This window comes from Collinsella sp. TF07-1 (genome assembly GCF_003437235.1).
Taxonomy (GTDB): Bacteria; Actinomycetota; Coriobacteriia; order Coriobacteriales; family Coriobacteriaceae; genus Collinsella.
Genome location: NZ_QSRV01000009.1, coordinates 1 through 57,671, shown reverse-complemented (window position 1 = coordinate 57,671; position 57,671 = coordinate 1). Strand labels below are relative to the sequence as shown.

The window sequence follows — 57,671 nt, the reverse complement described above, 5'->3', positions numbered from 1 at the left end:
CAGCGCTACTATAGTTCCACTTGCACTTTGTCCCAGTGCAGTGTTTCCAGCCATTTTTATACTGGGGGTAATGATATGAAGGACATCACCATCAGCCGCAGGAGCCTTCTGGTCTCCGCCGGTCTGCTCGCGCTCGCCCCGCTCGCCGGATGCGGCGGCAACTCTGGTTCCGGCTCTGCTGCCGCCGGTTCCGACTACACCATCGGCGTTCTGCAACTCACCGAGCACTCCGCACTCGATGCCGCCAACGACGGCTTTGTCAAGGCCATCAAGGAGAGCGGCCTTAAGGTCAAGATCGACCAGAAGAACGCCCAGAACGACCAGTCCACGTGTAAGTCCATTGCCGACAAGTTTGTGGGCGACAACGTCAACCTGATTTATGCCATCGCCACGCCCGCCGCGCAGGCTGCCGCCGGTGCCACGGCCGATATCCCCATCGTGGGCTGCGCCATCACCGACTACGCCGCCTCCGGCCTGGTCCAGGACAACGACAAGCCCGGCACCAACGTCACGGGCGCCTCCGACCTCACCCCGGTCGCCGAGCAGCTCGAGATGATGCAGAAGGTCCTGCCCGACGTTAAGAAGGTCGGCTTGCTCTACTGCACCGCTGAGTCCAACTCCGACGTCCAGATCAAGGCCGCCAAGAAGGAACTCGACAAGCTGGGCCTCGAGTACACCGATTTCACCGTCTCGAGCTCCAACGAGATTCAGTCCGTCGTCGAGTCCGCCGTGGGCAAGGTCGACGCGCTGTACTCCCCCACCGACAACACGATTGCCGCGGGTGCCTCGCAGGTGGGCCAGATCTGCAAGGAGAATAAGCTCCCCTTCGTGACCGGCGAGGAGGGTATGTGCATGGCCGGCGGCCTGTTCACCCTCTCCATCAACTATAAGGACCTGGGCTACGCCGCGGGCGAGATGGCCGTTAAGATCCTGAAGGGCGAGGCCAAGCCCGAAGACATGCCGATCAAGCACCTCTCGAGCAAGGACCTGGTCGTCGTCAAGAACGACGAGACGGCCGAGGCCCTGGGCATCGACCTTTCCGCTCTGGACGAGTAGCGCCATGCGCGGTAACGCGTCTAGGGCCCGCACGCGCGCCACAGCCGCGTTATTCAATATCTGAGTCCTTGGGGCGAACGCTAAAGACCGGCGTTCGCCCTGCTTGTTTCGGATGAGACAAAACATCCGTCCGCAGCTCTTTTATGCATTGGTACCGCTATTATGGAAAATCACGTGTCCACCCTATCCTAGGAGGTATGAAGCATGCTCATTGCATTGCAGGGCGCCGTTTCGCAGGGCGTCCTCTGGGGCATTATGGTGCTTGGCGTGTTTATCACGTTCCGCCTGCTCGACATCCCCGATATGACCTGCGACGGCAGCTTTGCCCTCGGCGGCTGTGTCTGCGCCGTGCTCATCGTCAACAATAACGTCGACCCCTTGCTCGCCGTGCTGGCCGGCATGTGCGCCGGCGCCATCGCGGGCGCCGTCACGGGCATCTTGACCACCGTCTTTGAGATTCCCGCAATCCTCGCCGGAATCCTTACGCAGATCAGTCTGTGGTCCATCAACCTGCGCATCATGGGCAAGTCCAACACGCCCATCCTTGCCAAGGGCACTATCTTCTCATCCGTCAGCAACATGACGGGCCTGCCGCAGTCCACTGTTGCCATTATCCTAGGCATTGTGCTGGCCGTGGCCATCGTCGCCATCCTGTACTGGTTCTTTGGCACCGAGATCGGCTCGGCGCTGCGTGCCACCGGCAACAACGAGTACATGATCCGCGCCCTGGGCGTTAACACCAACACCACCAAAATGATCGCCCTCGTGCTCTCCAACGCCCTCATTGGCCTTTCGGGTGCGCTCATCTGCCAGAGCCAGAAGTATGCCGACATTGGCATGGGCACCGGCGCCATCGTTATCGGTCTTGCCGCCATCGTCATCGGCGAGGTGCTCGGTCGCCTGCTGCCCGGCGGTCTCACGCAGTTTAGCGTCCGTCTTGCCTCCGCCGTCTTTGGCTCCGTGGTGTACTTCCTTATCCGCGCCATCGTGCTGCAGCTGGGCATGGACGCCAACGACATGAAGCTACTCTCTGCCGTGATCGTCGCCGTGGCCCTGTGCGTGCCCGTGGTTTGGGAGCGCTATAAGCTCCGCAGCTCCTACACGAAGGGAGATGAGGCAGATGCTTAAGCTCTCGCACGTCAAGAAGACCTTTAACAAGGGCACCGTCACCGAGAAGCGCGCGCTCACCGGCGTCGACCTCACCCTCAACGATGGCGACTTTGTAACCGTGATTGGCGGCAACGGCGCCGGCAAGTCCACGCTGCTCAATATGATCGCCGGCGTGTATCCGCTCGATTCGGGTGTCATCGAGCTCGACGGCACCGACATCTCGCGTCTGAGCGAGTCGCAGCGCGCCAAGTACCTGGGCCGTGTGTTCCAGGACCCCATGCGCGGCACCGCAGCCGACATGCAAATTGCCGAAAACCTGGCCCTCGCCAAGCGCCGCGGCCAGCGTCGCGGTCTTTCGTGGGGCGTCACCAAGGCCGAGAAGGACGAGTACGTTGAGCTGCTCAAGCGTCTGGACCTTGGTCTGGATACGCGCCTCAACGCTAAGGTCGGCCTGCTCTCGGGCGGCCAGCGCCAAGCACTCACCCTGCTGATGGCCACGCTCACCAAGCCGCGCCTGCTGCTGCTCGACGAGCACACGGCGGCCCTCGACCCCAAGACGGCCTCTAAGGTGCTCAATCTGACCGAGGAGATTGTCGACGAGAACCATCTGACCACGCTCATGGTTACGCACAACATGAATGACGCTATCCGTCTGGGCAACCGTCTGATCATGATGCACGAGGGCCATGTGATCTACGACGTGGCCGGCGACGAGAAGAAGTCGCTCACCGTAGCCGACCTGCTGCAGAAGTTCGAGGAGGTCTCGGGCGGCGAGCTCGCCAACGACCGCATGCTGCTGAGCTAAACCTACCAAAAAGGGACAGGTTTATTTTGGCAGGTTTTATCTCGGCAAACGTCAAAACCGCCGCAAAGGAGCAGATACCTTTGTGGTGGTTTTCGTTAACCCTTATATCGAGCGCAGAAGCCCGTCCGATGTGATCGGACGGGCTTCTTGATGGGTATCATGGTTGAACGATCATTAGGAGGTTTTCCCTACATGGAATTGTTTGAGCCGATTCTTCATTTCTTTGAGCAGCGATGGGTCCACAACATCATTTGGGCCGGCATCTTGGCGATAGGCACCGCCATCGCCGTCAAGGTCGTATCCAAGACCCTGCGTCACCTGCTCAATCGCGACGACAACCCGCTTCCGGCATCAAGTATCTTCATCAACATCGCGCGTGCCGTCATTTGGATGATCGGCGGCAGCTTTATCCTAGACAACTGTTTTGGCATCAACGCAAACGCCCTCGTCGCCGCTCTTGGCGTCGGCGGCATCGCCATCTCGCTCGGCTTTCAGGACACGCTGTCGAACCTTATCGGCGGTATGCAGGTGACCTTCATGGGCATCATCAAGCCCGGCGACAATATCGAGGTCGGCGGCGTGTCGGGCGTGGTCCAAGACATCACCTGGCGCCACACGACCATCGAGGATGCCTGCGGGCAGACCATCATTGTGCCCAACTCCAACATCTCCAAGAACACGCTCGTGCATCTGATGCCCTTTGGGCGTGTGGCCGTGCCCGTTGCCGTAAAGGACACGTCTAAGTGGGCCTCGCTGGACGCGCTGGCAGATGAGCTTACCGACGCCACCAAGGCCGCGGTGCTTCCCATCTCTGGCTTTGACAAGGAGCCGTACGTGCTCTTTAGCGAGATCGGCGACTTTGGCGTCAAGGGCAAAATCATCTTTATCGTCAGCGACGATAGCACCACCTTCACGGCAGCCGACGCTTGCATCCGCGCCATCGCCCCCATCATCGCCTAAAACCACCGCAAAGGGGACAGGCACCATTGTGGTGGTTTCGCATCGTGGTACCATGGTTCATATCGTTGTTTAAACGACTAAGGGAGTAGACACCATGGAAGAGGCCTATCGTCAAGCACGCAAGCGCGGCGAGCAGGGACGCCGTCGCGCCATCAGCCAAAGCGAGCACCCGTACCTTACGGACCTCGATAGCCTCGTTGCCCAGCTCCCCTTAGGTCAGCGAGAGAGCGTCGGCCTAAGGGACATTCCGCTCGAAATGGTCGTCGGCACGGTTACCAAGGGCCGTCAGTCTGCCTTTTCGTGCAACTTTATGCCCCTGTTGCCATTTAGCACCGAGTTCGCCCGCAAGTGGTCCAACCTCTATGACATCCAGGTGACCGAGGGCTATCGCGACCCCATCATCGTCACCGAGTTCATGCATCGGTTCTACGTCCAGGAGGGCAACAAGCGCGTCAGCGTCCTCAAATTCCTGGACGCCCCGACGGTTTCGGCCAAGGTCACCCGCCTCTACCCCGGCACATGGGATTCCGTCGAAAGTCGCCTGTACGGCGAGTTCTGCGCGTTTTGGCGCGTCTGCCCCCTATACGAGATTGAGTTCTCGCGCGAGGGAAGCTATGAGACGCTCGCCAAGATGCTCGGCCAGGACCTTGTCGAAAAGTGGCCACAGAAAAAGGTCGACTACCTGCGCCATACCTTCCAACTCTTTAAACGAGCCTACCTGCGCGCCGGCGGCGACCATCTGGACATTACGCCCGCCGACGCCATGCTCGTCTACCTCAACGTGTACAACCAGGACCGCCTGCTGGATACGCCGACGGACATCGTCGTAAACCGCCTGTGCAAGATTTGGCGCGAGCTGATCATTGCCGGCAAAAATGACGAGGACAAGGTCGATCTTGTCGAGGCACCGAGCGTCGATGAGGAAGAGACACCCGCCAAGTCCACCTCCGGCGTGCTCAACTTCTTTATGGGCAAGACCGTCTACTCGGCTGCCAACCCCCTGCGCATCGCCTTTATCCATGAATTCCCCTGCGTTACGTCGAGCTGGGACAGCCTGCACGACCAGGGGCGCCAGTATCTCGACGAGCACTTTGGCGGCATCGTGCGCACCGAGGCATTCGAGGACTGCCACGATCCGGACATGTTCTACGCCGCCGTGGAAACGGCTGTCAAACATGGAGACAACGTCATCTTCTCGACCTCGCACCGTCTGATGGAATACACGCTCAGGGCAGCCGTTGAGTATCCCCAGGTGCGGTTTCTCAACTGCTCTATCGGCCTTCCCCACCAAAGCGTCCGTTCGTACTTTGGCAAGATGTACGAGGCCAAGTTCCTCCTGGGCGCCCTTGCCGCCAGTATGGCGGACAACCATCGCATTGGTTACCACGCGTCCGTCTTTGCGTCGGGCGCGCTTAGCGAGATCAACGCCTTTGCGATTGGCGCCTCGCTGCTCGACCCCCGCGCGCAAATTATCCTGACCTGGGGCGATGTGCCCGCCGGCGGTCTTGCCGAGGCCATGTGCCGCGAAGGCGTGAGCGTTATGACCGGCGCTGACATGTCCAAGTCGCTCGAAGACCCTACGGCCTACGGACTCCACCGCCTGGTCGATGGCAAGGTCGTCGGCATCGCCATGCCGGTATGGAACTGGGGCCGATACTACGAGCTTATCGTGCGAAGCCTGCTGCACGGCACCTGGGATGAGACCAGTGACGACAGCCAGGTTCGTGCCGTCAACTACTGGTATGGTATGAGCTCGGGCATCATCGACATTCGCTACGCTCCGGGCCTGCCCTATCAGACGCGCAAGCTTGTTCAGCTGCTCCGCAATGGCATCGTCGAGGGCTCCATCAATCCATTTGGCGGCGAGCTCCATAGCCAAGACGGCGTGGTGCAGATCGAGGGCTTTCCCCCACTGCCGAGCACGCAAATCGTCGAGATGGACTGGCTGGCCGACAACGTGGTGGGCACCATTCCACAACTCGACGATGAGCCGAAAGTCCGCGCCCTATGAAGATCCTTGCCATAGCCGATACCGAAGAGCGCTGCCTGTGGGAATGTTTTCGCAAGGAGCGCTTTGAGGACGTTGACCTGATTCTATCCGCAGGCGACCTGGATCCGGACTATCTTGAGTTTTTGGTCACTGTCATCAACAAACCGCTTGTGTACGTTCGTGGCAACCACGACGACCGCTACGCGCGCCATGCACCGGGCGGGTGCATTTGTGTTGAGGACAGCGTATATGTGTACCGAGGTATTCGCATTGCGGGTCTGGGCGGTTCCATGCGCTACCGCGACGGCGCGAACATGTATACCGAGCGCGAGATGGCAAAACGCATGCGCAAGCTATCGCGAAAAATCGCACTGGTAGACGGATGCGATATTCTACTTACCCATGCACCCGTCGCAGGCATGGGCGACCTGGACGACCTGCCGCATCGAGGATTCGAGTGCTTTAATGCGGCTCTTGAGTCTTGGGGTCCCGACTATATGATTCACGGGCATGTGCACCAAAGCTACGGCCCCAACTTTCAACGCGAGCGCCAACACCCATGCGGAACGAAGATTGTCAACGCCTGTGGCTATACCAAGATCGAAATTGACGAGGCGCGCTACCCCACGCGCGGTTGGAAGGCCGCTTGGCTCAACTCGCAAACCATGCGCCGCGAGCTCAAACGCCACGAAGCAATCGAGTCTTCAACCGCCAGAACCCCCTGGTAACTGCCAACAACCACCACGAAGGGGATAGGCACCTTTATGGTGGTTTTGCTGACTCGTCCGACCTGTCCATCACGGTGCTTGTGTAATTAACGAGAACACTCATTGTTTTGTAAGGACGGCGCTCACGTGCCGTCTTTTTTTGTCAACTTATGCAGTCTCGACCGTGTTGTATGTAGAGGGACCTCGCGAGACGCCTTCCCTATATCCACCACGACCAATTGGAGGTGACACTATGCCTGCACGCCGTAACCGCAATAGCACGCTCCGATGCGATGCCGATCAGATCGAGCGGGAAGCAAAGCGCTTGGTCGACACGTATTCCGACCTCATCCTTCGATTGTGCTATTCGGCCCTTGGATCCGCTGACGACGCTCAAGACATCTGCCAGGACACGCTGATCAAGATTCTCCAACGCACTCAACCGTTCGACTCGCTCGAACACGAACGTGCTTGGGTGATCCGAGTCGCACTGAACGCATGTCGCGATATCGGCCGTACGCACGCGAATCACCCGGTTGTCGACCTCGATTCGCTCCCCGATTTCTGCGCACCCGTAACACATACCGAGCAAGAATTCGCGCAACGCGACTGCGCCATTCTTTCCGCTGTCACGGCCCTGCCTCAAGCACAGCGCATCGCCATCTTTTTGCACTACTACGCAGGCATGAGCATCAGGGAAATCGCAGACGCCGTTCACGCGACGCCAGCTGCAACCGCCCAGCACCTTAGCCGCGGACGTGCGTCACTTCGGCTTTCCTTGAAAGGAGACCACAATGACTACGAATTCGAATGACTATCGCCACGCCCTGGAGCACATTTCGTTTACCGATAATGCGAAGCAGCACATGGCAAACTCGATTGCTCAGTCCGTCGCCTCGAGCGATGCGGCGACCGCTCAAAGCAACTTTAATGGCACGCGACGCAAGCCGCGCATCGCCCGCCATCCCGTAAGAACAGTCGCTCGCATTGCCGCTGTAACGGCAGTCCTCGCTATCGTCATTGGAGGCGCTGGCACGGCTATGGCAACAGGCGTCCTGCCGCTTCCTTCTGACATGCTTTCCGACATCTTTGACGGACCTGCTTTTCAAACCGAGATCATCGACCGTATTGGCCGGCCCGTCGGTGCTAGCTGCTCCAACAACGGAGTCACCGTGACCGCCGACGCCATCATGGGCGACAAGAATATGGTTACCATCGCCTATACGCTTACGTTCGACGATCCCGCTGCCCTGAAAAAGCTTTCCGAGCCGGGCGAGAACGAAACTATCGCCGGAAGTGTCGATGGAAACGTATACGTTGATGGCGAGCATGGCGGCCAAGGCCAATCATGGCTCATTGACAAGAACCCCAATGACTCCAGCATTCAATACTTTGCACAGTTCAGCGTTGAATCACCCGGCCTTATGGGCAGGACCGTCCGCACGCATATCAACTCACTCGTTGTGCCACGTGCTGGCAAAGAGCTTCCCGAGTATAAGAAAATACTTACGGGCCCATGGGATCTTAAGTTCCAGCTGAATTACGAAGATACATCCGTTACGATTCCCGCGCCCAAATCGGTCAACTTTAACGGCACCAAGGCGACGATTCAAGAGGCCACCGTATCCTGCGTTGGCGTTTCAGTCCGCTACAACATAGATCGTTCCATCGAACACGACAACAACAGCGGCAAGATGTCTCAAAACATGGAGGAGTCTATGGATGCCGTTGGCAACATACCCCTCATCGTGACGTTCAAAGACGGTCATGTTGAGGACGCAACCAGCCACAGCGGCTATTTCGCAAATAAACTGGATAACGGCACCACTGATGTCCACAAGACCTGGCCGTTCTCGCAAGTTTGTGACACAGACAAGATTGCAAGCGTACAAATTGGCGATACGGTCATTCCCATGAATTCGTAACGCTACGCGGCTCGTATATGCACCCGGTTCCGCACTTCGCGTCTAAATATGCGCTGTCATCGAGCAGCGTGAGCGCAAGGCCGCCCGTATAGTCGGCTGGGAACACCTCGTTGCGCTAAAAACCACCACGAAGGGGACCGGCACCTTTGTGGTGGTTTTGCTGACTCGTCCGACCTGTCCCAACGGTTTGTCTCAATCTGTAACAGGTAGGGCCCAAATAATCGGTTAGCTGTTACAGATCGAGACAGACCACGGATGCTCAGCCGAAAATCTCAATCTGTAACAGGTAGGAACGATTTTGCCCCTTAGATGTTACAGATTGAGATATTTGACAGCTTGAATCGGCATCGCCTACAGCGCGGCGACGACCTTGTCGCCCATCGTCGTGGTGCCGAGGATCTTATCTGCCGGGGTGTTGACATCGGCGATGTCACGGGTGCGCCAGCCCTCGTCGAGCACGCGCGCCACGGCGCTCTCGATCCACGCGGCTTGCTCGCCCATGTCGAGCGCGTAGGTCAGCAGCATCGCCACCGACAAGATTTGAGCCAGCGGATTGGCCACGCCGAGCCCCGCGATGTCAGGAGCGCTGCCAGCGCTCGGCCCAAACAGCGATACGCCATCATCCAGCGAGGCAGAGGCAAGCATACCGAGCGATCCGGTAATCTGAGCCGCCTCATCGGACAGGATGTCGCCGAACATGTTCTCCGTCACCACGACGTCAAAGTCTGCCGGTCGACTGATGAGCTGCATGGCGGCGTTGTCGACGAGCAGGTCCTCAAGCTCCACGTCGGAGTACTCCTCGTCTTGCACGCGATGCACGATCTCGCGCCACATGCGGCTCGTCTCCAGCACGTTGCGCTTATCAACGCTCGTCACCTTGCCGCGACGTTTGCGCGCCGCCTCAAATGCCTGGCGCGCAATGCGCTCAATCTCGTACTCGCGATACTCCATCACGTCGACCGCACGCTGACCGGCCGCACCCGCAGCGCCCGCGCAGGTCACGGATGCGGGCGCCAAAGTCCCACGGCATGTTGTAGCCCATCGTATCGGGGATGTTCACGACCGTGGCACCGGCCTTTACGGCCGCCTCGATAATGCGCACCAGAAACTCCTGATCGGAGCGACCGGCATCCTCGGCATAAAACTCAACATCGTCAACGAACTTGCGAGCATGTTTGACGGCATGGATCGCTCACTCAATTGCCCTTTCCTCAGTCATATGGAGCTTGTCGCGCAGGTGACTGGTGCTCACACCCAGCCCTGTATGGATACGGGGCCTCTGGGCCGTTTTGAGCGCCTCTGCAGCCACTTCGATATCCCTGTCGACAGCGCGCGTCAGGCCGCATACCGTGCATCGGTCGCCCGCAATCTTGCCAATCTCCTGTACGGAGCGAAAGTCACCAGGACTCGAGATGGGAAAGCCCGCCTCGATAACGTCCACGTTCATGCGCACCAGCTGGCGGGCGATGAAGAGCTTTTCCTCGGTATTCATGCTGGCGCCCGGCGACTGCTCACCGTCGCACAGGGTGGCGTCAAAGATTGTGATTTTGCGGCTTATATGTTCCTCCTGATTGACCGTTTTATGACAGATGGCTTTCAGGAGAGAGAGAAGGCCTAGAGATAGAAAAATACCCGTGTCGCTCATCACGCCTGAAAGCGGCAGACGATAGCGCACCCGGGTACAACAAATCGTTATAGCGAGATTACAACCCTAGCGCGCTATCCAATCTAGTAGCGCTAGGCCTAGGAGCTGTTGCGTGTTCTTAAACATGTTGGGCTCCCTTCGGCCTCGGGTAGTACTACATCGCGCTAAAGTACAACACAAGTAAAACCACCACAAGGGTGCCTGTCCCCTTCGTGGTGGTTTCGTTGACTCAAAAGCAAGAGACCCGGTCCTGCACGAGGCAGAACCGGGTCTCTTTAGCAATGCTTGCTTTGCTCAGGCAGTAACTGTTAGTTACTCAGCCAGGAAGTCGCGCTGGATAGCGGGATCGACCTTGACGCCAGGGCCCATGGTGGAAGACACGGAGATGGACTTGACGTACTTGCCCTTAGCAGAAGAGGGCTTGACGCGCAGGATCTCGGTGTACAGGGCAGCGTAGTTCTCGACGAGCTGCTGCTCAGAGAAGGACTTCTTGCCCAGGGGCACGTGGCAGATGCCGTAGCGGTCGGCGCGGTACTCAACGCGGCCAGCCTTGAGCTCGGAGACCATCTTGGCGACGTCCATGGTCACGGTGCCGAGCTTGGGGTTCGGCATGAGGCCACGGGGACCAAGGATCTTACCGATGCGGCCAACCTTGGCCATCATGTTCGGCGTAGCGATAGCGGCGTCGAAGTTGATCTCGCCCTTCTGAATCTGGGCGACAAGCTCGTCGGAACCGATGATGTCGGCGCCGGCAGCCTCAGCCTCGCGGGCCTTCTCGCCCTCGGCGAAGACGGCAACACGAACGGTCTTGCCGGTGCCGTGGGGCAGGGAGATGGAACCACGGATGTTCTGGTCAGCCTTACGAGTATCGATGCCCAGACGGAAGTGGGCCTCGACGGTCTCGTCGAACTTGGCGGTGTCGAGCTCCTTAATGAGCTTGGCAGCCTGAAGGGGGGTGTAGAGCGTGGCGCGATCGATCTTCTCGGCAGCGGCGTTATAGCTCTTACCATGCTTAGCCATGTGCATTACCTCCTGTGGTTAAACGGGCGTGAGCCCTCCCACATCGTATCGTGTGCCCTATTGCACACATTTAACGGGCGCCCAGGTCGGAGCACCCGTCGTTACCATAAGAAATCGCTACTCAGCGATGGTGACGCCCATGGAACGGGCGGTACCGGCGATGATCTTCTTGGCGGCGTCAATGTCGTTGGCATTGAGGTCCGGCATCTTGATCTCGGCGATCTTGGTGAGCTGCTCCTGGGAGAGCTGACCAACCTTGTCGGCCTGGGGCTTAGCGGAACCAGACTTGAGGTTCAGCTCCTTCTTGATGAGGTGAGCCGCCGGCGGGGTCTTGGTGATGAAGGAGAAGGACTTATCCTCGTAGACAGAGATCTCAACGGGGATGATGTCGCCCTTCTTGTCCTGCGTCTCGGCGTTAAAGGCCTGGCAGAACTGCATGATGTTCACGCCAGCAGCGCCCAGAGCGGGGCCGACGGGAGGAGCGGGGTTAGCTGCACCAGCAGGAATCTGGAGCTTAATGACGTTGGCAACCTTCTTCTCAGCCATGGTCATTCCTTTCGAATCACGAGTGTGAAGTACTTGCTATATCGTAAGCACGCACGTGTTAGAAGCACTCCTGAGATGAGCAGTCACAGAAGAAGCACGCTCGCGCGAACGGACGAAAACTTAAGCGATGACAGCGACCTGGTTAAAGTCGAGCTCGACCGGCGTCTCGCGGCCAAAGATCATCAGCGTGACCTTGAGCTTGCCAGCCTCGGTGTTAACCTCGGAGACCTTGCCATCAAAGTCGGTAAGCGGGCCATCGGTGACGCGGACGGACGTGCCGACCTGAATATCAACCGAGGTGCGCTTGGGCGAATCGCCCTTACCGGGACGACGAGTCATCTTGTTGTACTCGTCGCGGGAAAGCGGAGCGGGCTTGCCGTTGCCGCCCAGGAAACCGGTGACGCCAGGCGTGTTACGAACGCACGTCCACGCATCGTCATCCATCTCCATGCGGACCAGGACATAACCCGGGAAGATCTTGGAATCCTTGGTCTCACGCTTGCCACCCTCTTTAATCTCGGTGACGCGCTCCATAGGAATCTCGATATCAAAGATACGGTCCTGCATGCCCATGGTCTCGATGCGATGCTCGAGATCGGACTTAACGCGGTTCTCGTATCCAGAGTAAGTGTGAACGACGTACCAACGCTTAGACATGGTTTAGCCCCTCAATCCAGAGAACAGAGCAAGAGCCTCGCCAAAGCCAGCATCGAGCAGAGCGATGACGACGCCGACGACGATCAGAGAAGCGCAAACGACGACCGAGTAGTTCACGAGCTCCTTCTTATCGGGCCACGTGACACGCTTCATCTCGGACTTCACCGAAGCGAAATACTTCTTGGTGCGGGCGAAGAAACCAGGCTTCTCGTTCTTCTTAGACTTCGCAGCCTTCTCGCTCTTCTTGGCAACGGCCTTCTTGGCCTCAACCTTGGAGTTGGCGGCAGCGTTGTTGGCAGGCGCCTGCTGCTGTGCCTTCTTCTTGTTCTTCTTGTTGGCCATTTGGGTTACCTCCGCGCAATGCGCTTATACATGAGTAAACCGTAAGCCCCCAAGTGGGAGCTTACGGAATAATGACTGGCACGCCAGGAAGGACTCGAACCCTCAACACTCGGTTTTGGAGACCGATGCTCTACCAATTGAACTACTGGCGTATATGACTAGAGACTAGCGAGTCTCTTTGTGCAGCGTGTGGTGACGGCACCAGGGGCAATACTTCTTGATCTCCATACGATCAGGCATGGTCGACTTGTTCTTGGTGGTCGTATAGTTGCGGCGCTTGCACTCAGTGCACGCAAGAGTAACTAGAGTACGCATGTATCCTGAACCTTTCATTTCCGCCCCGTACGGGCACGAGTTGTTACTTTATCAGCTCCACGTAAGTGCTGTCAATGAAAACCTCGAGTCAATTGGTTCTCGGTGGATCCATTCATATTTGGAACACATCAATGAAGCCATCGAGATCTAATCGACGGTGCATCCAGGACCATTATCGATCCTCTCGACACCAGCAACGGCTCAATATCCATTGCAGAAAAGAACCCGGCACCCATATAAGTGCCGGGTTCTCTAAGTCAGCTATATCAAAGAGCTAATTTACTCAATGATCGTGGAGACGATGCCCGAACCGACGGTGTGGCCACCCTCGCGGATAGCGAAGCGCAGGCCCTCCTCCATGGCGATCGGGTGGATGAGGTCGCCCTCGATGGTGATGTGGTCACCAGGCATAGCCATCTCGGTGCCCTCGGGGAGCTTGACCGTACCGGTAACGTCGGTGGTACGGAAGTAGAACTGAGGACGATAACCATCGAAGAACGGGGTGTGACGGCCGCCCTCCTCCTTGGTCAGAACGTAGATCTCACCGGTGAACTTGGTGTGCGGGGTAACCGAACCGGGCTTGCAGAGAACCTGGCCGCGCTCGATGTCCTCGCGCTTGATGCCGCGGAGCAGCAGACCGACGTTGTCGCCAGCCTCGCAGAAGTCCATGGACTTACGGAACATCTCGATACCGGTAACGACGGTGTTCTGGGTATCCTTGATGCCGACGATCTCGACGGGCTCGTTGAGCTTGAGCTCACCGCGCTCGACACGACCGGTAGCAACGGTACCACGGCCGGAGATGGTCATAACGTCCTCAACGGCCATCAGGAACGGGAGGTCGTTGTTACGAGCAGGCGTCGGGATGTACTCGTCGACAGCGTTCATGAGCTCGCGAATGGCGTCCATCCATTTGGCGTCGCCCTCGAGAGCGCCCAGAGCGGAACCACGGATGACGGGGATGTCGTCGCCGGGGAAATCGTACTCGGAGAGGAGCTCACGGGTCTCCATCTCGACGAGGTCGATGAGCTCGTCATCGTCGACCATGTCGCACTTGTTCAGGAAGACGACGATGTAGGGAACGCCGACCTGACGGGCGAGCAGGATGTGCTCGCGGGTCTGAGCCATGGGGCCGTCGGTAGCGGCGATGACCAGGATAGCGCCGTCCATCTGAGCAGCACCGGAGATCATGTTCTTGACGTAGTCAGCGTGGCCCGGGCAGTCAACGTGAGCGTAGTGACGGGCAGCAGTCTCGTACTCGACGTGGGAGACGGAGATCGTAATGCCGCGCTCGCGCTCCTCGGGAGCCTTGTCGATGTTCTCGAACGCAGTGAAGTCAGCCTTGCAGCCCTCGGTCTCGGAGAGAACCTTGGTGATGGCGGCGGTCAGCGTGGTCTTGCCGTGGTCGACGTGACCAATGGTGCCGATGTTAACATGCGGCTTAGTGCGCTCAAACTTCTCTTTGGCCATAAAGCCCTCCTCTAAACAGGTCGTCCCCGGACGGGACTTTGCCTTTATACCATAGTGGCCTCTCAACATACTATTGAGAAGCCACCGTGTTACCTATGGTAGCGGTGACTGGATTCGAACCAGTGACGCCACGGGTATGAACCGTGTGCTCTAACCAACTGAGCTACACCGCCGGATGGAGCCTGCAACCAGACTTGAACTGGTGACCTCTTCGTTACCAACGAAGTGCTCTACCGACTGAGCTATACAGGCACTTGACGGGTGGGAGCTATAGGATTCGAACCTATGTAGGCAGAGCCAACGGGTTTACAGCCCGTCCCCATTAACCACTCGGGCAAACTCCCAATCGTTCAAGTATCCGCAGGTTCTTTGGTCTTTTGGACCGCCGCCCCCGCGAACGAAAAAGATAATACGATGCAACCTTGGGGGCTGTCAACGAAAACCTCTAGATACACGGTTCCGGGCGTATCTATATAGCCTTGACCTGCGGTTTTGCTGTGTTTGGATATGAAGGACGGTGAATTTGCATGTAGCGGTGACATTTCCCGAGGGAACACTTTGTCGTAGTGGAGTACGCTGGCTGGAACGAACTTCGATAACGACCCTCTTGCACTATTACACAGGTTGCAATCGGGCTTCCACGGCACGATCGAGCGTGGATATTCTCCCGCTTTTAGCGCGGCTCTAAGGCCAAAGTGGCAGATTTTCCACGCTCATTCTCCAGGCGGGAGAACTATAGAGCCGCAACTACTCGGGCCAGGCCAAAGTAGACCCATAGAGCGGCTCCCCCTTGGTGCAGGGGTAGCGACTCAAGTAACACGACGATAGCAAGTCGAAGAAATAAGTCATGGCGTATTTCGAATAAACGCCGAGTCGGTCAATTCCGTTTCCCGCATTACCAAGACGATATACACGGTCAAAAGACCTCGATTTGTCATCGTTGCTAAACGCAGTTATTAGAATCTTCCTGCCCGAACGGCAATCAAGATACTCACGCGCCTGTGACGCAAATAGCCCGGAGACCGATACGAGAATTATCAATGACTGCGAAGCGTCTCCCATGTTTTTCAATTCCGCGACGTTAGCCCCAGCAACTATGCGAACTATCTTGCCCGCATAAAACATTTCCTGCTGAAATCGTACGAGATTGGCGCTCACATTATTGGTGCACCAGATTTCAACGTTTTTATGGCCATCAATTTCGTCGGCAAGGTGCTTAATAGCAATATCGGACACGCCGCTTTCAACCTCAGCGAACATCTCGATCATGCGAACGTCGAGCTCTGCCCTGTACTCCTCGTAGCCAAATTCCTCCTCTCGATGGCTTAAGTCGCTTGGAAAGACTGATTGAGTAAATGATTCTTTCAAATCGCTAAGAGACTGGTAGCCCAATCGATTGCAGAAACGACGAACAGCGGAACGGGTCACGAATGCATCGCGGGTTATTGCGGCAACATTGATTTCGCTCGAACGCCTAATGTGAGCGACGAGATATCGAGCGATGGCGGCATCGTTTGACCCAAACTCGCTGTTGATGATGGAGCTAATGCGATTGAGCACATCGAAGTCATTGATATTCACGTGATCCCTCTTTCCGCTCTCCTCGAAATCATAGTTCATTTATTGAATCAAACAGCTTTGGTCGTTCTCCTATGATTCAAATCAGTTGACGTCATCTTAATCGTAATTCCGCCACACGTATCCACCGTGTTGAATGATGGAAAGGGGATTCATGGGCAACGTGAACAACATGCCGTTTCTCTGGGGTTCCGCCACGGCGTCTTATCAGTGCGAGGGTGCCTGGAACGAAGACGGCAAAGGCCTTGGCGAGTGGGATTTCTTTAGCCACACAAGCAATAAGAACATCAACCATGTTGACGGTGATGTATCTTGCGACTTCTACCATCGCTATGAAGAAGATATCCGCATGATGAAAGAAGGCGGACAAAACACCTATCGCTTCTCTCTTTCATGGAGTCGAATCATCCCCACGGGTATCGGCGAAGTGAATGAAGAGGGTATCGATTTTTATAATCGGGTCATTGATTGCTGCCTCGAAAATGGCATAGAGCCCAACGTTACGCTGTTCCATTACGATCTGCCATTCACGCTTGCTTGCAAAGGCGGATGGCTGAACAATGACATGGCAGAGTGGTTCTGCAAATACGCCAAGATTTGCTTTGAGCGCTTTGGAGACCGCGTCAAAATCTGGGCTACCGTTAACGAGCCGCATTTCTACAGCTACTGCGTAAACATGTTGGGCAACTATCCCCCCAATCGATCGCTCGACGTTCAGTCGTACATGCAGTTTCAGTACAACCTGATGCGCGCAAGCGCACTCGCAGTCCGAACATATCGTCAAATGGGCTACGACGGCATCATCGGCGCCGTCCACGATGGCGGCGTTGTCGAACTCGACCCGGCAACCGAGCACCCTGATGACGTATTTCGATACGCAGACTTTTTCGCCAATCGCATGATTCTGGCACCAGCGCTTCAGGGTCAACTGCCGCCAGAAATGGACGAAATCCTTGAAAAACTTGGCGTCTCGCTCTATCGATCCCCAAATGACGTAGAAGAATTCAGAGACGGTAAAGTCGATTTTATTGGACTCAACGTGTATTGCCGAGAGTATGTAACCGACTGGCACGGTGGAGAGCTTGCCGTTTCGGCGAACAATAAGGGCGGTTCGAGCAAAAAGGTCGAAGGAAAATGCATTGCGCCCTTGTTTGAAAGCGCCCGCGACAGCAATGTTCCCCGCAATAAATGGGGCCGCGAAATACTCCCAGGTTGCATGTATTCAACCATCATGGATGTCCACGAGCGCTATGACGCGCCCCGCATCTTTATTACGGAAAACGGACATGGCGCCTATGAGCAACCAGACGCAGACGGAATGATCCACGATGATGACCGCATCGAGCTTCTGGGCCAGTTCATCGAGCACATGATGAGGGCTAAGCGCGACGGCGCGCGCGTTGAGGGCTACTACCTCTGGTCGACGATGGATCTGTATAGCTGGATCAACGGCTACGAAAAACGATACGGACTTGTCCATATCGACTTCGAGAACAATCTGAAGCGCACCCCCAAAAAGAGCTGGTATTGGTACCGAGACCTTATCTCGAAGTATCAGGAGCAGGAAGGTTAGGAGAAAGAGATGAAATATCAGGCAATGTCCGAAACAGTCCTAAAGGCTGTTGGCGGCAAAGAGAACATTACATCGGTAACTCATTGTGCGACGCGCCTTCGCATCGACGCACGAGACACCTCGATCATCGATCTCCAGCTCGCCAAATCGGCCGATCAGGCGCTCGGGGCAGTAGTCAGCGGTGGCCAGCTTCAGGTGATCATCGGCCCCAACGTCACCGAGGCTTACAACGACTTCCTCGACTTCGCGGGAATCGAAGTCGGCGGTGGCACGGTTGCCGACGATGCCCAAACCGCCAAAGACCTTGCAGAAGGCATTAAAAGCGGTAACACCGCCATGGGCTTGATTGAGAAATTCGGGAACGTCTCTGCACAGGTATTCATGCCCATCGTCCCGGCGCTCATCGTTGGCGGACTCATTCTTTCGATCAAGAATCTCCTGGTCAATTATTGCGGATTGAGCACCGATAGCGGAACCGCCCAGGTCCTGTTGGCGATCTTTAGCGCTTCGTTTAGCTTCTTACCCGTTTATCTTGGTTATCAGCTCGCAGCCGTCATGAAGATGCAGCCCATCATGGGCGCATTGCTGGGCGCGTTCATGATCAGCTCGTCCATTAGCGGTGCCGAGGGTCTCGACTTTCTTGGTATTCCCATCCCGACGAACGACTATTCGAGTACGGTAGTGCCCATCGTACTGGGCGTTGTATTCATGTACTTTGTCGACCGCGGCCTTCAGAAGATCATTCCCGACGTTACCAAACTGTTCTTGAAGCCGCTGCTCACCATGATCATCGTCGTGCCCGTCGAGCTGATTATCCTTGGCCCCGCCGGCAGCATGATGGGCTACGCGCTGAGCGACGCCGTCACGTGGCTTATGGACAACGCGGCATTTATCGCTACTCCGATCCTGGCAGCCCTTAACCCCTATTTCGTCATGCTCGGTCTCGATAAGGCTTACATCGCAATCGAAGTTACGAGCCTGGCGCAGCTCGGTTGGGCACCCATTATCTTTGGATTCATCTCGAACCTCTGCATTGGCGGCACGAGCCTCGCCCTGGCAACTGCCATGAAGGGAAACAAAGAGAAGAGGGGTATGGTCACCACGGTTGCCGTCACCGCACTCTGTGGCGTAACCGAGCCCGCGTTCTACGGTTGCCTCATCGAGCGTCCCCGCCTGCTTGTCGGCACGGCAATCGGCGCGCTCTGCGCTGGACTCCCTGCAGGCATCTTTGTTCTGAAAGAGTATGTTGCGGGAGCATGCCCCGGCCTTCTTTCGGCACTCATCTTTATCGCTCCCGATGGGTCCATGGGCAACTTCGTGCTGGCATGCGTTGTCGCCATCATCGCCATCGTCGTCTCCTTCATCGCTGCACGCGTGATCATCAAGAAGAACCCGAGCTATATTGAGTAGATGCCCGCTGTTTGCATTGGGGACATCCTCGGCAGACCATTAGCAAGAACCCAAGAAGTTCCTTAGGAGCTCGATTAATCCATTCGGATTCCTGAGACACAAACGACCCCGATTCCACAATGAAATCGGGGTCGTTGTTTCTAAAGCCGTCGATAGACAATCGGTGTTTACCTTAGCTCCCTATCCAAGTTAATTATCCACGCTCGTTCTCCGGTCGGGAGATTTTCTTCGCTCGCGTGTCCAGAAATCCACGCTCGAGCAGGACATCCAGATCCGCGCCCGCCCTTGTCTCGATCTGTAACAGCAAGAGGCCTATTCCGCTTCTACATGTTACAGATCAAGATATTCCTAAAACACCCTAAGTTTCATCTCAATCTGTAACAGTTAGATGCCGAATATCGGTCTTGGTGTTACAGATTTAGACAAACTGGAGGACGAGACAAACCAAAAACGGGATGGGCGCCAACCCGATGGCGCACCACCTAACTAGAAACGGGCCCTGTCCCATAAGGAACAGAGCCCGAAACTCTCATGGAGCCAGTGACAGGAATCGAACCTGCAACCCACTGATTACAAATCAGTTGCGCTACCGTTGCGCCACACTGGCACACTTGGCGCTTTCGCGCGAAGCCAGTTAAGAATAAAGGAATTACGGACGGGGCGCAACAGACCCTTTGACCGACCACATCTCAAAACTATTCGTTTTGGCGACGGCAACCCACAGTCCATTGATTACAAATCAACGGGCTGACCAATTGGGAAACGGGTCTCTATGGATAATCCCCTACCGGCCACGCAGGGCCTTGAGCTTGGCCAGGGCATCGGGGCTCAGGCGACTGCCCAGAGTCATCTTGATCTGCGGGGCTTCCTCTGCCTCGTGAACGTCGTTATCGATCTGCTTGATCTCGTCCACCAGCATGCGGCTCGAGATGCGCGTAACGCCCTTGCCCATGACGACGGCCTGGATCGTGCCGTCGCTCGACACCACGGAGCACGCGCGGCCTTCCTCGCGCGCCTCGATGCAGAGCTTCTGCACCACGGTATCGGCAGAGACGCCCGTCGGCGAAAACTCAATGCGCACGCCGCGGGCCGGTAGGTTGGGGCGCTCGCTGGAGATGTTGCCCGCGCCGTCGAACACGATCACGGCCTCGTAACGGCCCTGGGCAAACGCCGCGACATCGTTGATGAGCGCAGTACGAGCCATATCGTGGACGTCGCTGGAATACGGATCGTCGGAATGGTCGTACACGAGCTTTTCGTAGCGCGGCGTGCAGTGAATCACGTTGTAGCCGTCGACCACCAGCAGCTCGGGCTTATTGGAGTGCACCGTCGAGACCGGATCGGCGATAGCCTGCGCAAACGCATTGCCGCCCACGCCATAGGTCGCGGCCGAAACAATTGGCTTGGCCGAGCCCTCGCCAAAGCGCTTGGCCTTGGACTTGGCGCGGTTCTTCTTGGACATGCGCTACTCCTCCCCCATGAGCTCGCCGGCATTGCGGCGCAGCCACTCAAAGCACAGCGCGGTGGTCGCCTGGGCCACATTGAGACTCTCGGTCATGCCGCGCTGGGGAAGCTTGGTCAAAAAGTCGCATTTCTCGAGCACCAGGCGCGAGATGCCGTCGCCCTCGGAGCCCATGACGAGCGCAACGCGGCCCTCAAAGGGAGCATCCCAGCAGCTGCCCTTGGCGTGCTCGGAAGCACCGCCCACCCAAAAGCCGGCGACCTTGAGGTCGTCAAGCGCTCGGGCGATATTGGGAACCTGCGCGATGGGCAGGTGCATGACGGCACCAGCAGAGGTTTTGTAGCTGCCCACGGTCACACCGGCGGCGCGCTTGTTTGCAATGATGACGCCCGCCGCGCCCACGACCTCGGCGGAGCGCACGATCGCACCAAAGTTGCCATCGTCGGTCACATGGTCGAGCACGACGACGAGCGCCGGTCCGTCACCCGCGCGATCGAGGATATCGGCGACATCAGCATAGGGGAAATTACCCACCTCGAGCGCAATGCCCTGGTGAGCGCCATGGCTCGACAGCGCATCGAGCTGCGCGCGCGGCACATACTTAATGCGGACACCCGCGGCGTTGAGGTCATCGACCAGGCGCGACAAGGCGGCATCGCGCTCCCCGCCCTCGGCGATGAGCGCGCACTTGATGGGAAAACCAGTGCGCAGCGCCTCGGCGGCAGCACGACGACCTTCGATAAACTCGCCCTTGGGAGCCTGGACAGTGTCGCGGTTACGATCTCGCTGCGGACGCGCAGCCTGGGCTTGGGAGCGCTCGCGCTGGCCCTTGGGAGTGGCAGCGCGTTCGTTGCGGCGAATCGGACGCGAGCCAGAAGCAGCCTGCTTGCCGCCACGAGGTGCACGCTTGCGATTGTCGGCCATAAAACGACCTCCTAAATACAACTATCAAACGAAACAAATAGACCGACCGCCCGAGGTGCGGCAGATTGCCTTGAAAGAGGAGGGCATAGACCTTGAGGTCATGCCCGACGATTGAAAGGCAAGGTGCCGTGGCTCGGGCGGTCGGGTGCTTGGAAAACCCGCAGGGATTAGAGAGTCTTAATACGAGTGCCGGCGGCCGTATCTTCAATCGTCAGACCCAAGTCCTTGAGCTGGTCGCGGATGGCGTCGGCCAGATCCCAGTTCTTGGCGGCGCGGGCCTCGGCGCGGGCCTCGAGAATCTTGGCGGCGGCCTCGTCCACGTCGTCGCCCGTGTAGGCGACCAGGCCGGCGGCAACGCCCAGCAGGCCCAGCGGCAGCTCGACCTTGGGCTCGGGAAGCTCAACGCCAAATGTGTCGAGCAGCTCAACCAGCGTATCGGCGGCAGCAAGCGCAGCGGCCTTGTCGGCAGCATCGCCCGCCTGCTCCAGGTACTGGTTGCACTCGGTCACAAAGCCAAAGACAGCACCCATGGCACCGGCAGTGTTAAAGTCGTCGTCCATGCACTCCTTAAAGGTGGCACGGGTCTCGGCGGCCTTGGCGGCAAACGCCTCGGATGCTGCCTCATCGGCATCGGCCGTCGCATGGTTCGCGGCCCAGCGCAGGTTCTCGACCGTACCGGCGATACGCATGAGCGAGTTCTCGGCACCCTCCAGGCGCTCCCAAGAAAAGTCGAGCGGCGAGCGATAGCTCGTCTGCAGCATCAGCAGGCGCAGGGCCGCGGCAGAGTGCTGCTCGAGCACCTCGGCCAGCGTAAAGAAGTTGCCGAGCGACTTGGACATCTTCTCGCCGGCGACCAGCAACATGCCCGTGTGCATCCAGGTGTTGGAGAAGCCCTGGTGCCAGGCGCAGGTGGCCTGGGCGCACTCGTTCTCGTGATGTGGGAAGGCAAGGTCGGAGCCGCCGCCGTGGATGTCGATCGGAGTGCCCAAGTAGCGGTGCACCATGGCGGCACACTCGGTATGCCAACCGGGACGGCCCTCGCCCCAGGGGCTCGGCCAGCTGGGCTCGCCGGGCTTGGCGGCCTTCCACAGGGCAAAGTCGAGCGGGTCGTTCTTGTCCTCGTTCTCCTCGATGCGCGCGCCCACCATAAGGTCGTCGATGTTGCGGCCCGAGACCTGACCGTAGTTGGGATCGCTGCGCACGGCAAAGTACACATCGCCGTTATCGGCAGCATAGGCATGGCCCTGCTCGATAAGCGTCTTGATCATGGCGATCATGGGACCGATCTCCTTGGTTGCGCGGGGGCGCACATCGGGATCGAGCACGTTGGCGGCGCGCATGACGCCGATGAACTTGTCGGAGAACTCCGTCGCGACCTCGGCAGCCGTAAGGCCTTGCTCGTTGGCGCGCTTGATGATCTTGTCATCGACATCGGTGAGGTTCTGGGCGAACGTGACCTCGTAGCCGCTCGCGATGAGCCAGCGACGAATCACGTCAAAGCTGATGAACGTGCGGGCATTGCCGATGTGGATGTTGTCGTAGACCGTGGGGCCGCACACGTACATGCGGACCTTGCCGGACTCGATGGGCTGGAACTCTTCCTTTTTATGGGTAGCGCTGTTGTAGATACGCATTCGTTACTCCTTAACGGTTTTCTGTAGCAGGCAGACGGCCCAGGCGCCGATTCCCTCGCCCTGGCCTTCCCAACCGAGCTTTTCGGTCGTAGTGGCGGCGACGCCCACGTTTTCGACGTCAACGCCCAGGGCATGGGCAAGGTTGGCGCGCATGGCATCGCGGTGCGGGGTGATCTTGGGCTGCTGGCAGGCAATGGTGCAGTCGGCATCGACAAACTCAAAGCCCAGCTCGCGCGCATAGTCCATCACGCGAGCGAGCAGCACCATCGAATCGGCGCCCTCGTAGGCGGGATCGGTGTCGGGGAATAGCTTGCCGATGTCTCCCCCGCGGCAGGCGCCCAGAATGGCGTCCGCCAAGGCGTGTGCGAGCACATCGGCATCAGAGTGGCCCAGCAGGCCGCGCTCGTAGGGAATGTCAACCCCGCCGATGATACATCGACGCCCCTCCACCAGACGGTGAACGTCGTAGCCGTGTCCAATGCGCAGGTTACTGAACATGGGGAAGGTCCTCTCCCTCGGCCATGCGACCGAGCAGAATCGCGGTTACGGGACGCAGGTCCTCGGGCACCGTCACCTTAAGGTTATCGCGCGGGCTCTGGACGCAGCGAACGCGTCCTCCCATGCGCTCGACCAGTGACGAATCGTCGGTACCGATAAAGCCCTCGGCAATCGCCGCGGCATGGGCGCGCTTCATGGCGTTGACGCTAAAGATCTGCGGCGTCTGCGCGGCCCAGTACAGCTCGCGCGGCGGCGTCTCGACGATGTTGTCGCCGTCGACAATCTTGAGTGTGTCGATGGCAGGCTGGCCGCACACGACACCGTCGAGGGCACGGTCGCTCACGAGCACGTCGACAGCGTGATCGATGGCCTCGGTGGTAATGAGCGGACGAGCGCCGTCGTGAATGGCGACATATTCGAAACCCGCCGGAACCGCATGCACGCCGGCACGGGTGGAATCCTGGCGGGTCTCGCCGGCATCGGCAAAGCTGATGGGCGTGCTATACGAATACGGGCTGATGGCCAGGCGGCGCATCTCGGCACGACGCTCGGCAGGGCAAACCACGACGATATGGCCGACCTTATTGCTACGGTCAAATGCGCGGATGGACCAGCTCATAAGCGGACGGCCCGCTACATTGACGAGCTGCTTACCACCGGGGTTACCAAAGCGCTGGCCGCTGCCACCGGCAACGACCACGGCGCATACGGGCGCCATTATGCGTTCCCCTGTTTGGTGCCCTTCATGCGGTACAGGGAGTCCGCAAGAATGGCAGGGTTGTTGACGCCAAAGTCGCCCAGGCGCTCCGGATCTTCGCTGATGTCGTCCATGAGCTCCTGCAGCGATCCATACTCGTCGACGATCTTCTCGGCCACGCCGTCGCGCACGACGGACACGCGCGAAAGCGTGCGCAGGCCCAGCGGTGTCATGACGGAGTCCTCGTCCAGGTCGTCGTAGCCCAGAACTGCCGCCACATGCTGCGGGTCGGACAGGTCCTTAGGCGTCATGCGGCTCAGGTTGGCGCGGATCTTCTCGGCATTGGCCTCGGAGGAATCGCTCGCATAGTCGCGAATCATCAGGTCGTATTCGGTATCCATGCTGGAGCCGGCGAGCTGCTCGAGCTGCATCTGCACGAGCTTGCCCTGGTTGCCCAGCTTGACAATGCAATCCTTAAGCTCAGTCTTTGCCTGCTGCATGATCTCGAAACTCGAGAAAATGCCGGTGATGTCGGCGAGCGTGACGTAGTCGTCGAGCTCAAGGGCCGTCAGGCGCAGCAAGGAGCGGTCGAGCGACTGACGGGTGGTCTGGAGCGTGGCGACGAGCTGGTTGACCGAGCTCATGATGGTGGTGACGGGCTGGATCTCGTAGCTCTTACCGTGGACGTACACGTTGACGACGGCACGACGAGCCGAAACCGAGATCACGATGGCGTCGGTGAGCACCGACATGCGAGCGGCGGTACGGTGACGCATGCCCGTCTCACTCGTGGCGAGCGAGGGATCGGGATTGAGGTGGAAGTTGGCGCGCAGGATCTGGGTGAGGTCGCCATCGATAACGATAGCGCCGTCCATCTTGGAAAGCTCGAACAGGCGGTTCGAGGTAAACGAAATGTTGAGCGGGAAGCCGTCGTTACCAGCAGCGAGCACGTTTTCGGTGTCGCCGACGCAGATAAGGGCGCCCAGGTGACCAGCAATGATCATGTCGAGGGCGGTGCGGATCGGCTGGCCAGGTGCCGTCAGGCGAATGGCCTGTTCCATACGCTTTTGCAGCTCGTTCTTATCCAAGGCATCGCTCCCATCGTATACGCTCCATAAACGTCAATAAGTTTCTCACGGTTTGCCCCTGTGACGCCCGCAAAATCCGATGCTTACAGAATGAGCGAACACAGCTGAGAGCCCCAATCCAAATGAGCTGCTTATGTGGTAGCATCGAGATTCGCATAAATGAGGGAGTAGTCGCGTGATCGGGTTCGCCTCCGGTGGCGCGGCAAGTCAACACACTGGCCGATGCGGCCTGGCTTGCCATAATGAACGAGACTCGTGGCTGTGCGCGCAACGCGTACGCCACGAGTCTTTTTTGTTACTCCCCCAAGAGGTACACGCGGGCCCGCCCGCAGAGAGGGAGCCAGACTATGGGACTCGCAGAGCTCGTGTTGCTCGCCGTTGGCCTTTCGATGGACGCCTTTGCCGTTTCCATCTGCAAGGGCCTTGGCATGAAGAAGATCAACCTTAAAGTTGCCGTGGTGCTCGGCTTGTTCTTTGGCGGCTTTCAGGCCGGCATGCCCGTAATCGGATGGGCACTCGGCAGTCAATTCATGGGCATCATCGGACCCATCGACCATTGGATCGCCTTTATCCTTTTGGCCTTTATCGGCGGCAAAATGCTGTGGGAAGCCTTTACCGAGGACGAGAATGAAGGCGACGGCAAGGATACCGAAAAGATTGACCTGGGCGAGTACCTGATCCTCGCCATCGCCACCTCAATCGACGCCCTAGCCGTAGGCATCTCATTTGCGGCGCTCTCGGTTGACATCGTTCCCGCTGTATCGCTTATCGGCGTCACAACGTTTATCTTCTCCGTCGCCGGCGTAGCGATCGGCCACACCTTTGGCGCGCGGTACGAAAAACCTGCCACCATCGTGGGCGGCATCGTGCTCATCCTCATCGGACTTAAGATCTTGCTTGAGCATCTGGGGATTTTGGCGCTGTAACGCCAAACACAATCGCTCAAAACTCAACGCCAGTACAAGGCCTCATGCAAAGTTTTGCATGAGGCCTTTTCGTGCAGACTTTTGCATGTCATACTGATATGCAAAAGTCTGCATGTTGGAGATCGCCATGGATACCCTTCCCATCACCACACCACGCCAAGCTGGCATCTATGTGCGTCAGGCACGCGAGTCGCAGGAAATCACCCGTGCGGCCCTCGCTAAAAAAGCCGGCGTTTCGGAGCGCCTGCTCGCATCGCTCGAGCTAGGAGACGCCACGGGTATTCGGCTCGACAAGTTACTGACCGTCTTTAACGCACTCGACATAGGTCTCTTTGCGCAAAGCGATAACGACTCCATCGCATCGCCCTCCGAACATCCGACGACGATAGCGGACCTCCCTATCGCGAACTCGAATGCCCTGCCAAAGCCAAGCGTAGGCAGACAACCCGCCCGACAGGGAACGCCATCTTCCTATGGTGCCCTGCTGGCCCAAATCGCAGCCGAGCAAGGCCTTTCCGACACTTCAGACCTCTCCTTTGGCTGTAAGGTTGTGAAATAAATGGCAGAGATGGAGCTTGCGACCCTCATTTGTGGCGAAATCGCAGGCACTCTCCGGCAAGACGAGCATGGACTCTGCAGCTTTGTATACGCCCCAACCTATCGCGGAGCACCACTATCGCTTACAATGCCGCTTTCCAATCGCACGTATGGCCATAACATCGTCCGCCCGTTCCTATTTGGCCTTTTGCCCGACAGCCAAGAGCAGCGTCGCGCTATTGCCACCGAGCATGACGTTGCATCCAACAACCCCGTCGCCCTCTTGTGCCATATCGGTCTTGACTGCGCGGGGGCCGTTCAGTTTTGTCGAACCGATCAATTAGGCGCCGCCCGCGGCAGGGTCTCGGCATACCGCCCGCTTACCAATTCTCAAATCGCTCACAAGCTCAAAGCAATTCGCGATGACGAAAGAGAGACATGGATGGGCTCCAACGAAGGCTGGTCCCTGGGCGGCAACCAAGGCAAATTTGCACTAGCTTGGCATGATGGCCAATGGTGCGAATGTCTAGGGTCATCCCCCACTACCCATATCTTCAAAAATGGTGTCGTTGGGTTCAAACATCAGGCCTTAAACGAATTCGTCTGCATGAAAACGGCTCGGCGTGTTGGCATTCCAACTGCCAACGTCTCCTATTGCACATTTGAAGACGAAGCCGCGCTCGTCGTTGAACGGTACGACAGAATGGTCAATAGCAGCGGAAATATCGAAAGGCTGCATCAGGAGGACTTTTGCCAGGCGCTCGGTGTATTGCCAAGCCAGAAATACACCGCCGACGGAGGACCAACCACACGAGACATCCAAGAACGACTGATTAACACAGTCCCCCACCACATGAATCTTGTGCTTTTTACCTATATGTTGTTCTATAACGCCATTATCGGAGCGCCTGACGCACACGCTAAAAACTACTCGCTCATCCTAGGCAAAGGCACAAACGCAGCGCTCGCACCCATGTACGATGTCGCATCGGGCTTGGCGTACGAGCGTATGCGCCGCCGGGCGCGCCTTGCCATGAGCGTCGGCGGCGAAAATCGAGTGGGGCGCATCGGTCCAGGCGCTATCCGCCGATACCACGGTATGGGCGACCCCGCGCTGGAGGCGGCGCTCACCGATGCCGGGCTATCCGAGAAGTTTTGCTTTGCGACCATGATGGACCTCGCCTACGAGGTGCCCATTTGCATGGAAGAGATCATGGACGAATACGCCGACCTGCCCGGCATGGCGGACCTGCGCGAGCACATGCTCGGCCCCGTCCGCGAAAACTGCCAGCGCACCCTCGACCTCATCAAGGCGGATATGGGCTAGGCGCCAATCAATCCACATTTCTTAAAAGAAGAGGGGGGGGCACCCGTCGCAAAAGTTCGGATGCCCCCTCTCGTAATGTCATTTGCAATCCGCTAGCACGTGGCTCGAACTGCTGCTAGCGCGACCCTTACGCGGCAAGGCGCTTGAGGACGTCGATGAGCAGCTCGTAGAAGCGCTCGGCAGAAGCGAGCTCCATGCTCTCGTCCGGGGTGTGGACATCGGAGAGCGTCGGGCCCACGGCGATGGCGTCCAGGCCGTGCAGGGCCTCAGCAAACAGGCCGCACTCAAGGCCAGCGTGAATGGACTCGATGCGCAGCTCGGAGCCAAAGAGCTCGCGATAGCTCTCGACAAAAACGTCGCGGACCGGCGAATGCTCGGCATAGCTCCAGCCGGGATACTCGAACTCGAACTTGGCGTCGAAGCCCAAGACATCGGCCAGCGTCTGCAGGCGGTCCTTGAACTCGTTCTGCAGCGAGGTGATCGAGGAGCGCGGGGACAGCATGATCTTGACCTGGTCGTCGGAAGTGGCGACCACGCCGATGTTGGAGGAAACCTCGACGGAGCCGTCAGTGGCGACGTTGCGGCGAATCACGCCGTTAGGGGCAAGACGCAGGGCGCGGATGAGGGCAAGCGCGGACTTCTGATCCATGGCCTCGACCTCGGCGTCGTCGGCAATCTCGACGGTGCAGGTAAAGCCGGGGTCGAAGACCTCGAGCTCGGCAGTGACGTCGGCGATGATGTCCTTTGCGATCTGGGCCGCGGCCTCGGCGGCAGCGTGGTCGGCGTAAACCAGCTCGGACTTGCACTCACGGTTGATGGCGTTGTCCTTAGTGCCGCCGTTAAAGCTAACGATGGCGGGCTCGCCGGCGACCATCAGGCGGTCGATGATGCGGGCCATGATGAGGTTGCCGTTGCCGCGCTCCAGGTTGATATCGTTGCCGGAATGACCACCCAGTAGGCCGGAGATGTCGAGCGTGAGGGTGCTGCCGGTCTTGTGCTCGCGCACGATGGGGCAGGTGTAGGTAACAACGACGCCGCCGGCGCAGCTGACGGTGGCAACGCCCTCTTCCTCGGAGTCAAGGTTAATCATGGTGCGGGCGCTAATCTGGGACTTGTCGAGCGTCTCGGCGCCGACCAGGCCAGTCTCCTCGTCGGTGGTGAATACGCACTCGAGGGCCGGATGAGCAATCGAATCGTCGTTGAGCACGGTAAGCATCAGAGCGACGGCGATACCGTTGTCGGCGCCCAGAGTGGTGCCGTTAGCGGTGAGGACGCCGTCCTTGACGACCAGGTCGATACCGTCGGTCGTAAAGTCGTGCTCAACAGAGCCCAACTTGTCGCACACCATATCGATGTGGCCCTGCAGCATCACGGTCGGAGCATTCTCGGCGCCGGCAGAAGCGGGCTTGCGAATGATGACGTTGTAGACCTCGTCCTGGTACACATCGAGGCCGCGCTCCTTGGCAAACGCAACCAGGAAATCGCTGATGCCCTTCTCGTTGCCAGACCCACGGGGGATCGCGCTGACCTCCTCAAAGAAATGGAACAGCTGGGCGGGCTCGTAGCCGGTGATCTTGTAATCCATGGTGCCTCCTTGGCGCAACTGATTAGACAGTAAGACATGCGCCTTGTATATTCCCAGACTTTGCGTGCATAAACCAGTCGAAAACGCCGAGCGCCCTTGCATCATCGGCTAACGGCGGGGAAACGCTACTTTATTAGAATAAAGTAGGTTAGACGGGCCGCGCCAAAGGGACGTTGGACCCTTCAACCAACCTCAACGCTTGATCAACGTTTATGCATACGCCATTGATATGTTTAATGAGATCTACTTTGAACGAAGGGTCCTTTTTCAACAGAAAAAGGGCGCTCCTTTGGAACGCCCTCGTGGACACAAGGTTTTGTTACGCCCTACAGCGCGCCAGAGCCGGCTTGCATCATACCGCCGGGGCCCGAGGTCACGCCGCCGCTCACGGGCGCGGCGTTGCCGGTGTGCGGTGCCGCCGGGGCGGTATCGCCACCGAGCGTGCCCGCCGGACGCGGTGCCGGGATCTCGCCCGTGCCATGGCTAAAGACAAACTTGCCATCGGCCACGTCGCACAGGACGGTATCGCCCTCACCCCACTCGCCGGCCAGAAGCTCCTCGGACAGCGGGTCCTCGATGAGCTTTTGAATAGCACGGCGCAGCGGACGCGCACCGTTGGTGAGGTCGGTGCCCTCGGCCACGATCTTGTCATAGGCCGCATCGGTGAGCTTGATGTTCATGCCGTTGGCAATCAGGCGCTGGCGCAGATCGTCCACCAGCAGGTGAGCGATCTTGGTCAGGTTCTCGCCCGAGAGCTTCTGGAACACCACGATGTCGTCGATGCGGTTGAGCAGCTCGGGGCGGAACAGGCGCTTGAGCTCGCCCATGGCGCGGCCGCGGATCTCACTCGAGGTGAGGCCCTGCTCGCCGGTGGTGCCAAAGCCAACGCTTGCATCCTGCGCAATCTCGCGGGCGCCCACGTTGGACGTCATGATGATCACGGTGTTGCGGAAGTCGACCGTCTTGCCCTGGCTATCGGTCAGACGACCCTCTTCCAGCACCTGCAGCAGGATGTTGAAGATATCGGGGTGCGCCTTCTCGATCTCGTCGAACAGCACGACCGAGTACGGGTGGCGACGAACGGTCTTGGTGAGCTGGCCGCCCTCATCGTGACCGACGTAACCCGGAGGGCTGCCGATGAGCTTGGAGACCTCGAACTCGCTACCGAACTCGGACATGTCGAAGCTGATGAGTGCGTCCTTGCTGCCAAAGAGGTACTCGGCGAGCGTCTTGGCAAGCTCGGTCTTGCCCGTGCCGGTGGGACCAAGGAAGATAAAGCTGCCGCCGGGGCGACGCGGGTCCTTGAGCGGCGAGCGGCTGCGGCGCACGGCCTTGGCAACGGCCTCGACAGCCTCATCCTGACCGATGATGCGCGTCTTGAGCACGCTTTCGGTCTGCAGCAGGCGCCGGCTCTCGCTCTCGGTAAGCGAGGATACCGGCACGCCCGAAGTCACGGACACGATATCGGCGATCTGACTCACATCGATGGTGAGCGGGCTGGCGTCGAGCTCGGCGGTCCAGGCAGCCTTGGCCTCGGCGAGTTCAATCTCGGCAGCCTTCTGCTGCTCGGTGATCTCGGCGGCCTTGTTCATGTCGTCGCTCTCGGTGGCCTCCTGCGCGGCGGCCTTGAGCTCCTCTATGCGATGCTCGGCCTCGCGCACCGGCTCGGGCGCGCGGTTGGCGGCGATGCGAGCGCGGGCACCGGCCTCGTCAATGAGGTCGATGGCCTTATCGGGCAGGAAGCGATCCTGGATGTAGCGGTTGGAGAGGTTCGCGGCGGCCTCGATGGCACCCTGCGTGTAACGCACGTGGTGGTGCTCCTCGTAGCGTGGCTTGAGCGCAGTCAGAATCTTGACGGTGTCCTCGACACTCGGCTCCTCGACATCGATGGTCTGGAAGCGACGCTCGAAGGCCGGGTCCTTGGTGAGGTACTTGCGGAATTCCTCGGCCGTGGTGGCGCCGATAATCTGGAAGGCACCGCGCGCGAGCACAGGCTTGAGCATGGAGCTCGCGTCGATGGAGCCCTCGGCAGAACCGGCACCGATGATGGTGTGCATCTCGTCGATAAACAGGATGACGTCGTCGGCTTCGGTTGCCTCCTGGATTACGTTCTTGAGGCGCTCCTCAAACTCACCGCGGTACTTGGCGCCCGCCACGAGGCCCGGCAAGTCGAGCGTCCAGATGTTCTGGTTCATAAGGTTCTCGGGCACGTTGCCGGCTGCAATCTGCTGAGCCAGACCCTCGACGATGGCCGTCTTGCCCACGCCGGGGTCGCCCAGAATGAGTGGGTTGTTCTTGGTGCGGCGCGAAAGAATTTCCATCATACGCTGGACTTCCTTTTCGCGACCAATCACCGGATCGAGTTCGCCGTCGCGCGCCTTCTGCGTAAGGTTGGTCGCGAACTGCTTAAGCGTATCGGTGCCGCTCCCCTTTTGCTGGGAGGCATCCGAGCCGCTAAAGAACGGCAGGCCCGTACCGGGACGACCAGCACCGGCGCCAGCGAGCGGGCGCTTCTTATCCTGGTCCTTGGCGGTGAGTTTCTCGATAGCCTTTTTGATGGAGGCGGACGACACACCCAGGCGCATGAGGATGTCCATGGCCATGCCGTTGCCCTCTTCGACGATGCCGATCAGCAAGTGCTCGGTCGACACGTAGGTCTGGTTGTTTTCACGCGCCACGCGGAATGAACGCTCCATCACGCTAATGACGAGCGGCGTAAAGGCGAGCTTGGCCGCCTCGGTCTCCTCACTGGGCTCGGGAACCGTGGTCTGGACCTCTTTGAGAGTATCCATGATGTCATCGTAGGAGATGTCGAGCGAACGCAGTGCCTCGGCGGCAATGCCCTCGTCCTCCTTAGCGAGTGCGAGCAGCAGGTGCTCGGTACCCACCTTATTTGAGTGAAGATCGAGCGCTTCTTGCTTGGCCATGGACATGACCTTGCGCGCGCGATCGGTAAAACGGTCTAACATGCTAGTTCCTCTTAGACGAGCTAGTTTTTTCAAACGCAAAGCGCCGCCCCGCGGCAGCGCTTTGGTCTCTTTACCCATATGGAGTATATGTTAACCGTTGGGACCTTTCCCGCCCGTAGCCGCGCGACAACGTCTACAAAAAAGGAATTGCCAGGTGCCTCTGCATCGGCCCAACGAGCGTGGATTTTCGGACACCCATTCCACGAGCGTGGATAATCTCCCGTTTTGAGCCCGTAAACAGGCCAAAAACGGGAGATTATCCACGTTCATGTTTTGCGGATCAGTTTCATTTGCACCAATTAGCTGGTGTGGCGCCAGCGAGGGTCGGTGAGCGTACGCGCCACACCCAGGCCAACGGGCAAAAACGCCACGATGAGCACTGCACGCACAAACCAGCCGAGCATATTGACCGTGTCGAAGGTGCACATGTAATACATCGAGCGATACAGATACAAGCCCGGCACCATAATGACAATCGATGGCACCGTGAGGGCGATACGTGGGTAGGTGAGCTTGATTTCGGCTAAGCTCGCGAGCAGCCCCGATACCAACGCACCAGTAAACGCAGCCGCCTCGGGAGGCATGCCCGCACTCAGGCCCAAGAAGGGAAGCAGCGTCGGCGCATCGACGAGCGTAAGGCGCAAGGTATTAGACACGGCGCCGATCAGCCCAGCTGCCGCGGCCATCTTTACCGGGCTGTTGAACATCACCGAGAAGCCGAATACGCCAACGAAGCTCATCACCACGCGCAGGAGCGTAAGGGCAAGCGGCGAAAGGCCGAGCGGGGCAAAATCATCCGGTGCCAGCCCCACACACTCGGCAACCATCCAGCCCACAAGGGTCGCCATCACAATAATCGACACGGCATACGAAAGACGCTCAATGCCGCTTCGCATATCGAGCTTAGCGATGTCGAGGCCTGCCGTAATGAGGGGAAAGCCGGGAATCACAAAGAGCATGGCGCCGATATAGCCTTCTTGGTGCGACATTGCCCCCGGTACGACCTGGCCAAGGCCGAGCAATGCCAGCAGATACGAAACGCAAGCGAGCGCAACGCCAATCGTCAGCGCGCTAAACTGGCCAAGACCCTGCTTGAGAATATGAGAGCGAGCAAAGTTGCCAACACCAGCGCCTACGAATGCGCAGGCCATCTCGATAGGGCCGCCGCCGAGCAAAAAGACGAAGGCGCCGCAAGCACAAGCTGCCGCAAGGCCCTGTTGCCAGGGAGAGTAATCGGGTTTTGAACTCTCAACGGTCTTGAGCATCTCGTGGTATTCGTGCACGGTAAACCGGCGCCCATACGTCTCGATTTCCTTTAGGAAGCTCTCCATCATCCAAATGCGATGGGTATTGACTCCCGTTGTGGGCAGGCTGACAACCTCGTTAAAGCAGTGGCCATCTTCGATGCAGGTGCACTCAAACGACAGAAGACTTAAGTCAACGTGGACGGTGACACCGAGTACGGCGGCAACGCGATTCATGGTATCGCGTACACGCCAGGCACCCGTTCCGCTCGCGAGCATAAGCATACCGGTGCGGCAGATGATGGATGACTTATCGGTGAGCGGCGCATCGACGGCAAGCTCATCGCCTGCCGTCACGATCTGGTGCCAGTCTGTTTTCATATGGAGTGCGCCGGCACGAACACCGTGGTGCATGGGGGCTCTCGAAAGCAGCGAGTCAAGGCGCGAAGACTGTGGGGGCTCCGTTGATTCGTCCTCAACCTCATCAGTCTCTTCATCGACCAGATCAAATGAGTCAAGCGATGCCGGCTCGCGACGATCGATTAGCTCCTCATCCTCATCGTCAAAGTAATTGAACTGATCGAGCATGTCCTCTTCGATTGCACGCTCGCTCGCATCGTCCATACAGGCGCTCCCTTCCTACCGACTAACCCCCATCCTAGGCAGCAACGGCTAAAGGAAACATAAAACAGACGACTGTCATGCATGGAAGGCGTAAACCCCCAATGCACCGGTAGACCCCAGGCGGCTAGGACCGTCCCCAAGTGCCGGCACAAGAGGAACGTCCCTAAGTGCCAACCAGGGCAACGCCACAGGTAGAGGACGGACAGCGAAAGCCCGCCAGAGCGAGCAAGGTGCCTTCAAGCAAAATGGCGCCGCAGGTTGAGCATAAGTCAGCGAGCGGGTCGCATTTGAGACAAGGTGACGTGAAACGAAAGGGCGCTGACCTTCTGGTCGCGCCCTTGAAGTTGAACGTCAGATTGTCCAAATGCGGCCCGCGCAGCGTCGAGCCGTTACGCGGTTCTACGAACCGCGTAACTAGTTAGTACATCTTTGCGCCGGCGGGGATGGAGGCGTCGAGCTGGATCAGGTTGAGACGCTCCTCACCATCCTCCTCGTGGATAGCGCTGATGAGCATGCCGCAGCTGGGAATGCCCATCATCTTGCGCGGCGGCAGATTGGTGATGGCGAGCAAGGTCTTGCCGACCAGGTCCTCGGGCTCATAATAACCGTGAATGCCGGAGAGGATGGTACGGTCGGTGCCGGTGCCGTCGTCGAGCGTAAAGTTCAGCAGCTTCTTGGACTTCTTGACGGCCTCGCATGCCTTGACCTTCACGGCGCGGAAGTCGCTCTTGGAGAAGGTATCAAAGTCGACGAACTCCTCAAACAGCGGCTCGACGGCAATCTTGGAATAATCAACCGTGGGCTTGAGCGGCTTGACGAAGGGGCTCGCGGCGTTGCCGGCCTCGGCAGCCTTGGCGGCAGCGGCACCGGACTGGAAACCCTTCTCGGGCTTCATGTGCGGGAACAGTAGCACGTCGCGGATGGAAGCCTGGTTGGTGAGCAGCATGACCACGCGGTCGATACCGATGCCGATGCCGCCCGCAGGAGGCATACCGTACTCGAGGGCGCGCACGTAGTCCTCGTCGTACTCCATGGCCTCGTCGTCGCCGCCAGCCTTCTCGGCCATCTGGGCGGCAAAGCGCTCGGCCTGGTCGACCGGGTCGTTGAGCTCGGAGAACGCGTTGGCGTACTCGTGACCGGCGATAACCAGCTCAAAGCGATGCGTCAGGCGCGGATCGTCCTCAAAGCGCTTGGCAAGCGGGCTGACCTCGATGGGGTAATCGCACACGAACGTGGGGTTGACGATGGTGTCCTCGCCCAGCTCATCGTAAATCTCGGCGATGATCTTGCCAGCAGTCCACTCGGGCTTAATCTCCAGGCCCTTCTCGCGCGCGGCGGCAGCAAGCTCCTCGACCGGCGTGTCGATGGTGACCTGCTTGCCGAGCACGTCGGAGACGATGTCGGTCATGGGACGGCTGGCCCACTCACCAGAAAGGTCGATGGTCTGGCCCTGGTACTCGATAACCTCGGGGTTGCCGATGGCCTTGTTAGCCGCCTTGATGACACCCTGGGCGAGCGCCTTCATGCCCTCGAGGTCGGAGAAGGCACGGTAGGCCTCCATCGTGGTGAACTCGGGGTTGTGGGTAAGGTCCATGCCCTCGTTACGGAAGATACGGCCGATCTCGAACACGCGCTCAAAACCGCCGACGATGCAGCGCTTGAGGTGCAGCTCGGTGGCAATACGCAGGTAGCACTCCTGATCGAGCGCGTTGAAGTGCGTGATGAACGGCTTAGCCGTAGCGCCGCCCTGGATGGTCTGCAAGATGGGGGTCTCGACCTCCATGTAGCCGTCGGACTCCATAAAACGACGGAAGGTGGAGAGAATCTGCGAACGCTTACGGAAGGTCTCGCGAACGTCGTCGTTGGCGATCAGGTCGACATAGCGCTGGCGATAGCGGGTCTCCTTGTCGGAGAGGCCGTGGAACTTCTCGGGCAGCGGACGAACGGCCTTGGCAAGCAGGGTCGCACTCTTAGGGGCAACGGAAAGCTGGCCGCGCTGGGTGCGCACGACCACGCCGGTCACGCCCAGGATATCGCCAAGGTCGAGGGCCTTGAGCGTGTTCCAAGCGGTCTCGTCCATGTCATTGATGCGGCAGAACAGCTGAATCTCGGCAGTCGCATCGCGCACGACGATGAACATAATCTTGCCCTGACCGCGCTTGGCGACCACACGGCCGGCGATCTTCACGACGTCCTCGGTGTCCTCACCATCGGCAAGCTCGGCGTGCTTTGCCTCGATATCGGCGACGTAGTCCTCAAGCTCAGAGTGTTCGGGATAGGGGTTCTGGCCCGCCTCGAACAGGGCGGCGCGCTTGGCCAGGCGGGTGGCGCGCTCGTCGTTGAGCGTCGATGCCTGATCGGCGGCGTTCTGGTTCTCTGCCATAAGTTAGCTCCTCAAACTAAAACGCTCCCCAGGATTCGGTCCCAGGGAGCGAAAACATACCTTTACGCGGGACCGTGGTCTAGCGTGCGATCTTGGCGATGGTGTAGACGCGAGTCTTGCCGGAAGGCGTAACGACCTCGACGGAATCGCCCTCGCCGTGACCGATGATGGCGTGACCGACCGGAGACTCGTTGGAGATCTTGTGCTCGAGCGAGTTGGTCTCGGTGGTACCGACGAGCGTGACTTCCATGACCTCACCGTTGGGATCAATCAGAGAAACGGTGGAACCGATGGAGACGGTCAGGTCGCCCGTGCTGGCAGCGATCTGAGCGTTGGCGAGGATGGCCTGGATCTCGGCAATACGAGCGGCGTTCTGGGCCTGCTTGTCCTTAGCGGCGTCATACTCGGAGTTCTCCGAAAGGTCGCCGAACGCGCGGGCTTCCTTGATGTCCTCGACGATCTCCTTGGCGTAATCGCCCTCACGCCAAGCGAGCTCCTCGACGAGCTTCTGGCGGCCCTCAGCGGTCAGTACGATCTGGCTTGCGTCCATACGGATATCTCCCCAACTCTGATCAAACAATCAACTGTCAACAAAACGAAAAAGACCGGCTAGCCTGCGGGCAAGCCGGTCAGGTGCTCACCCCAAAGGGATGGGACTACTCTGCGTCCGCGTCGCTGTCCTCTGCCTGCTTCTTCTTGGCAGCAGCGAGCTTGGCCTCGAGCTCAGCGATCTCCTTGTCCTCCTCGGACTGCTCGACCACGACCTCCTCGGCCTGCTTGGTCTCGGCCTTATCGTCGCCCTCCATACCCTCGCGGATATTCTTGACGGTAGAGCCGAGGGACTTGCCGAGCTTCGGCAGGTTCTTGGGCCCGAAGATAATCAGGACAACGACGAGAATAATGATGAGCTCAGGAGCCCTCAGTCCAAACATGTAGACCTCCACAATACAGCGAGACAAGCTCGAATGAGTATACCGCGGGTATCGCGGTATCACAACAATAGCTAAAAAAAGGGACCGCAAGAAGCGGTCCCTCCTCATGCTCTGGTCGGGTTGACTGGATTTGAACCAGCGACCCCTGCGTCCCGAACGCAGTGCTCTACCAAACTGAGCCACAACCCGTTAGCTCGACTATAGTAACAAAGATTTTCGCCGCGTGCTAGATAAATTTTTATTTCTTTGGCGCTTCAATGCGAACCGTGTCGGAAACGAGCTCCGTTGCATAAGCCCACCAGCCGTTTTGTTGAGCCGTCGCCGCAAGATTGGCTGCCGTGGCGGCGCTATCGCAGAGAGCAAACGAGCAGGCACCCGAACCGCACACGTTTGTGGCAATGGTACCGTCCTGTGAACGAAGCCAGTCGAGCACCGTTTGAATCCGCGGCTCCATCTGCGCGGAAATGACACCCAGGTTGTTGTGGACGAGCGCGTAGGCCGCCTCTGCGTCTCCCGAGCGAAGGGCAGATGCGATCGCTCCGGGCTTGTCCGCAGGCGCTGGGGTCTCGTCAAAACGTCGATAGGCTTCAATTGTTGAAACGCTTGCCTCGCGCGGCTTAACCAGCACGACGGGTGTCGCGGGAAGTGCGGGGTACTCGGTTGCCAGCACGTCTCCCCCACCCACGTAAAATGCAGGGCTGGCATGCAAAAAGAAGGGAACGTCGGCGCCAATGCCGCGCGCGATGTTGTCCAGCGCGGGATCGGCACGGTCGATACCCCACAGCTCTGCCAAGGCGACAATGACCGCCGCGGCATCCGTCGAAGGACCGCCCAGGCCGGCACACAACGGGATGCACTTCTCGATCGTGATGCAGACGTTGGCTTCACGACCATAATGCTCGGCCATAGCGAGCGCAGCACGATACGCCGTATTCTTTTGCATGGGAAAATCTGATGCCGGAACCGTCTGAACGGCCAGCGCCTGCGCCGGCGTGACCGTCACGGTATCGGAAAGACCGACGGCTGCCATCAGAGAATCGACCCTGTGGTAGCCGCGGTCATCGCGCTCGGTATGAACCCCCAGGTAGAGGTTAATCTTTGCCGGCGCGGAAAGAGTCAGGGACCGATCGGTCACCGTTAATGCTCCTCGAGCTGATTGCCGAGCGGGGTAAAGATATGCTCGCCGCTCTCGGGATCGAACAGCTCGACCTGGCCGGTGAGGACATCGATATACTGGTAGGACTGACGCGACTTGCGGCCACGACGCTCGTCAACCTCGACAATGAAGACGGCCGGGTGGACGCTCTTGATGGTGCCCATGCGCTCGACGACGCGGGTACGGCCCATGTTGGCCTTAACCTTGACGCGATCGCCCACCATATCGGTCAGCTTCTCGTGGATGTCGTCGACGTGATTGACTTCCATCTCTTCCATGAACAGGGCCTCCAGAAGGTGCAATTCAAAAAGGGGATAATACCCCTAAGATAGACAAAACTCTAATACTATAGCACCCTGTTGTGGCCATACGCAAGCAGCTAAAAAACCCGGTCCCAAATTGACTACTTATAGACCATCGGTATCGAGGACGATGGTGAATGGGCCGTCGTTGACGAGATCGACTTTCATATCGGCGCCAAAGATGCCGTGCGCCACGTGTTCGACATCTTGGCGAACGAGCGTCAGGAAGTACTCGTAGAGCTCGTTGGCGACATCGGGGGCGCCGGCATCCGTAAACGACGGACGGCGGCCGTGGCGGCAGTCGGCGAACAGCGTGAACTGCGACACCACGAGTACCTCGCCGTCGACATCGGCAAGTGCCAGGTTGGTCTTGCCGTTCTCGTCCTCGTTGATACGCAGCCCGCGGAGCTTGCCCCACAGCTTGTCGGCCTCGGCACGCGTATCGCCATGGCCCACACCCAGCAGCACCAGGTAGCCGCGCCCAATGCGACCCACGCACTCGCCGTCGACCGTCACGCCGGCGTTGAGCACGCGCTGCACCACCGCACGCACGGTCTACTCCTCACCCGTCAGTTTGGCGGACAGATGCTCGAGCGCGTGGAAACGATGGCTGATGGCGTTCTTCTCGTCCGCCGTCAGCTCAGCCATGGTCTTGCCCGGCGTGTCGACCGGCAGGAACAGCGGGTCGTAGCCAAAGCCGTGATCGCCGCGGCCCTCATGTGCGATAACGCCCTCGCAGGCGCCCTCACCATAGGTGACCAAACCGTCCGTGTCGATAAGCGCAACGACGCTCATAAAGCGCGCAGTGCGGTCCTCGTCGGCCACACCTTCCAGGTTAACGAGCAGCTTGGCATTGTTGGCGGCATCGTCGCCGTGAACGCCCGCGTAGCGCGCGCTATACACACCGGGCTCACCGTCCAGCGCGTCAACGACCAGGCCCGAATCGTCGGCAATGGCCATGAGCCCCGTCTCCTCGACCGCAGCCTGCGCCTTGATGATGGCGTTCTCCAAAAACGTCGTGCCGTTTTCCTCGGGGTCCTCAAAATCGCCCAGCTGACCGAGCGCCACAAAGCGTACCTCGGGCATGACCTTGCCCAAAATGGCCTCAATCTCGGTGAGCTTATGGGCGTTGCCGGTTGCCACGACGATGGTCGCCGCCGGGTCGAGGGTGTCGATGTCAATCTTCTCAAGTGCCATAGCTGGCCTCCTTGTCTCTATAGCAATGCCGTGTTGAGGACGACGAGGACCTCGGCCTCTCTCCCCCTCTCAATCAACGGCAGTCTTATACTTCGACGTTTTCCCAGATAAAACCTACCAAAATAAACCTGTCCCCTTTTGGCAGGTTAGGCGAGGGCCTGGCGCTGAAGCTCGATGAGCTCGGCAATACCCTTGTCGCCCAAATCGAGCAGGGCATTGAGGCGCTTGCGGTCGAAGGGAGCCTGCTCGCCAGTGCCCTGGAGCTCAATCATCTCACCGGTATCGGTGGCGACAAGATTCATGTCGACCTCGGCGTGACTGTCCTCAGAATAATCCAGGTCGAGCAGGGTGTTGCCGTCGACAACGCCCATGGAGATGGCAGCCACCTGGCCGGTAAGCGGGATGCGCTCGATCTTGCCCGCCTCGACCCACATGGCGAGGGCGTCGTGCAGCGCCACCCAGGCGCCGGTAATGCTCGCCGTACGCGTACCGCCATCGGCCTGAATCACATCGCAGTCGACGGTGACGGTGTACTCGCCGAGCGCTTTCATGTTGACGACGGTACGCAGGCTGCGGCCAATGAGGCGCTCGATCTCCATGGAGCGACCCTTGCGGTTGGCATGCTCGCGCTTGCAGCGCTTGCCAGTCGACGTCGGCAGCATGGAGTATTCCGCGGTCACCCAGCCGGCCTTAGCTCCCTTTCGCCAGCCCGGCACGCCCTCCTCGATAGTGGCGGCGCACAACACGCGCGTGTCGCCAAACTCGGCCAAACACGAGCCGTGGGCGTGCTTCATGACGCCACGGGTGAGCTTAACGGGGCGCAACTCGTTGGCGGCGCGGCCGTTGGCGCGGTTGACCTGCATGTACTCCATAGAAATATCCTTTCGGCAAAAGGTGAAGGTGAGCCTTTGGTCGGTGACCTTATATCTATTTCAGTTCGTCGATATCGATATGTTCGATGCTCTTGAGCGGCTGACCAAAGATAAAGCTGCCCGCCACCGCAAACTCGGCAATGTTATCGGCCGTCGTGGCAAAACGATGCTGCGGCTCGGCGGCGACGCCCGCCAGCTGCTCGCGGCGCGTAAGGATGTCGGTCAGCTCGCGCGTGGTCTCCTCGGCGGAACTCACGACGCGCACCCCAGGCCCCAGCGCATGTCGGATAGGTCCCACCAACAGCGGAAAATGCGTACAGCCGAGCACCACGGTATCGATACCGTGGTCGCGCAGCGGCTCAACCGTGGCACCCACCAGCGCACGCACGGCAGGCGTATCGAAGATGTCCTCGTTCTCAAGCCACTGTTCCTGCAGATGTGCACCCGAGGCGAGCTCGTGTTCGACAACCTCGACAAAGCTCGAGGCAGGACAACCGTATACATCGACGCCGGCATCTAGATCCTGAATGGCGCGCGTGTAGGCGCCCGAGCGAATGGTGAGGTTGGTGGCGAGCACGCCCACGCGACGCGAACGGGTGCTGTTGATTGCCGCACGGGCACCCGGCGCGATCACGCCGATCACGGGAACGTCGAGCACCTGCTGGGCCAGACGCAAGGCCGCAGCTGTCGCCGTGTTGCAGGCGATGACCATAATCTTGACGTCGTGCTTCGACAGCCAACGGCCCGCCTGCAACGCAAACGAGCGCACCTCATCCTCGGTGCGCGTGCCGTAGGGGCAGCGTTTGGTGTCGCCGAAGTAGTAGACGGACTCGTGCGGCAGCGCCGTCGCGATGGCGCGCGCAACCGTCAGACCGCCCAGGCCAGAATCGAACACACCGATCGGGCGCGTGTCGCCTGCCGGATTCTCGATATCGGACATTACCTCACCAGTCTCTCTCGAAAAGACATATCCAAGTGCGGCGACGCCGCGCTACGAACGCGCCGCGACCAGCAGCTCTGCCGTCGCCGCCCAACCGTCGACAATTTTGCCGCGCGTAACGAAAGCGTTCTCGCAAGCAGCCAGGAACTCGGGCGCGCCGGCGCTCGTCAGGCCATTCTCGACCAGACAGAACGTGCCCACGTGGTCAGCCATGTAGAAGTCAGACTCGGAATCGCCGAGTGCCAGCGTCTCCTCGCGCTCGATACCCAGGTGCTCGCAGAAACGTGCGATGGCAACGCCCTTGTTGAGGCCGGAGGGATTGATGTTAAACGCGCGGCCATCCTCGACGCGTTCGAGCTCGAGCGTCGTCGGCTTGGACAGATGCGTCAGGTGACCGTTACAGGCCCAGACCAGGCCGCAGCCGGCCTCGTCCAGGATGGCCTGGACCTCGTCGTCGGGCACATCGCCGCGCATGCCGACGGTGACCTCGCGGTACTTGTAGCCAGTCGACATGTCATTGTGGTACTCGATCTTATGCGGCCAGCGGGCGAGAATCTTCTCGCACACGCCGGTCTGCTCGATCACCTGATGCGGCGTGAGGCCGCAGGCGGGGTCGTAGGGCATATCGCCGGTCAGATACTCCCAATCGTTGGCCTTGAGATCATACATGACCAGGCCGCCCATCTCACCGATGTAGGAGTTGAGGCCGAGCACGCGCGCATCCTCGTGGATCATGGTGCGGTTGCGGCCCGAGGTGGGGACCACCTGGATGCCGGCGCGGGCAAGTGCCACGACAGCCTCGACGAGCTTGGTCGAGGGATTGCCGTCGTTGTCGCGCAGCACGCACGAGCCGGGCGCGAGCATGGTGGCGTCCAGGTCGGTAAAGACGTACTTAACCTTGGCAAGGCGCTCGCGCATCTCGCCCGAAAGCTCAGCGACGGTCGGCAGGGTATTGTGGGACATGGTCACTCCATTACGTAGAAGGGGCTTCTGGTCTTAGGCGGCGCGCCTCGCTTGAGGGGGAACGCGCTTGCAACGGCAGCGCGCTCAGGGCGCCGCCGCCATCATGGTTCATTAGTCAAACTGGGTAACATCGATCAGGCGATTGGCCAACGAAAGATCGCTCTCGATGGGCACGAACTCGTCGCCCACGTGCATGAGTTCCTCGTCACCCTTTGCCAGCAGCAAGACAATGGTGGGGGCATCGGGGTTAACGTACTCCTCGCGCGCCGCCTTGAACGCCGCATGCACAGCGGCTTCGCGATCGAGGATGATCCTGTTCGGCGTATCGTCGGGAACATGTTCGGCAAGCTCGCGACAGACCTTCATCGGGTCCTCGTGAGCCGGGTCCTCGTTGGCAAAGATCATCAGGTCGGAATATGGTGCGGCCTCGCGCGGCAATTGCTCGCGGCGCTCCTGGGCCTTGCCGCCGGCGGCGCCAAACAGCGCAATGACGGGGCTGGCAGGAAACGCACGTTTGACCGACGAGAACAGCGAACGGAATGAAAGCTGGTTGTGCGCGTAGTCCACAACGCAAATCACGCGGCCATCCTTCGACTCCACGACCTCCATGCGACCCGGCACACGCAGCTTGGAGAGGCCCTTCTTGATGGCATCGATACCGATGCCAATCTCGCGCGCGGCGGCGATAGCGACCAGCGCGTTCTCCACGTTAAAGTCTCCCGCGATACCCAGCAGGACCTTCTCCCCCGCCTCGGGCTCGTCGGCGCTCATGCCGTGCAGGTTAAACTCGATGTTAAAGCCAACCATGCGGACATCGCTTGCCCACAGGCTCGCCTCGGGATGCTCGACGCCAACGGTCACCAAGCGCTCGGCCGTCGACGCGGCCTCCAGCACGCGTTCGACTTCAGCGGTGCCCAGATTCACCACGGCGGTCTTAGCCTGATCAAAGATCCTGAGCTTGCTCTCAAAATAATCCTCGAAGGTCGGGTGCTCGATCGGTGAAATGTGATCACGCCCGATGTTGAGGAAGCACGCCACGTCAAACGGCAGGTTCTCGACGCGCTGGTACTTGAGCGCTTGGCTCGAGACCTCCATGACCATGGACTGGCGACCTGACGTGCGGCAGTTGGCGATATGGCGCCAGACCTCGGGGGCCTCGGGCGTAGTATTGGTGCTCTCGTAGCACTCGATGCCATCGTCGGTACTCACCGAGCCGATCATGCCGCAGGACTCGCCCGCTGCCTTGATGATGGACTGAAGCATAAAAGCGGCCGTGGTCTTTCCCTTGGTACCGGTGATGCCCACGATCTTGACATCGTGGTCGGGACGGTCGTAGACCTCCGGCGGCAACAGGGCCATGGCCGTGCGAACGCTATCAACAACCAGCATCGCAGCACCGCTCTCCTGCGCCAGCGGCTCCAGAGACTCGACCAGCGACTCCTCGCACACAAATGCGACGGCGCCCGCATCGAGCGCCATGCTCAAAAACGCGGGCTTAAAGGCAGCACCTTTGCAAAAGAACACGTCACCTGCCGAGACCGCGCGCGAATCAAACGAGCAGCCGGTCACGGCACGCTCGTCAACCTGCTCTGATGCGCGCAGCTTACCGCACACATCGAGAAGCTTGGCAAGCGTATCGACCGTGGTCACGGTCGCGGAATCCGAATGGTGCATCTTTCACCTTTCTCAGCCATTTGGCAGGGACGGTTTTTATAGTAACTGAAACGCACCCACGCAAAAACGGCTCCCGGAGGAGCCGTTACGCGCAGGCGTTCGTAAGCCGAGGCTAGGCAGCCTGAACAGCGGGCTGGTCCTCGTCGATAAAGAAGCGCTTGTACCACACCAGGAACACGAGCGGCGTATAGATCTTGCGCTGGAAATCGCCCTTGCCCGCAAAGTGCAGATCGAGCAGGTGCATGAGCTCGTCGGTATCGAAGAACTCGCTTGCCCACGGCGCGGTGAAGTACTCCTTGACATAGTCGTACCACTTTTGCTCGCGCAGCCAGTAGACAATCGGCACCGGGAAGCCCACCTTGGGACGGGTGGCCCACTCATCGGGCAGCGACTTGTTGGCAGCGTGGCGGAGTACCTGTTTGTTGCCGTTCTCGTTGATGCGGTAGCGGTCGGGAATGTGCTCGGCGAACTCCATGACTTTGCGGTCCAGGAAGGGCACGCGCAGCTCCAGCGAGTGCGCCATGCACATCTTGTCGGCCTTGAGCAGAATGTCGCCCGGAAGCCACATGTTCATGTCCAGGTACTGCTTCTTGACCAGCTCGGGCTGACCCTTCACGCGCGCATAGATGGGGGCGGCAAGCTCGAAGGCGCCATCGCCGGTGTTGTACTCGGGCTTGAGCACGCCGTCGACCTCGCGCTCCGGCCAAACCAGAGCCTGTCCCAGGAACGACTTCTCAGGGATCTCGGCACCCTTGACCAGGAAGTTATGTCCCTTGAAGTACGGCATATGCAACGCCAGGTTACCGAGCGCGCGACGGATGGGCAGCGGCACCATCTTTTTGTACTTGCGGACCGGAACCGTGTCCTCGTAGTAGGCGTAGCCGCCAAAGAGCTCGTCGGCGCCTTCGCCCGAAAGCACGACGGTGACGTCCTTGCGGGCCATCTCGGCCAAGAACCACAGCGGCACGGAAGACAGGTTGGACTGCGGCTCGTCCATGTGATACTGGATGTCCTCGAGCGCACCGAAGAACTCGTCGGCGGTAATCATCTTGCGGACATTCTCGACGCCGAGCTTGTCAGAAAGTTCCTTGGCGTAGTTAGTCTCGTTGAAATTCTTGTAATCGAAGCCCACCGAGAAGGTCTTGTCGGGCATGAGGCAAGCGGCGATGTAGCTGGAGTCGACGCCGCCGGAGAGGAACGACGCGACCTTGACGTCGGCGATGCGATGGGCCTCGACGCTCTCGTGCACGACCTCATCCAGCTCGTCGACGTACTCCTCGAACGGCTTCTCGACGGCAGAGTAATCGCAATCCCAATAGCGCTCGATGTTCATCTTGCCGGTCGGGATGTCTACGGTAAAGTAATGCGCCGGCGGCAGCTTGTAGACACCCTCGAAGAAGGTCTCCTCGGTTGCCGAATACTGCAGCGTCATGTACGGACGCAGGGCCTTTTTGTTGACCGCCTTGTGGAAGTGCGGGTAGTCCAGGAAGCTCTTGATCTCGGAACCGAAGAGCACGCCCGGAGCGCCGTCGCCCGCATCGGCCATGGGATAGTAGTAGAGCGGCTTGATGCCAAAGATATCGCGGGCGCCAAAAAGCTTGTTCTTCTTCTTGTCCCAGATGACGAAGGCGTACATACCGCGCAAGCGATCAAGTACTGCCTCGCCCCACTCCTCATAGCCGTGCAGGAGGCTCTCGGTGTCGGCGCCGCAGTGGAACTTATAGCCCTTGGCCTCGAGCTCGGAACGGAGTTCTTGGAAGTTGTAGATCTCGCCGTTGAAGACGATAACGACGCTGCCGTCCTCATTGGCCATGGGCTGAGCGCCGGCCTCGGTCAGGTCGAGGATCGACAAGCGGCGGAAGCCCAGGGCAACGCGGCCGTCGATAAACTGACCGCCCATGTCGGGACCGCGATGGACGATGCGGTCCATCATCTTGGTGAGCACCTCGGATTGGTTATCCGTCCCACCGACAAAACCGACAAAACCGCACATATACTATCCCCTCTGCTGTTGCTGGGCATCAAATCGAATCAGTAGCTTTTGAGTATACCCGAGGGCGTAAAGAGGGGCGGAATGTTCAGGCAATCTCAACTGAATCAGCTCCGCTGTGACACGCGACGGTTACCTTTAATGGATATGAGATGAATGAGGCGATTGTTTTGCTATACTCTCTCCGCACGGGCGATTGGCGCAACGGTTAGCGCAGGTGCTTTACACGCACAAGGCTGGGGGTTCGAATCCCTCATCGCCCACCACTGATTTGATAGGCTCCCAGCTATGGGGGCCTTTCTTTTTTGGGCCCAGCGCATGGGATTCGAACCCGCCAGCACGTCCGCCACAAAGGCCGTGGCCAAAAAATGGCAAAAATGAGTACTGTTACTAATTTTGTAGCAGCGATTTTTGGGTTTCGCTGGGTAAATCTAGCCCTGAATCAGCGATTTGAAGCCTTTGCTAGCTGTTTCCCCATTAACATAACTGAACATGTGTGGTCTAACTAATCCTAGATAGTCGGTTTCATATGAGATTCAGCTGGTGACAGTACTCACATTTGGCATTTTTTGTCCAAAGGCTCTCCTGGCCATTGCAGATTTGTGGCAAAACGGGTTCCGGACCGCTGAATCATGCCACATAGGGCACGTCCGCAGTCCGGAACCCGGTCCAAATTGAGTTATTGTGCCGCGTTAGCCCAAGACACCCGCCAGGATCTCGATTAGGCTGTCCACGTCGGCCTCTTCGCACACGAGCGGCGGCAGGAAACGCAGCGTATGGGCACCCGTAGCGTTAATCACGGCACCAGCCCCCAATGCACGGGCCACAACGTCGTGTGCATCACCCACAGTATCGTCCAGATCGCAGCCGAGCATCAAGCCGCGGCCACGCACCTCGGTCACGTTCGGCAGCTTGGCGAGCTTTGCCTCCATATAGGCGCCTACCTTGGCAGCGTGGTCGGCATAATCGCCGCGCACGAGTGCGGAGAGCGTCGCGGCACACGCCGCGATGGCCAAGCAGCTACCGCCAAAGGTCGAGCCGTGGTCGCCCGGCTTAAACACGTCGGCAATCTCCTTCTTTGCCACGACGGCACCCATGGGCACGCCATCAGCAATGCCCTTGGCAAGGCTCATGATGTCGGGTTCCACGCCATAGGTTTGGAATGCAAACGGCTTGCCGGAGCGGAAGATGCCGCACTGGACCTCGTCGGCGATAAGCACGGCGCCCACTTCGTGTGCCAGGTCGCGCGCTGCCGCCATAAACTCCTCGGTCATGGGGTGCACGCCACTCTCACCCTGGATCGGCTCGAGCATCACGGCACAAATTTCGCTCCCCAGCTGCTTAAAGATCGCACGCAGTTCATTGATATCGTTGGGCGTACAGGCCACAAAGCCACCCGGCAGCGGGCGGAAACTATCCTGCAGCCAATCCTGCATGGTGGCGGCAATGGTCTCGAGCGTACGGCCGTGGAAGCCGCCGCGCATGCACACGATAGTGTTGCCGCCGTTACCGGCACGCTTGGCGTACAGGCGCGCAAGCTTCATCGAGCCCTCATTGGCCTCGGCGCCGGAGTTGGCAAAGAAGGTCTCCCAAACCTGCTCATCCGCAGCCGGGGCACCAAGAGCAGCTGCCGTGGTCTCATCGCCGGCGGCAATGGCATCGGCAAGCACGCGCGCACCATCTACGTCGTCGTTGGCAAGCTTGGACAGCAGCGCCGCGACCTGTCCGCGCTGTTCAATGTAGAAGTAATTGGAGACATGCATGAGTTTTTTGGTCTGTGCCTCGAGCGCCGAGAGCACAGCCGGGTCGCCATGACCTAGGCTGCACACGCCGATGCCGGCAAGAAAGTCGAGGTACTCACGGCCATCGTCGCCGGTGAGCTTCATGCCGTGACCCTCGACAAACTCGACCGGAGAGCGGCCAAAGGTATGCATAACGTAATTGGATTCAAGCGATTGCTGAGCTGCAAGTGACATGGGATGCCTTTCGTTGAGCGCCGAACGGCGCAGGCCTATGGGTGCAGGAATGGGGCGGCTGCGGGTCAGCTAGACCGTCTGAAGCTTCTCGACCTCGTCGAGGTTCTCGGTCAGACGCGCAGCAAACGTCGAAAGCGGATGCGGATGCGTATCGAACTCGTAGGCCGTCTCGGTGGAATGGATCACGGTGCCGACGCCGGCATCGGTCAGCAGCTCCAGCAGCAGCGAATGCGGCGTGGTGCCGTTGATGATGTGGGCACGAAATACGCCGCCGGCAAGCGCATCGACGGCCGCGCGCAGCTTGGGAATCATGCCCTTATCGACCTCGCCGCCGTAGAGCATCTCATTGACCTCGTCGAGCGTCAGGTTGGAGATAAGCGAATCCTTGTCGCCAAAGTCCTTGTACAGACCGTCGACATCGGTCAAGAAAATCGCTTTGTGCGCATGGAGCGCCGCCGCAACGGCACCGGCGGCGGTATCGGCGTTGATGTTGAAGAAACCGCCGTCCTCCCCCGCCGCGACGGTAGCGATGACGGGGATGTACTCGCTATCGAGTAAGCGCTCGATATAGTCGGTGTTAACGTGTGTCACTTTGCCCACTCGACCGAGCTCGGGGTCGAGAGGCTCGGCGATGAGCGTGCCGGCATCGCTGCCCGACACGCCCACGGCCAGGTTGCCGTGGTGGTTGATGGCAGCAACCAGCTCCTGGTTGACCTTGCCGCCCAGTACCTCGCGCACGATATCCATGGTCGCCGGCGTGGTCACGCGCTGGCCGTTCTTAAACTCGACGGGAATATCGTAATGGCTCAGCGCCTCGTTGATAGCCTTGCCGCCACCATGCACGATGACGGGACGCATACCGATGATCTTGAGCAGGACGATGTCGCTCATCACGTCGCGGCGCAGCTGCTCGTCGACCATGGCGGCTCCGCCATATTTGATAACAACCGTCTTGCCGGTCAGGTTCTTAATCCACGGCAGCGCTTCGAACAGCAGCTGCGCGGTTGCTTCGTTGGATTCGCTCGATCGACAATCGCGTGCGAATTTCATAATCTGCCTCGTCTTTCGTATCGTTATCGCGCCGTGCTCCGCTGTCCGCAATCGCGGCAAGATGCGCAGCGTGCCTGGAATCTAGGAACGGTAGTCGCCGTTGATGGAGATGTACTCATGCGTGAGGTCGCAGGTCCACACGGTCGTTGCCGCGTCGCCTGCGCCCAGGTCGGCCGAGATCACGATCTCGGGCGCCTCAAAACGTCGTAGAGCCTCGTCCTCGTCAAAGGGAACAGTCAGACCGTCGCGACAGACAGGCATGCCCATCATGTCGATGGAAACGTCTTCCTGATTAAACTTCACGCCGCACTTACCGAGCGCCATGGCAACGCGGCCCCAATTGCAGTCATGGCCGGCGATGCAGGTCTTAACGAGCGGCGAGTTGGCAACGGCGCGGGCGGCGATATCGGCCTCCTCGTCGTTCACGGCGCCGGTAACGTTGACCGTAACAAGCTTGGATGCGCCCTCACCATCGGCGGCGATATTGCGCGCCAGGCTCTCGCACACCTCGTGCACGGCAAATGCCAACTCGTCAAAGGCATCGGAGCCCTCGACGATAGGCTCGGCATCTGCGGCAGCGGCGCCGGAGGCAAGCATGATGCAGGTGTCGTTGGTCGAGGTGTCGGAATCGACCGTTACCTTGTTAAAGGTCTGCTTGACGGTCGAGAGCAGCAGGGCATGAAGTGCCGCAGGCTCGACGGGGGCATCGGTGGTGATAACTGCGATCATGGTGGCCATATTGGGCATGATCATGCCCGAGCCCTTGCACATTCCGCCTACCGTATAGACATTGCCCGCATGACCCGCAGCCTCACTGACGTAGGATACGGCGTACTCCTTGGAGTGCGTGTCGGTCGTCATGATGGCGCGAGCGGCATCGGCGCCACCGTGGGCGGAGAGCGCCTCGTAGGCAGCAGGAATGGCGGTCTCAAACGTGTCGATCGGCAGAATCTGGCCAATCACACCCGTGGAGGCAACCAGAATCTGCTGGGGCTCGCAGCCGATGACCTGCGATGCGATGCTGCACGTCTCGCGCGCGCAGGCAAGGCCGGTCTCACCCGTGGCGGCGTTGGCATTGCCAGAGTTGACCGAAACACCGGCGATGATACCGTAGCCCTTGTCGGCACCGCCCAGGTTGGCACGGCTCACCTGCACGGGCGCCGCGCAAAAGCGATTGGCGGTAAACACGCCGGCACCGGGACAGGGTTTATCGGGCACGACGAGCGCGTAATCCAGACGCTCGGGGTTCTTGCGGAACCCAGCGTGGATGCCTGCAGCTTTAAAACCAGCCGCAGCCGTAACGCCACCCTCGACGGCGCGAATCTTGATATCAAACAGCTCGGTATCCATCGTCTTTATGACTCCTTATGTCAAACAAAAAAACGGACATCGGTTGGTGCGCCATGCCAGTCGTGATCATGAAACCAGCTTAAGAGTGGCGCCCCACTCGATGCCCGACTACCAAATCGTTAACAATCGAATGTGCTACACCGGGCACGCCACTGTGGGCAAGCCTCGTCGCTCGTCAAAGCCAAAGACGATATTGGCGCACTGGACTGCTTGGCCCGCAGCGCCCTTGCACAGATTGTCGATGGCGCCCGTCGCCACCAGCACGCCCGCGCGCTTGTTGAGCGCGAGGCCAATCTGGGCAGCGTTGGTGCCGACGACCGAAGCCGTCTTGGGCTGCTGGCCGGCATCGAGCACGCGCACAAAGGTGCGACCGGCGTAGAACTGCTTGTAATGGTCGACAACGTCCTCAAGGGTCAAGGTATCGATAGCCTGCGGCGCGAGCGGCAGCGTCACCGTGGAGAGCAGACCGCGCTTGAGCGGTGCCAGGTGCGGGGTAAAGACGACGCGATCGGTCAGGCCAAGGATTTGCTCAATCTCGGGCGTGTGGCGATGCTTGCCCACGCCGTAGGCCTCCAAGTTCTCGTCGGCGCTGCAAAAATGGGTGCGGGCGTTGCAGGACTTACCGGCGCCCGTCACGCCGCTAATGGCATCGACAATCACGGGACCGTTCTCGGCCACCCAGCCCGCGCGCACGGCGGGCGCGGCGGCAAGGCTCGTTGCGGTGGGATAGCAACCGGCGCAGGCGACCAGCACGGGTTTGCCGTCGGCATGGTCGGATGCGGCGGTCTCCAAGTCCTGGCAGAACAGCTCGGGCAGACCGAAGGCACGGGTCTTGAGCAGCTCGGGGCTCGTATGCTCGGCGGCATACCAAGCCTCAAAAACGGACGCGTCGTTCAGACGGTAGTCGGCCGAAAGATCAAAGCAGGAGACGCCCGATGCAAGCAGCGCGGGCACCTGTGCCATGGCAGCCGTGTGCGGCACGGCCAAAAAGACCGCGTCGCAGTTCTTGAGCTCAGGGGCATCATGCGTCGTAAAGACAAGATCGCTTACGCCGGTGAAGCTCGGGTGCACCGCAGACAACGGCTGGCCGGCATCGGCGTTGGACGTAATGGCAGCAAGTTCAAACTCGGGATGACCGAGGACGAGGCGAATGAGCTCGGCTCCGGCATATCCAGCCGCGCCGACGATTCCAACCTTCAAAGACATATCAGACTCCTTGTCTGCGATTTATGCACCGATGCGCATTTCGCAGCGGTCGTTATGAAGTGGGTTGAAACTTTAGCACCAAAAGATGCATTAATACGTAAATGGCTTGCATATTCATGCATTGAAACATTCCCGACACATTCGCTTGAAGGAATTGACAAATGGAGCGGGCCCCGTATTGACCGGCGCTCCTAACGGCGCCGAGCAATACGGGGCCCGCCCATGCGAAAACCAAGTTGTTAGGATGAGCCAGCTGGCTAGAGCTCGACCGGCACCCATTCGTCGTGATTGCAGATAAAAGCCTCGGGATCCTCGACGCTAAAGAAGACGAGCGTGGGGTCGTTAGGCCCCTCATAGTGCTCGCCCAGGCGCTCTAGATGCTTCCACCCAGCTTCGCGCATTTCGCCTAAAGCCCGGTCATCCAAGCCGGCACGCCCGCGCAAGATGAGCCAGCCATGGCCCGGCCACCAACTCGTGGCCTCAAAGCGCTGGTTTTGCAGCAGCTCTTGCCACACATCTTTGGTGCGCGCTGTTACAAACCACAGCTTGCCGTCCTGGATCTGCGCAAACGAAAACGGACGCACATGAGGCTGTCCGTCAACGCTCGTCGCCAAATACCATGCCGGCACCGACGTCAGATACTCCAACACCGTATTCAATCCGTCCATGTGTCCTCCTGGCGCTAGCTAATTCGAAACGGGTAGTTAATTTGAGACGCGCTAGAGCTCCAGGCGCTCCTCGCTGCCGTCGATATCACAGAAGCGCGCGGCAATGTTGCGGACCGAAAAGAAAGCAAGGCGGCCGTCGTTGGCACTCTCGTGTTCCTCGCCGATGCCCACCATGTGCTTAAAACCCGCTTGACGCACCTTGTCGCTCGCAACTGCGTCGTCCTCAAGTGCGGCTTCGCCGGTCAATACGATCCAGCATTCCCCCGGCTTCCAGCCCGAGAGCTCAAACTTGGGATTCGCACTCAGCTCCGCCCACACATCCTTGTCGCGCGACGTGCAAAACCACAGCTTACCTTCATCGACCATGGCAAACGAAAACGGCCTCACGCGAGGCTGATGCCCGTCGGCCACATCGGTCGTGGCCAGATACCACGCCGGAATGCGCCTGAGATACGAGCAGGCGCGCTCAAGCTGAGCTGTGCGGTCGTTGTCGGTCATAGGGACCCCTTTCTTGCGCTCGAATCGCGCCTAAACAAGTTGAAGGTTGACGACGATGACACACGCAAACAGCAGCATCGTCACCACCGCAGCCAGCGCATCCCCGCGGCGAAATGCAAGCGCATGCAGACGCGTGCGGCCCTGCTCGCCGTGATAGCAGCGTGCATCCATGGCGGCAGACAGCGTCTCGGCATGACGGAACACGCCCGTGAACAGTGGGATCGCCACACTGCCGAGCATACGCACGCCGCCGAGCGGGCCACCCGTTACGCGTGCACCGCGGCTTGCCTGCGCGTCCGCCGTCTGCTTCATCTCGGTGGCAAACTGCGGCATAAAGCGCAACGCGATGCCCATGATCATGCCGAGCTCATGCGCCGGAAGCCCCACGCGCGCAAACGGTGCGAGCAGACGCTCAAAGCCCGCGGTGAGGTCGAGCGTCGGTGTGGTGAGCGTAATAGCGCTCATACCGGCCATCATCAAGGTCAGACGGCAGGTCATAAAAGCGGCGGAATGCAGCGAGCCCTCGCTTATCCGCAGAAAGCCGAGCTGCCACAGGATGCGCCCACTCTGATCGGTAAACAAGTTGAGCACCGCGACCACGACGACGATTGCCAGCAGCGGCGCCATCGACGACAGAACGCGACGAACCGGCACCCGAGACACGGTATAGATCAGAACAACGAAGATTGCGACCGGGACCAGTCCGCGGAAGCTGCCAACCGTGAGCGTCGTGATCAGAAACACAAAGCCCAAGAGCAACTTAGTTCGCGGGTCCAGGCGGTGGATTGCACTATCGCCGGGATAGTAGCTGCCAAACGAAAACGCCTCCATTAGCAGCCCTCCTCTCGCGCGACCGTCTTGGATTTAGCAATGTCCGCGACGTTAGAAGGACCGTCTGAGCGACCGATCAGCAAATCTGCCAGCTCATCGGCCAGCGACTCAACCGTATAGAGCCCGCCGCAACGCAGCGGCACGCCCGCTTCCGCGAGCGCCAACGCCATGCGCTGGGCGGCGGGAACGCCCAAGCCGATCGACTTGAGCTCATCGGCATGTGCAAACACCTGCGCGGGGGTTCCCTCGGCAAACACCGCGCCTTCGTTCATCACGACGATGCGGTCGCAGCAGTTGGCCAGGTCATCCATACTATGCGAAACCATGACAACGGTCAGGCCATCGCGGTGAAGTCGATCGATAAGCTCAAGGAAATCCCTGCGCGCAGCCGGATCGAGCCCCGCCATGGGTTCATCGAGCACCAGGACTTCGGGCTCCATGGCGAGCACACCGGCGAATGCCACGCGCCGTTGCTGACCGCCCGAAAGCTCAAAGGGACTCTTGTCGCCGACCGTGGAAAGGTCGAGGCCCACGCGCGAGAGCGACGACTCGACGCGACGGTCGACTTCATCTTGCGGCAAGCCAAGGTTGTGCGGGCCAAACGCCACGTCCTGCGTCACGGTTTCGGCAAACAGCTGACGCTCGGGATATTGAAACACCACGCCGACCTTGGCCTTAACCGCGGCGGCGTCTTTCTTGTTTGACAGATCGAGCCCCAGCGCGCGAACGAATCCCTCCTGGGGGCGAATCAAACCGTTGAGATGCTGGACCAGCGTCGACTTACCCGAACCGGTATGACCTGCCAAGCCCAGGAACTCGCCGCGACACACCGTCAGCGATACATCGCGCAGCGCCCACGGGCTGCTGGGGTCGTTTCCCCAGAGAGCCTGTTTGCCCGATTTGCCCGCAACGGCCGAGCGCTTATGCCAGCGGCGGCGCTCGCGGGCGCTCAGCGAGTAACTATGCGAGAGGTGCGAAATCTCGATGACGGGCTCCGACGCGGCTGTCCCGTCGGTTGCAGAGGAGGCGTTGTCGAGCACACGAGAATCGGATGCAGAAGGCCGCCCTGCGGTGTCTTCCCCACTCCGGTCGGCATATGTCTGCGCAATCTCGGCGACCATATCCACCTCGCGCACCTGCGCATGAACGGGCACGCCCTTCGCACGAAGCGCCGTGCCCAAGCAGCACGACGCCGGCATATCCAAGTTGAACTGCGCAAGTTCGTCCGCCCGTGTCAAGATTTCCTCGGGCGTACCGAGCATGGCAACGCGCCCCACCCGAAACACCGCGACACGATCGGCCTCGGCGGCCTCTTCCATAAAGTGCGTAATCATCACGATGGTCATGCCACGATCATGCAACGCGCGGCAAGCCTTCATGAGGCCCTTGCGTCCACGCGGATCGAGCATCGAGGAAGCCTCATCCAAGATGAGCACGCGCGGTTCCATGGCAAGCACGCCAGCAAGCGCCACGCGTTGCTTTTGGCCACCCGAGAGCGCATGGGTCTCGTGGCGCTCAAAGCCCACCAGGCCCACGCCCTTCAGCGCCTCGCGTACGTGCTGCGCAATTTGCGCCGATGGCACGCCAAGGTTTTCGGGACCGAACGCAACGTCATCTTCGACAAGCGTTGCCACCAGCTGGTCGTCGGGATTCTGGAATACCATGCCCGCGGTCGAACGAATGTCGTAGACCAGCTCGGGGTCGGACGCATCCATGCCGTTGATGCGTACCGTGCCCGCATCGGGCTGCAACAGCGCATTCAGATGCTTGGCAAACGTCGACTTGCCCGACCCATTGCCACCGAGGATGCAGAAAAACTCCCCGTCCTCGATGTTCAGATCGACACCGTCGAGTGCCGACACGGCACCGTCATAGCTAAAGGAAACGCCCCGACACTCAATCATGCGCGGCCTTTGACCTGGTCCTTTTTAGGCGTGATGAGGTTGGAGACCGCCTTGTACACTGCAAGCGTCAATACCGAGTTAAGCACGGTCTTGATAAGGTTGAACGGCAGCACGGCAGGAATCATGAGCGGGGCGATCACATCGACCGAGCCATACCAGAACCATACGCCAATGGTAAGGTTAGCGACCATAGACAGCGCCGTAGCGGCAATGACACCGAACACTAGGCCAATCACGGCACCCTTATAGGTATGCATCTTCTGGTACACGATAGCCGCGGGCAGAATGTAGCCCAGCGTAGCCACCAGGTTCATAAGTGCGCCGACCCAATCGCCCGTGGTAAGCGCATGGATAACAATCGCCATAGCGGCAACAGCAGTACCGGCGCCAGGACCATACGCAAAACCGCACACCATCGCCGGCACCAGCGACGGGTCATACGTCAAAAACGGCGCCGAAGGAAGGATAGGCAGCTGCACGTACATAAACAGGGCGCCCAAGGCACACATCAGCGCCATGGTAACGAGCTGTTTGGTGCTCCACCTATTCGTGTTCTCAAAATGGATATGCTGCGACTGTTCAGACATAAGATCACCTGCCTCTTTCATCCGGACTCTAACCGTTGGTACTGGGATCTCACCAGTTCAGCCGGTATGCGAACCAACACACGCTCGGGTCGCGGACTCATCGGCTCGGTCGCAGACGCCTCGCCTGCTCCGCGGCACCCCTTTGGCACCGCCCGATTTACCGCCAGTAGGGAATTCCACCCCGCCCTGAAACAGCACTTGCAAGTGTAGCACGAGCAATCGTTCGCGCAAGTATGCCGAGGGTAATTTGTGGTGGGGATCAGTTGCCACAACAACCACGTTCCCCACCCATCCCAAAGTAGCGCGCCTTTCGCGCAAAGCGCGAAACAGCGAAGGGGACAAGCCACTGCAACAACCACATCCTCCACTCGCCCCAAAGCGGCGCGCCTTTCGCGGCAAAGCCGCGAAACAGCGACCGGGACACGTATTCCCAACAACCAAGTCCTCCGCCCACGCCGACCTCAAGGCCGTAAACGCAGGGAATCCGGGGGCGTGACGGGGGCTTCCCTCCGGAACATTCCGCACTGATATTTTCTGTATTGAAGACGTCGATGGTGCACCCGTATAC

The 57,671-nt window shown here is 59.3% G+C and carries 51 protein-coding genes, 7 tRNA genes, 1 pseudogene and 1 riboswitch; of the genes and pseudogenes, 14 read left to right on the top strand and 45 right to left on the bottom strand.

Annotated elements, in window-relative coordinates; genetic code table 11:
* Window positions 1–75: 75 nt before the first annotated feature.
* From DXC67_RS05195 to DXC67_RS05160, 8 genes are all read left to right on the top strand, one after another.
* Window positions 76–1,056 carry an ABC transporter substrate-binding protein gene (locus tag DXC67_RS05195; protein ID WP_117563784.1) on the top strand — a complete coding sequence of 327 codons (981 nt, stop codon included), beginning with the start codon at window positions 76–78 and terminating at the stop codon, window positions 1,054–1,056.
* Between the two features lie 204 nt (window positions 1,057–1,260).
* A complete protein-coding gene (locus DXC67_RS05190) occupies window positions 1,261–2,184 on the top strand; it encodes an ABC transporter permease (RefSeq protein WP_099432089.1) in 924 nt (307 codons plus the stop codon).
* Entirely contained in the window at window positions 2,177–2,971 is a 795-nt protein-coding gene (locus DXC67_RS05185; protein WP_022093887.1) for an ABC transporter ATP-binding protein, read from the top strand. The genes DXC67_RS05190 and DXC67_RS05185 overlap by 8 nt, the downstream gene beginning before the upstream one ends.
* A gap of 192 nt (window positions 2,972–3,163) precedes the next feature.
* A complete protein-coding gene (locus DXC67_RS05180) occupies window positions 3,164–3,931 on the top strand; it encodes a mechanosensitive ion channel family protein (RefSeq protein WP_117637607.1) in 768 nt (255 codons plus the stop codon).
* 94 nt (window positions 3,932–4,025) lie between these two features.
* Entirely contained in the window at window positions 4,026–5,942 is a 1,917-nt protein-coding gene (locus DXC67_RS05175; protein ID WP_117637606.1) for a BMP family ABC transporter substrate-binding protein, read from the top strand.
* Entirely contained in the window at window positions 5,939–6,649 is a 711-nt protein-coding gene (locus DXC67_RS05170) for a metallophosphoesterase (RefSeq protein ID WP_117635372.1), read from the top strand. The genes DXC67_RS05175 and DXC67_RS05170 overlap by 4 nt, the downstream gene beginning before the upstream one ends.
* Window positions 6,650–6,881: 232 nt before the next feature.
* Window positions 6,882–7,442, top strand: coding sequence for an RNA polymerase sigma factor (locus tag DXC67_RS05165; RefSeq protein WP_117583099.1), 561 nt, complete (start codon window positions 6,882–6,884; stop codon window positions 7,440–7,442).
* Complete coding sequence (locus DXC67_RS05160) at window positions 7,423–8,553, top strand: DUF4179 domain-containing protein (protein ID WP_117637605.1); 1,131 nt, start codon at window positions 7,423–7,425, stop codon at window positions 8,551–8,553. Before DXC67_RS05165 ends, DXC67_RS05160 begins: the two co-directional genes overlap by 20 nt.
* A gap of 351 nt (window positions 8,554–8,904) precedes the next feature.
* Here DXC67_RS05160 and DXC67_RS05155 read toward each other — a convergent pair whose 3' ends face one another.
* From DXC67_RS05155 to DXC67_RS05095, 13 genes and pseudogenes are all read right to left on the bottom strand, one after another.
* Window positions 8,905–9,555 carry an isocitrate/isopropylmalate family dehydrogenase gene (locus tag DXC67_RS05155; protein ID WP_233502585.1) on the bottom strand — a complete coding sequence of 217 codons (651 nt, stop codon included), beginning with the start codon at window positions 9,553–9,555 and terminating at the stop codon, window positions 8,905–8,907.
* Window positions 9,479–10,045: pseudogene (locus DXC67_RS05150) on the bottom strand (hypothetical protein). Before DXC67_RS05150 ends, DXC67_RS05155 begins: the two are co-directional and overlap by 77 nt.
* Before the next feature lie 465 nt (window positions 10,046–10,510).
* On the bottom strand, window positions 10,511–11,218 hold the full coding sequence (gene rplA, locus DXC67_RS05145) for a 50S ribosomal protein L1 (protein WP_089572518.1): 708 nt from the start codon (window positions 11,216–11,218) through the stop codon (window positions 10,511–10,513).
* A gap of 117 nt (window positions 11,219–11,335) precedes the next feature.
* On the bottom strand, window positions 11,336–11,764 hold the full coding sequence (rplK, locus tag DXC67_RS05140) for a 50S ribosomal protein L11 (RefSeq protein ID WP_022093893.1): 429 nt from the start codon (window positions 11,762–11,764) through the stop codon (window positions 11,336–11,338).
* A 120-nt stretch (window positions 11,765–11,884) separates the two neighbouring features.
* A complete protein-coding gene (nusG, locus tag DXC67_RS05135) occupies window positions 11,885–12,421 on the bottom strand; it encodes a transcription termination/antitermination protein NusG (RefSeq protein ID WP_006234984.1) in 537 nt (178 codons plus the stop codon).
* 3 nt (window positions 12,422–12,424) lie between these two features.
* Complete coding sequence (secE, locus tag DXC67_RS05130; RefSeq protein ID WP_089572519.1) at window positions 12,425–12,763, bottom strand: preprotein translocase subunit SecE; 339 nt, start codon at window positions 12,761–12,763, stop codon at window positions 12,425–12,427.
* A 76-nt stretch (window positions 12,764–12,839) separates the two neighbouring features.
* A tRNA-Trp gene (locus tag DXC67_RS05125) sits at window positions 12,840–12,915 on the bottom strand.
* Window positions 12,916–12,928: 13 nt separating this feature from the next.
* Entirely contained in the window at window positions 12,929–13,078 is a 150-nt protein-coding gene (gene rpmG, locus DXC67_RS05120; protein WP_022093895.1) for a 50S ribosomal protein L33, read from the bottom strand.
* A gap of 279 nt (window positions 13,079–13,357) precedes the next feature.
* Window positions 13,358–14,548, bottom strand: a complete 1,191-nt coding sequence (gene tuf / locus DXC67_RS05115) for an elongation factor Tu (RefSeq protein WP_117563790.1) — start codon at window positions 14,546–14,548, stop codon at window positions 13,358–13,360.
* Between the two features lie 96 nt (window positions 14,549–14,644).
* Window positions 14,645–14,721 (bottom strand) — tRNA-Met (locus tag DXC67_RS05110).
* A 3-nt stretch (window positions 14,722–14,724) separates the two neighbouring features.
* Window positions 14,725–14,800: transfer RNA gene (locus DXC67_RS05105), tRNA-Thr, on the bottom strand.
* A 10-nt stretch (window positions 14,801–14,810) separates the two neighbouring features.
* Window positions 14,811–14,892 (bottom strand) — tRNA-Tyr (locus DXC67_RS05100).
* Between the two features lie 403 nt (window positions 14,893–15,295).
* On the bottom strand, window positions 15,296–16,129 hold the full coding sequence (locus DXC67_RS05095) for a MurR/RpiR family transcriptional regulator (protein ID WP_158551291.1): 834 nt from the start codon (window positions 16,127–16,129) through the stop codon (window positions 15,296–15,298).
* Between the two features lie 151 nt (window positions 16,130–16,280).
* Here DXC67_RS05095 and DXC67_RS05090 point away from each other — a divergent pair, with 151 nt between their 5' ends.
* Window positions 16,281–17,699, top strand: coding sequence for a glycoside hydrolase family 1 protein (locus DXC67_RS05090; protein ID WP_117637603.1), 1,419 nt, complete (start codon window positions 16,281–16,283; stop codon window positions 17,697–17,699).
* A 9-nt stretch (window positions 17,700–17,708) separates the two neighbouring features.
* Complete coding sequence (locus DXC67_RS05085; RefSeq protein ID WP_117637602.1) at window positions 17,709–19,109, top strand: PTS transporter subunit EIIC; 1,401 nt, start codon at window positions 17,709–17,711, stop codon at window positions 19,107–19,109.
* Window positions 19,110–19,641: 532 nt separating this feature from the next.
* On the opposite strand, the gene DXC67_RS05080 is transcribed toward DXC67_RS05085, so the two are convergent.
* From DXC67_RS05080 to disA, 7 genes are all read right to left on the bottom strand, one after another.
* A tRNA-Thr gene (locus DXC67_RS05080) sits at window positions 19,642–19,716 on the bottom strand.
* 177 nt (window positions 19,717–19,893) lie between these two features.
* The gene (locus tag DXC67_RS05075) at window positions 19,894–20,571 is read right to left on the bottom strand and encodes an NYN domain-containing protein (protein ID WP_006234978.1); all 678 of its coding nucleotides are present in this window, start codon (window positions 20,569–20,571) and stop codon (window positions 19,894–19,896) included.
* A gap of 3 nt (window positions 20,572–20,574) precedes the next feature.
* Complete coding sequence (rlmB, locus tag DXC67_RS05070; protein WP_117637601.1) at window positions 20,575–21,495, bottom strand: 23S rRNA (guanosine(2251)-2'-O)-methyltransferase RlmB; 921 nt, start codon at window positions 21,493–21,495, stop codon at window positions 20,575–20,577.
* A gap of 167 nt (window positions 21,496–21,662) precedes the next feature.
* Window positions 21,663–23,129 (bottom strand): cysteine--tRNA ligase, encoded by a 1,467-nt coding sequence (gene cysS, locus DXC67_RS05065; protein WP_117637600.1) that lies wholly within the window; start codon window positions 23,127–23,129, stop codon window positions 21,663–21,665.
* A gap of 3 nt (window positions 23,130–23,132) precedes the next feature.
* Window positions 23,133–23,627: a 2-C-methyl-D-erythritol 2,4-cyclodiphosphate synthase gene (gene ispF / locus DXC67_RS05060; protein ID WP_006234975.1), complete on the bottom strand. Its 495-nt coding sequence runs from the start codon at window positions 23,625–23,627 to the stop codon at window positions 23,133–23,135.
* Window positions 23,617–24,345 (bottom strand): 2-C-methyl-D-erythritol 4-phosphate cytidylyltransferase, encoded by a 729-nt coding sequence (gene ispD / locus DXC67_RS05055; RefSeq protein WP_117637599.1) that lies wholly within the window; start codon window positions 24,343–24,345, stop codon window positions 23,617–23,619. Before ispD ends, ispF begins: the two co-directional genes overlap by 11 nt.
* Window positions 24,345–25,385: a DNA integrity scanning diadenylate cyclase DisA gene (gene disA, locus DXC67_RS05050; protein WP_369831362.1), complete on the bottom strand. Its 1,041-nt coding sequence runs from the start codon at window positions 25,383–25,385 to the stop codon at window positions 24,345–24,347. The genes ispD and disA overlap by 1 nt, the downstream gene beginning before the upstream one ends.
* Before the next feature lie 374 nt (window positions 25,386–25,759).
* Here disA and DXC67_RS05045 point away from each other — a divergent pair, with 374 nt between their 5' ends.
* The 3 genes from DXC67_RS05045 to DXC67_RS05035 all read left to right on the top strand — a co-directional run bounded on the left by DXC67_RS05045 (window position 25,760) and on the right by DXC67_RS05035 (window position 28,202).
* Complete coding sequence (locus DXC67_RS05045; protein WP_117637598.1) at window positions 25,760–26,338, top strand: manganese efflux pump MntP family protein; 579 nt, start codon at window positions 25,760–25,762, stop codon at window positions 26,336–26,338.
* Between the two features lie 127 nt (window positions 26,339–26,465).
* Entirely contained in the window at window positions 26,466–26,897 is a 432-nt protein-coding gene (locus tag DXC67_RS05040; RefSeq protein ID WP_199410618.1) for a helix-turn-helix domain-containing protein, read from the top strand.
* Entirely contained in the window at window positions 26,898–28,202 is a 1,305-nt protein-coding gene (locus tag DXC67_RS05035) for a type II toxin-antitoxin system HipA family toxin (RefSeq protein WP_117637596.1), read from the top strand.
* 127 nt (window positions 28,203–28,329) lie between these two features.
* Here the strand turns inward: DXC67_RS05035 and DXC67_RS05030 are convergent, their stop codons facing one another.
* The 16 genes from DXC67_RS05030 to asnB form a co-directional block, all read right to left on the bottom strand.
* Window positions 28,330–29,787 (bottom strand): aminoacyl-histidine dipeptidase, encoded by a 1,458-nt coding sequence (locus DXC67_RS05030; protein WP_117637595.1) that lies wholly within the window; start codon window positions 29,785–29,787, stop codon window positions 28,330–28,332.
* A gap of 326 nt (window positions 29,788–30,113) precedes the next feature.
* The gene (locus tag DXC67_RS05025) at window positions 30,114–32,756 is read right to left on the bottom strand and encodes an ATP-dependent Clp protease ATP-binding subunit (RefSeq protein WP_117637594.1); all 2,643 of its coding nucleotides are present in this window, start codon (window positions 32,754–32,756) and stop codon (window positions 30,114–30,116) included.
* 299 nt (window positions 32,757–33,055) lie between these two features.
* The gene (locus DXC67_RS05020; protein WP_199410616.1) at window positions 33,056–34,624 is read right to left on the bottom strand and encodes a threonine/serine exporter ThrE family protein; all 1,569 of its coding nucleotides are present in this window, start codon (window positions 34,622–34,624) and stop codon (window positions 33,056–33,058) included.
* Between the two features lie 418 nt (window positions 34,625–35,042).
* Entirely contained in the window at window positions 35,043–37,007 is a 1,965-nt protein-coding gene (gene lysS / locus DXC67_RS05015) for a lysine--tRNA ligase (protein WP_117637593.1), read from the bottom strand.
* Between the two features lie 79 nt (window positions 37,008–37,086).
* The gene (greA, locus tag DXC67_RS05010; RefSeq protein ID WP_117637592.1) at window positions 37,087–37,557 is read right to left on the bottom strand and encodes a transcription elongation factor GreA; all 471 of its coding nucleotides are present in this window, start codon (window positions 37,555–37,557) and stop codon (window positions 37,087–37,089) included.
* Window positions 37,558–37,663: 106 nt separating this feature from the next.
* On the bottom strand, window positions 37,664–37,939 hold the full coding sequence (tatA, locus tag DXC67_RS05005; RefSeq protein WP_022094895.1) for a twin-arginine translocase TatA/TatE family subunit: 276 nt from the start codon (window positions 37,937–37,939) through the stop codon (window positions 37,664–37,666).
* A 112-nt stretch (window positions 37,940–38,051) separates the two neighbouring features.
* Window positions 38,052–38,128 (bottom strand) — tRNA-Pro (locus tag DXC67_RS05000).
* Window positions 38,129–38,177: 49 nt separating this feature from the next.
* Window positions 38,178–39,074: a 4-(cytidine 5'-diphospho)-2-C-methyl-D-erythritol kinase gene (gene ispE, locus DXC67_RS04995; RefSeq protein WP_233503165.1), complete on the bottom strand. Its 897-nt coding sequence runs from the start codon at window positions 39,072–39,074 to the stop codon at window positions 38,178–38,180.
* Between the two features lie 2 nt (window positions 39,075–39,076).
* Window positions 39,077–39,373 carry a Veg family protein gene (locus DXC67_RS04990; RefSeq protein WP_006234957.1) on the bottom strand — a complete coding sequence of 99 codons (297 nt, stop codon included), beginning with the start codon at window positions 39,371–39,373 and terminating at the stop codon, window positions 39,077–39,079.
* Window positions 39,374–39,502: 129 nt separating this feature from the next.
* A complete protein-coding gene (gene dtd / locus DXC67_RS04985; protein ID WP_117637591.1) occupies window positions 39,503–39,949 on the bottom strand; it encodes a D-aminoacyl-tRNA deacylase in 447 nt (148 codons plus the stop codon).
* Window positions 39,950–39,952: 3 nt separating this feature from the next.
* Window positions 39,953–40,594, bottom strand: coding sequence for an RdgB/HAM1 family non-canonical purine NTP pyrophosphatase (rdgB, locus tag DXC67_RS04980; RefSeq protein WP_022094898.1), 642 nt, complete (start codon window positions 40,592–40,594; stop codon window positions 39,953–39,955).
* 146 nt (window positions 40,595–40,740) lie between these two features.
* Window positions 40,741–41,466, bottom strand: coding sequence for a ribonuclease PH (gene rph, locus DXC67_RS04975; protein ID WP_117637590.1), 726 nt, complete (start codon window positions 41,464–41,466; stop codon window positions 40,741–40,743).
* A gap of 55 nt (window positions 41,467–41,521) precedes the next feature.
* Window positions 41,522–42,406: a glutamate racemase gene (gene murI, locus DXC67_RS04970; protein WP_117637589.1), complete on the bottom strand. Its 885-nt coding sequence runs from the start codon at window positions 42,404–42,406 to the stop codon at window positions 41,522–41,524.
* A 51-nt stretch (window positions 42,407–42,457) separates the two neighbouring features.
* Window positions 42,458–43,369, bottom strand: coding sequence for an HAD family hydrolase (locus DXC67_RS04965; RefSeq protein WP_117637588.1), 912 nt, complete (start codon window positions 43,367–43,369; stop codon window positions 42,458–42,460).
* A gap of 111 nt (window positions 43,370–43,480) precedes the next feature.
* Complete coding sequence (locus DXC67_RS04960; protein WP_117637587.1) at window positions 43,481–45,043, bottom strand: Mur ligase family protein; 1,563 nt, start codon at window positions 45,041–45,043, stop codon at window positions 43,481–43,483.
* A 112-nt stretch (window positions 45,044–45,155) separates the two neighbouring features.
* Entirely contained in the window at window positions 45,156–47,036 is a 1,881-nt protein-coding gene (gene asnB / locus DXC67_RS04955; protein ID WP_117563808.1) for an asparagine synthase (glutamine-hydrolyzing), read from the bottom strand.
* 187 nt (window positions 47,037–47,223) lie between these two features.
* On the opposite strand from asnB, the gene DXC67_RS04950 reads away from it, so the two are divergent.
* Window positions 47,224–47,299: transfer RNA gene (locus DXC67_RS04950), tRNA-Val, on the top strand.
* A 426-nt stretch (window positions 47,300–47,725) separates the two neighbouring features.
* Here DXC67_RS04950 and DXC67_RS04945 read toward each other — a convergent pair.
* The 9 genes from DXC67_RS04945 to DXC67_RS04905 form a co-directional block, all read right to left on the bottom strand.
* A complete protein-coding gene (locus DXC67_RS04945) occupies window positions 47,726–49,009 on the bottom strand; it encodes an aminotransferase class III-fold pyridoxal phosphate-dependent enzyme (RefSeq protein WP_117637586.1) in 1,284 nt (427 codons plus the stop codon).
* Window positions 49,010–49,078: 69 nt separating this feature from the next.
* A complete protein-coding gene (argB, locus tag DXC67_RS04940) occupies window positions 49,079–50,059 on the bottom strand; it encodes an acetylglutamate kinase (protein WP_117637585.1) in 981 nt (326 codons plus the stop codon).
* Between the two features lie 81 nt (window positions 50,060–50,140).
* Window positions 50,141–51,409, bottom strand: a complete 1,269-nt coding sequence (argJ, locus tag DXC67_RS04935; RefSeq protein ID WP_199410614.1) for a bifunctional glutamate N-acetyltransferase/amino-acid acetyltransferase ArgJ — start codon at window positions 51,407–51,409, stop codon at window positions 50,141–50,143.
* Between the two features lie 135 nt (window positions 51,410–51,544).
* The gene (gene argC / locus DXC67_RS04930) at window positions 51,545–52,615 is read right to left on the bottom strand and encodes an N-acetyl-gamma-glutamyl-phosphate reductase (RefSeq protein WP_117637583.1); all 1,071 of its coding nucleotides are present in this window, start codon (window positions 52,613–52,615) and stop codon (window positions 51,545–51,547) included.
* A 257-nt stretch (window positions 52,616–52,872) separates the two neighbouring features.
* Complete coding sequence (locus DXC67_RS04925) at window positions 52,873–53,283, bottom strand: pyridoxamine 5'-phosphate oxidase family protein (RefSeq protein ID WP_117637582.1); 411 nt, start codon at window positions 53,281–53,283, stop codon at window positions 52,873–52,875.
* 51 nt (window positions 53,284–53,334) lie between these two features.
* Window positions 53,335–53,781: a pyridoxamine 5'-phosphate oxidase family protein gene (locus tag DXC67_RS04920; protein WP_117637581.1), complete on the bottom strand. Its 447-nt coding sequence runs from the start codon at window positions 53,779–53,781 to the stop codon at window positions 53,335–53,337.
* A 30-nt stretch (window positions 53,782–53,811) separates the two neighbouring features.
* Entirely contained in the window at window positions 53,812–54,612 is an 801-nt protein-coding gene (locus DXC67_RS04915) for an energy-coupling factor transporter transmembrane protein EcfT (RefSeq protein WP_117637580.1), read from the bottom strand.
* A complete protein-coding gene (locus tag DXC67_RS04910) occupies window positions 54,612–56,516 on the bottom strand; it encodes an energy-coupling factor transporter ATPase (protein WP_117637579.1) in 1,905 nt (634 codons plus the stop codon). Before DXC67_RS04910 ends, DXC67_RS04915 begins: the two co-directional genes overlap by 1 nt.
* Complete coding sequence (locus tag DXC67_RS04905) at window positions 56,513–57,103, bottom strand: ECF transporter S component (protein ID WP_117563816.1); 591 nt, start codon at window positions 57,101–57,103, stop codon at window positions 56,513–56,515. The genes DXC67_RS04910 and DXC67_RS04905 overlap by 4 nt, the downstream gene beginning before the upstream one ends.
* Before the next feature lie 5 nt (window positions 57,104–57,108).
* Window positions 57,109–57,301, bottom strand: a riboswitch (FMN riboswitch).
* Window positions 57,302–57,671: the final 370 nt, after the last annotated feature.

Excerpts from the sequence above, each read along its gene's own strand:
- DXC67_RS05195 (WP_117563784.1), top strand. The coding sequence starts at position 76 with ATGAAGGACATCACCATCAGCCGCAGGAGCCTTCTGGTCTCCGCCGGT.
- DXC67_RS05190 (WP_099432089.1), top strand. The coding sequence starts at position 1,261 with ATGCTCATTGCATTGCAGGGCGCCGTTTCGCAGGGCGTCCTCTGGGGC.
- DXC67_RS05185 (WP_022093887.1), top strand. The coding sequence starts at position 2,177 with ATGCTTAAGCTCTCGCACGTCAAGAAGACCTTTAACAAGGGCACCGTC.
- DXC67_RS05180 (WP_117637607.1), top strand. The coding sequence starts at position 3,164 with ATGGAATTGTTTGAGCCGATTCTTCATTTCTTTGAGCAGCGATGGGTC.
- DXC67_RS05175 (WP_117637606.1), top strand. The coding sequence starts at position 4,026 with ATGGAAGAGGCCTATCGTCAAGCACGCAAGCGCGGCGAGCAGGGACGC.
- DXC67_RS05170 (WP_117635372.1), top strand. The coding sequence starts at position 5,939 with ATGAAGATCCTTGCCATAGCCGATACCGAAGAGCGCTGCCTGTGGGAA.
- DXC67_RS05165 (WP_117583099.1), top strand. The coding sequence starts at position 6,882 with ATGCCTGCACGCCGTAACCGCAATAGCACGCTCCGATGCGATGCCGAT.
- DXC67_RS05160 (WP_117637605.1), top strand. The coding sequence starts at position 7,423 with ATGACTACGAATTCGAATGACTATCGCCACGCCCTGGAGCACATTTCG.
- rplA (WP_089572518.1), bottom strand. The coding sequence starts at position 11,218 with ATGGCTAAGCATGGTAAGAGCTATAACGCCGCTGCCGAGAAGATCGAT.
- rplK (WP_022093893.1), bottom strand. The coding sequence starts at position 11,764 with ATGGCTGAGAAGAAGGTTGCCAACGTCATTAAGCTCCAGATTCCTGCT.
- nusG (WP_006234984.1), bottom strand. The coding sequence starts at position 12,421 with ATGTCTAAGCGTTGGTACGTCGTTCACACTTACTCTGGATACGAGAAC.
- secE (WP_089572519.1), bottom strand. The coding sequence starts at position 12,763 with ATGGCCAACAAGAAGAACAAGAAGAAGGCACAGCAGCAGGCGCCTGCC.
- rpmG (WP_022093895.1), bottom strand. The coding sequence starts at position 13,078 with ATGCGTACTCTAGTTACTCTTGCGTGCACTGAGTGCAAGCGCCGCAAC.
- tuf (WP_117563790.1), bottom strand. The coding sequence starts at position 14,548 with ATGGCCAAAGAGAAGTTTGAGCGCACTAAGCCGCATGTTAACATCGGC.
- DXC67_RS05090 (WP_117637603.1), top strand. The coding sequence starts at position 16,281 with ATGGGCAACGTGAACAACATGCCGTTTCTCTGGGGTTCCGCCACGGCG.
- DXC67_RS05085 (WP_117637602.1), top strand. The coding sequence starts at position 17,709 with ATGAAATATCAGGCAATGTCCGAAACAGTCCTAAAGGCTGTTGGCGGC.
- DXC67_RS05075 (WP_006234978.1), bottom strand. The coding sequence starts at position 20,571 with ATGTCCAAGAAGAACCGCGCCAAGTCCAAGGCCAAGCGCTTTGGCGAG.
- rlmB (WP_117637601.1), bottom strand. The coding sequence starts at position 21,495 with ATGGCCGACAATCGCAAGCGTGCACCTCGTGGCGGCAAGCAGGCTGCT.
- cysS (WP_117637600.1), bottom strand. The coding sequence starts at position 23,129 with ATGCGTATCTACAACAGCGCTACCCATAAAAAGGAAGAGTTCCAGCCC.
- ispF (WP_006234975.1), bottom strand. The coding sequence starts at position 23,627 with ATGTTCAGTAACCTGCGCATTGGACACGGCTACGACGTTCACCGTCTG.
- ispD (WP_117637599.1), bottom strand. The coding sequence starts at position 24,345 with ATGGCGCCCGTATGCGCCGTGGTCGTTGCCGGTGGCAGCGGCCAGCGC.
- disA (WP_369831362.1), bottom strand. The coding sequence starts at position 25,385 with ATGGAACAGGCCATTCGCCTGACGGCACCTGGCCAGCCGATCCGCACC.
- DXC67_RS05045 (WP_117637598.1), top strand. The coding sequence starts at position 25,760 with ATGGGACTCGCAGAGCTCGTGTTGCTCGCCGTTGGCCTTTCGATGGAC.
- DXC67_RS05040 (WP_199410618.1), top strand. The coding sequence starts at position 26,466 with ATGGATACCCTTCCCATCACCACACCACGCCAAGCTGGCATCTATGTG.
- DXC67_RS05035 (WP_117637596.1), top strand. The coding sequence starts at position 26,898 with ATGGCAGAGATGGAGCTTGCGACCCTCATTTGTGGCGAAATCGCAGGC.
- DXC67_RS05030 (WP_117637595.1), bottom strand. The coding sequence starts at position 29,787 with ATGGATTACAAGATCACCGGCTACGAGCCCGCCCAGCTGTTCCATTTC.
- DXC67_RS05025 (WP_117637594.1), bottom strand. The coding sequence starts at position 32,756 with ATGTTAGACCGTTTTACCGATCGCGCGCGCAAGGTCATGTCCATGGCC.
- DXC67_RS05020 (WP_199410616.1), bottom strand. The coding sequence starts at position 34,624 with ATGGACGATGCGAGCGAGCGTGCAATCGAAGAGGACATGCTCGATCAG.
- lysS (WP_117637593.1), bottom strand. The coding sequence starts at position 37,007 with ATGGCAGAGAACCAGAACGCCGCCGATCAGGCATCGACGCTCAACGAC.
- greA (WP_117637592.1), bottom strand. The coding sequence starts at position 37,557 with ATGGACGCAAGCCAGATCGTACTGACCGCTGAGGGCCGCCAGAAGCTC.
- tatA (WP_022094895.1), bottom strand. The coding sequence starts at position 37,939 with ATGTTTGGACTGAGGGCTCCTGAGCTCATCATTATTCTCGTCGTTGTC.
- DXC67_RS04990 (WP_006234957.1), bottom strand. The coding sequence starts at position 39,373 with ATGGAAGAGATGGAAGTCAATCACGTCGACGACATCCACGAGAAGCTG.
- rdgB (WP_022094898.1), bottom strand. The coding sequence starts at position 40,594 with ATGGCACTTGAGAAGATTGACATCGACACCCTCGACCCGGCGGCGACC.
- rph (WP_117637590.1), bottom strand. The coding sequence starts at position 41,466 with ATGGAGTACATGCAGGTCAACCGCGCCAACGGCCGCGCCGCCAACGAG.
- murI (WP_117637589.1), bottom strand. The coding sequence starts at position 42,406 with ATGTCCGATATCGAGAATCCGGCAGGCGACACGCGCCCGATCGGTGTG.
- DXC67_RS04965 (WP_117637588.1), bottom strand. The coding sequence starts at position 43,369 with ATGTCCCACAATACCCTGCCGACCGTCGCTGAGCTTTCGGGCGAGATG.
- DXC67_RS04960 (WP_117637587.1), bottom strand. The coding sequence starts at position 45,043 with ATGCACCATTCGGATTCCGCGACCGTGACCACGGTCGATACGCTTGCC.
- asnB (WP_117563808.1), bottom strand. The coding sequence starts at position 47,036 with ATGTGCGGTTTTGTCGGTTTTGTCGGTGGGACGGATAACCAATCCGAG.
- DXC67_RS04945 (WP_117637586.1), bottom strand. The coding sequence starts at position 49,009 with ATGTCACTTGCAGCTCAGCAATCGCTTGAATCCAATTACGTTATGCAT.
- argB (WP_117637585.1), bottom strand. The coding sequence starts at position 50,059 with ATGAAATTCGCACGCGATTGTCGATCGAGCGAATCCAACGAAGCAACC.
- argJ (WP_199410614.1), bottom strand. The coding sequence starts at position 51,409 with ATGGATACCGAGCTGTTTGATATCAAGATTCGCGCCGTCGAGGGTGGC.
- argC (WP_117637583.1), bottom strand. The coding sequence starts at position 52,615 with ATGTCTTTGAAGGTTGGAATCGTCGGCGCGGCTGGATATGCCGGAGCC.
- DXC67_RS04925 (WP_117637582.1), bottom strand. The coding sequence starts at position 53,283 with ATGGACGGATTGAATACGGTGTTGGAGTATCTGACGTCGGTGCCGGCA.
- DXC67_RS04920 (WP_117637581.1), bottom strand. The coding sequence starts at position 53,781 with ATGACCGACAACGACCGCACAGCTCAGCTTGAGCGCGCCTGCTCGTAT.
- DXC67_RS04915 (WP_117637580.1), bottom strand. The coding sequence starts at position 54,612 with ATGGAGGCGTTTTCGTTTGGCAGCTACTATCCCGGCGATAGTGCAATC.
- DXC67_RS04910 (WP_117637579.1), bottom strand. The coding sequence starts at position 56,516 with ATGATTGAGTGTCGGGGCGTTTCCTTTAGCTATGACGGTGCCGTGTCG.
- DXC67_RS04905 (WP_117563816.1), bottom strand. The coding sequence starts at position 57,103 with ATGTCTGAACAGTCGCAGCATATCCATTTTGAGAACACGAATAGGTGG.